The 54,750-nt window shown below is 72.7% G+C and carries 60 protein-coding genes and 1 other RNA gene (2 of these 61 only partly in view); 24 read left to right on the top strand and 37 right to left on the bottom strand.

Annotated elements, in window-relative coordinates; all coding sequences use genetic code 11:
• Both OVA28_RS12275 and glnA read right to left on the bottom strand, forming a co-directional pair.
• A protein-coding gene (locus OVA28_RS12275; protein WP_268097155.1) for a bifunctional [glutamine synthetase] adenylyltransferase/[glutamine synthetase]-adenylyl-L-tyrosine phosphorylase crosses the window boundary here: on the bottom strand, positions 1-1,122 show its 5' portion. Its footprint begins 1,848 nt before the window's first position; 1,122 of the gene's 2,970 nt are visible here — the first part of the coding sequence; it begins with the start codon at positions 1,120-1,122; its stop codon lies beyond the left edge, outside the window.
• Positions 1,123-1,138: 16 nt separating this feature from the next.
• Positions 1,139-2,476, bottom strand: coding sequence for a type I glutamate--ammonia ligase (gene glnA / locus OVA28_RS12270; protein WP_194625902.1), 1,338 nt, complete (start codon positions 2,474-2,476; stop codon positions 1,139-1,141).
• Positions 2,477-2,534: 58 nt separating this feature from the next.
• On the opposite strand from glnA, the gene OVA28_RS12265 reads away from it, so the two are divergent.
• The gene (locus OVA28_RS12265) at positions 2,535-4,295 is read left to right on the top strand and encodes an NAD+ synthase (protein WP_268097154.1); all 1,761 of its coding nucleotides are present in this window, start codon (positions 2,535-2,537) and stop codon (positions 4,293-4,295) included.
• An 86-nt stretch (positions 4,296-4,381) separates the two neighbouring features.
• Here the strand turns inward: OVA28_RS12265 and OVA28_RS12260 are convergent, their stop codons facing one another.
• The gene (locus OVA28_RS12260; protein WP_194661071.1) at positions 4,382-4,558 is read right to left on the bottom strand and encodes an SPOR domain-containing protein; all 177 of its coding nucleotides are present in this window, start codon (positions 4,556-4,558) and stop codon (positions 4,382-4,384) included.
• 64 nt (positions 4,559-4,622) lie between these two features.
• On the opposite strand from OVA28_RS12260, the gene map reads away from it, so the two are divergent.
• From map to rnpB, 3 genes are all read left to right on the top strand, one after another.
• Positions 4,623-5,486 (top strand): type I methionyl aminopeptidase, encoded by an 864-nt coding sequence (gene map / locus OVA28_RS12255; protein ID WP_268097153.1) that lies wholly within the window; start codon positions 4,623-4,625, stop codon positions 5,484-5,486.
• A 25-nt stretch (positions 5,487-5,511) separates the two neighbouring features.
• On the top strand, positions 5,512-6,261 hold the full coding sequence (gene ppgK / locus OVA28_RS12250) for a polyphosphate--glucose phosphotransferase (RefSeq protein ID WP_194661073.1): 750 nt from the start codon (positions 5,512-5,514) through the stop codon (positions 6,259-6,261).
• 207 nt (positions 6,262-6,468) lie between these two features.
• Positions 6,469-6,825: RNase P RNA component class A (gene rnpB / locus OVA28_RS12245), an RNA gene on the top strand.
• Positions 6,826-6,979: 154 nt separating this feature from the next.
• On the opposite strand, the gene OVA28_RS12240 is transcribed toward rnpB, so the two are convergent.
• The 10 genes from OVA28_RS12240 to OVA28_RS12195 form a co-directional block, all read right to left on the bottom strand.
• A complete protein-coding gene (locus tag OVA28_RS12240) occupies positions 6,980-7,711 on the bottom strand; it encodes a zinc ribbon domain-containing protein (RefSeq protein ID WP_267424906.1) in 732 nt (243 codons plus the stop codon).
• A gap of 2 nt (positions 7,712-7,713) precedes the next feature.
• Positions 7,714-8,562, bottom strand: coding sequence for a Nif3-like dinuclear metal center hexameric protein (locus OVA28_RS12235; RefSeq protein ID WP_194661075.1), 849 nt, complete (start codon positions 8,560-8,562; stop codon positions 7,714-7,716).
• Between the two features lie 65 nt (positions 8,563-8,627).
• Positions 8,628-9,707 (bottom strand): hypothetical protein, encoded by a 1,080-nt coding sequence (locus tag OVA28_RS12230; protein WP_268097152.1) that lies wholly within the window; start codon positions 9,705-9,707, stop codon positions 8,628-8,630.
• 151 nt (positions 9,708-9,858) lie between these two features.
• The gene (locus OVA28_RS12225; RefSeq protein ID WP_268097151.1) at positions 9,859-10,404 is read right to left on the bottom strand and encodes an RBBP9/YdeN family alpha/beta hydrolase; all 546 of its coding nucleotides are present in this window, start codon (positions 10,402-10,404) and stop codon (positions 9,859-9,861) included.
• 34 nt (positions 10,405-10,438) lie between these two features.
• A complete protein-coding gene (locus OVA28_RS12220; protein ID WP_268097150.1) occupies positions 10,439-11,398 on the bottom strand; it encodes a helix-turn-helix transcriptional regulator in 960 nt (319 codons plus the stop codon).
• A 79-nt stretch (positions 11,399-11,477) separates the two neighbouring features.
• Complete coding sequence (locus tag OVA28_RS12215; protein ID WP_268097149.1) at positions 11,478-11,879, bottom strand: ATP-binding protein; 402 nt, start codon at positions 11,877-11,879, stop codon at positions 11,478-11,480.
• A gap of 11 nt (positions 11,880-11,890) precedes the next feature.
• Positions 11,891-12,229 (bottom strand): STAS domain-containing protein, encoded by a 339-nt coding sequence (locus tag OVA28_RS12210; protein ID WP_071275811.1) that lies wholly within the window; start codon positions 12,227-12,229, stop codon positions 11,891-11,893.
• 66 nt (positions 12,230-12,295) lie between these two features.
• Positions 12,296-13,498 carry a multidrug effflux MFS transporter gene (locus OVA28_RS12205; RefSeq protein WP_268097148.1) on the bottom strand — a complete coding sequence of 401 codons (1,203 nt, stop codon included), beginning with the start codon at positions 13,496-13,498 and terminating at the stop codon, positions 12,296-12,298.
• Positions 13,499-13,927: 429 nt separating this feature from the next.
• Complete coding sequence (locus tag OVA28_RS12200; protein ID WP_268097147.1) at positions 13,928-16,585, bottom strand: phosphoenolpyruvate carboxylase; 2,658 nt, start codon at positions 16,583-16,585, stop codon at positions 13,928-13,930.
• Between the two features lie 172 nt (positions 16,586-16,757).
• Complete coding sequence (locus OVA28_RS12195; protein ID WP_194661082.1) at positions 16,758-17,432, bottom strand: biliverdin-producing heme oxygenase; 675 nt, start codon at positions 17,430-17,432, stop codon at positions 16,758-16,760.
• An 85-nt stretch (positions 17,433-17,517) separates the two neighbouring features.
• On the opposite strand from OVA28_RS12195, the gene OVA28_RS12190 reads away from it, so the two are divergent.
• The 4 genes from OVA28_RS12190 (at position 17,518) to OVA28_RS12175 (ending at position 21,627) form a co-directional block, all read left to right on the top strand.
• Positions 17,518-18,357, top strand: coding sequence for a siderophore-interacting protein (locus tag OVA28_RS12190; RefSeq protein WP_268097146.1), 840 nt, complete (start codon positions 17,518-17,520; stop codon positions 18,355-18,357).
• A gap of 80 nt (positions 18,358-18,437) precedes the next feature.
• Positions 18,438-18,998 (top strand): GIY-YIG nuclease family protein, encoded by a 561-nt coding sequence (locus OVA28_RS12185; RefSeq protein WP_268097145.1) that lies wholly within the window; start codon positions 18,438-18,440, stop codon positions 18,996-18,998.
• Between the two features lie 128 nt (positions 18,999-19,126).
• Positions 19,127-19,351, top strand: coding sequence for a heavy-metal-associated domain-containing protein (locus OVA28_RS12180; protein ID WP_268097144.1), 225 nt, complete (start codon positions 19,127-19,129; stop codon positions 19,349-19,351).
• Positions 19,348-21,627 carry a heavy metal translocating P-type ATPase gene (locus tag OVA28_RS12175; protein WP_268097143.1) on the top strand — a complete coding sequence of 760 codons (2,280 nt, stop codon included), beginning with the start codon at positions 19,348-19,350 and terminating at the stop codon, positions 21,625-21,627. Before OVA28_RS12180 ends, OVA28_RS12175 begins: the two co-directional genes overlap by 4 nt.
• Here OVA28_RS12175 and OVA28_RS12170 read toward each other — a convergent pair.
• The 3 genes from OVA28_RS12170 to OVA28_RS12160 all read right to left on the bottom strand — a co-directional run bounded on the left by OVA28_RS12170 (position 21,615) and on the right by OVA28_RS12160 (position 23,889).
• Entirely contained in the window at positions 21,615-22,598 is a 984-nt protein-coding gene (locus tag OVA28_RS12170) for a hypothetical protein (RefSeq protein WP_268097142.1), read from the bottom strand. The genes OVA28_RS12175 and OVA28_RS12170 overlap by 13 nt on opposite strands.
• 95 nt (positions 22,599-22,693) lie before the next feature.
• A complete protein-coding gene (locus OVA28_RS12165) occupies positions 22,694-23,359 on the bottom strand; it encodes an RES family NAD+ phosphorylase (RefSeq protein WP_268097141.1) in 666 nt (221 codons plus the stop codon).
• Complete coding sequence (locus OVA28_RS12160; protein ID WP_268097140.1) at positions 23,356-23,889, bottom strand: hypothetical protein; 534 nt, start codon at positions 23,887-23,889, stop codon at positions 23,356-23,358. The genes OVA28_RS12165 and OVA28_RS12160 overlap by 4 nt, the downstream gene beginning before the upstream one ends.
• A 113-nt stretch (positions 23,890-24,002) precedes the next feature.
• Here OVA28_RS12160 and OVA28_RS12155 point away from each other — a divergent pair, with 113 nt between their 5' ends.
• Positions 24,003-24,293: a metal-sensitive transcriptional regulator gene (locus OVA28_RS12155; protein WP_071275827.1), complete on the top strand. Its 291-nt coding sequence runs from the start codon at positions 24,003-24,005 to the stop codon at positions 24,291-24,293.
• Between the two features lie 26 nt (positions 24,294-24,319).
• Here the strand turns inward: OVA28_RS12155 and OVA28_RS12150 are convergent, their stop codons facing one another.
• Positions 24,320-25,813, bottom strand: a complete 1,494-nt coding sequence (locus OVA28_RS12150; RefSeq protein ID WP_268097139.1) for a reverse transcriptase family protein — start codon at positions 25,811-25,813, stop codon at positions 24,320-24,322.
• Positions 25,814-25,949: 136 nt separating this feature from the next.
• On the opposite strand from OVA28_RS12150, the gene OVA28_RS12145 reads away from it, so the two are divergent.
• Together OVA28_RS12145 and OVA28_RS12140 are read left to right on the top strand one after the other, a co-directional pair.
• Positions 25,950-26,453: a heme-degrading domain-containing protein gene (locus OVA28_RS12145; RefSeq protein ID WP_268097138.1), complete on the top strand. Its 504-nt coding sequence runs from the start codon at positions 25,950-25,952 to the stop codon at positions 26,451-26,453.
• 33 nt (positions 26,454-26,486) lie between these two features.
• Positions 26,487-26,894, top strand: a complete 408-nt coding sequence (locus OVA28_RS12140; RefSeq protein WP_268097137.1) for a RidA family protein — start codon at positions 26,487-26,489, stop codon at positions 26,892-26,894.
• A gap of 82 nt (positions 26,895-26,976) precedes the next feature.
• Here OVA28_RS12140 and OVA28_RS12135 read toward each other — a convergent pair whose 3' ends face one another.
• Positions 26,977-27,936, bottom strand: a complete 960-nt coding sequence (locus OVA28_RS12135; protein ID WP_268097136.1) for an SDR family NAD(P)-dependent oxidoreductase — start codon at positions 27,934-27,936, stop codon at positions 26,977-26,979.
• 59 nt (positions 27,937-27,995) lie between these two features.
• Between OVA28_RS12135 and OVA28_RS12130 the strand changes: the two genes are divergently transcribed.
• A complete protein-coding gene (locus OVA28_RS12130) occupies positions 27,996-28,283 on the top strand; it encodes a hypothetical protein (RefSeq protein WP_268097135.1) in 288 nt (95 codons plus the stop codon).
• 63 nt (positions 28,284-28,346) lie between these two features.
• Here the strand turns inward: OVA28_RS12130 and OVA28_RS12125 are convergent, their stop codons facing one another.
• Positions 28,347-28,679, bottom strand: coding sequence for a DUF3140 domain-containing protein (locus OVA28_RS12125; protein WP_268097134.1), 333 nt, complete (start codon positions 28,677-28,679; stop codon positions 28,347-28,349).
• 127 nt (positions 28,680-28,806) lie between these two features.
• On the opposite strand from OVA28_RS12125, the gene OVA28_RS12120 reads away from it, so the two are divergent.
• Together OVA28_RS12120 and OVA28_RS12115 are read left to right on the top strand one after the other, a co-directional pair.
• On the top strand, positions 28,807-30,027 hold the full coding sequence (locus tag OVA28_RS12120) for an alcohol dehydrogenase catalytic domain-containing protein (protein WP_268097133.1): 1,221 nt from the start codon (positions 28,807-28,809) through the stop codon (positions 30,025-30,027).
• A 1-nt stretch (position 30,028) separates the two neighbouring features.
• Positions 30,029-30,928, top strand: coding sequence for an SDR family oxidoreductase (locus OVA28_RS12115; protein ID WP_194661096.1), 900 nt, complete (start codon positions 30,029-30,031; stop codon positions 30,926-30,928).
• Between the two features lie 7 nt (positions 30,929-30,935).
• Here OVA28_RS12115 and OVA28_RS12110 read toward each other — a convergent pair whose 3' ends face one another.
• Both OVA28_RS12110 and OVA28_RS12105 read right to left on the bottom strand, forming a co-directional pair.
• Positions 30,936-31,160: a hypothetical protein gene (locus OVA28_RS12110; protein ID WP_139200669.1), complete on the bottom strand. Its 225-nt coding sequence runs from the start codon at positions 31,158-31,160 to the stop codon at positions 30,936-30,938.
• 2 nt (positions 31,161-31,162) lie between these two features.
• Entirely contained in the window at positions 31,163-32,389 is a 1,227-nt protein-coding gene (locus tag OVA28_RS12105) for an MFS transporter (protein ID WP_268097132.1), read from the bottom strand.
• Between the two features lie 23 nt (positions 32,390-32,412).
• Here OVA28_RS12105 and OVA28_RS12100 point away from each other — a divergent pair, with 23 nt between their 5' ends.
• Complete coding sequence (locus OVA28_RS12100; protein ID WP_268097131.1) at positions 32,413-32,982, top strand: TetR/AcrR family transcriptional regulator; 570 nt, start codon at positions 32,413-32,415, stop codon at positions 32,980-32,982.
• 37 nt (positions 32,983-33,019) lie between these two features.
• On the opposite strand, the gene OVA28_RS12095 is transcribed toward OVA28_RS12100, so the two are convergent.
• Positions 33,020-33,880 carry an NAD-dependent epimerase/dehydratase family protein gene (locus OVA28_RS12095; protein WP_268097130.1) on the bottom strand — a complete coding sequence of 287 codons (861 nt, stop codon included), beginning with the start codon at positions 33,878-33,880 and terminating at the stop codon, positions 33,020-33,022.
• 159 nt (positions 33,881-34,039) lie between these two features.
• Between OVA28_RS12095 and OVA28_RS12090 the strand changes: the two genes are divergently transcribed.
• Positions 34,040-37,498, top strand: coding sequence for an SdrD B-like domain-containing protein (locus OVA28_RS12090; RefSeq protein WP_268097129.1), 3,459 nt, complete (start codon positions 34,040-34,042; stop codon positions 37,496-37,498).
• A 283-nt stretch (positions 37,499-37,781) separates the two neighbouring features.
• Positions 37,782-39,380 carry a long-chain-fatty-acid--CoA ligase gene (locus tag OVA28_RS12085; protein ID WP_268097128.1) on the top strand — a complete coding sequence of 533 codons (1,599 nt, stop codon included), beginning with the start codon at positions 37,782-37,784 and terminating at the stop codon, positions 39,378-39,380.
• A 95-nt stretch (positions 39,381-39,475) separates the two neighbouring features.
• On the opposite strand, the gene OVA28_RS12080 is transcribed toward OVA28_RS12085, so the two are convergent.
• The 5 genes from OVA28_RS12080 to OVA28_RS12060 all read right to left on the bottom strand — a co-directional run bounded on the left by OVA28_RS12080 (position 39,476) and on the right by OVA28_RS12060 (position 42,634).
• A complete protein-coding gene (locus OVA28_RS12080; RefSeq protein ID WP_268097127.1) occupies positions 39,476-40,312 on the bottom strand; it encodes an SDR family oxidoreductase in 837 nt (278 codons plus the stop codon).
• A 197-nt stretch (positions 40,313-40,509) separates the two neighbouring features.
• Positions 40,510-41,271 carry an SDR family NAD(P)-dependent oxidoreductase gene (locus OVA28_RS12075; RefSeq protein WP_268097126.1) on the bottom strand — a complete coding sequence of 254 codons (762 nt, stop codon included), beginning with the start codon at positions 41,269-41,271 and terminating at the stop codon, positions 40,510-40,512.
• Positions 41,272-41,357: 86 nt separating this feature from the next.
• Positions 41,358-41,507, bottom strand: a complete 150-nt coding sequence (locus OVA28_RS12070; protein ID WP_268097125.1) for a hypothetical protein — start codon at positions 41,505-41,507, stop codon at positions 41,358-41,360.
• 24 nt (positions 41,508-41,531) lie between these two features.
• Entirely contained in the window at positions 41,532-41,753 is a 222-nt protein-coding gene (locus tag OVA28_RS12065) for a hypothetical protein (RefSeq protein WP_268097124.1), read from the bottom strand.
• Complete coding sequence (locus OVA28_RS12060; RefSeq protein ID WP_268097123.1) at positions 41,753-42,634, bottom strand: oxidoreductase; 882 nt, start codon at positions 42,632-42,634, stop codon at positions 41,753-41,755. Before OVA28_RS12060 ends, OVA28_RS12065 begins: the two co-directional genes overlap by 1 nt.
• Before the next feature lie 61 nt (positions 42,635-42,695).
• On the opposite strand from OVA28_RS12060, the gene OVA28_RS12055 reads away from it, so the two are divergent.
• Entirely contained in the window at positions 42,696-43,271 is a 576-nt protein-coding gene (locus tag OVA28_RS12055) for a TetR/AcrR family transcriptional regulator (RefSeq protein WP_268097122.1), read from the top strand.
• Positions 43,272-43,334: 63 nt separating this feature from the next.
• Positions 43,335-43,901: a hypothetical protein gene (locus OVA28_RS12050; protein WP_268097121.1), complete on the top strand. Its 567-nt coding sequence runs from the start codon at positions 43,335-43,337 to the stop codon at positions 43,899-43,901.
• A 24-nt stretch (positions 43,902-43,925) separates the two neighbouring features.
• Here OVA28_RS12050 and OVA28_RS12045 read toward each other — a convergent pair whose 3' ends face one another.
• Genes OVA28_RS12045 through OVA28_RS12030 form a run of 4 tightly spaced genes read right to left on the bottom strand, consistent with a single transcriptional unit; the run spans position 43,926 to position 46,775 of the window.
• Positions 43,926-44,432: a hypothetical protein gene (locus tag OVA28_RS12045; protein ID WP_268097120.1), complete on the bottom strand. Its 507-nt coding sequence runs from the start codon at positions 44,430-44,432 to the stop codon at positions 43,926-43,928.
• A 19-nt stretch (positions 44,433-44,451) separates the two neighbouring features.
• Entirely contained in the window at positions 44,452-44,937 is a 486-nt protein-coding gene (locus tag OVA28_RS12040) for a hypothetical protein (protein WP_268097119.1), read from the bottom strand.
• A 22-nt stretch (positions 44,938-44,959) separates the two neighbouring features.
• Positions 44,960-45,460: a hypothetical protein gene (locus OVA28_RS12035; protein ID WP_268097118.1), complete on the bottom strand. Its 501-nt coding sequence runs from the start codon at positions 45,458-45,460 to the stop codon at positions 44,960-44,962.
• Between the two features lie 55 nt (positions 45,461-45,515).
• The gene (locus tag OVA28_RS12030; protein ID WP_268097117.1) at positions 45,516-46,775 is read right to left on the bottom strand and encodes an FAD-dependent monooxygenase; all 1,260 of its coding nucleotides are present in this window, start codon (positions 46,773-46,775) and stop codon (positions 45,516-45,518) included.
• 81 nt (positions 46,776-46,856) lie between these two features.
• Between OVA28_RS12030 and OVA28_RS12025 the strand changes: the two genes are divergently transcribed.
• A complete protein-coding gene (locus OVA28_RS12025; RefSeq protein WP_268097116.1) occupies positions 46,857-47,423 on the top strand; it encodes a TetR/AcrR family transcriptional regulator in 567 nt (188 codons plus the stop codon).
• Between the two features lie 132 nt (positions 47,424-47,555).
• On the opposite strand, the gene OVA28_RS12020 is transcribed toward OVA28_RS12025, so the two are convergent.
• Together OVA28_RS12020 and OVA28_RS12015 are read right to left on the bottom strand one after the other, a co-directional pair.
• Positions 47,556-48,629 carry a VOC family protein gene (locus tag OVA28_RS12020; RefSeq protein ID WP_268097115.1) on the bottom strand — a complete coding sequence of 358 codons (1,074 nt, stop codon included), beginning with the start codon at positions 48,627-48,629 and terminating at the stop codon, positions 47,556-47,558.
• A 167-nt stretch (positions 48,630-48,796) separates the two neighbouring features.
• Positions 48,797-49,378: a TetR/AcrR family transcriptional regulator gene (locus OVA28_RS12015; RefSeq protein ID WP_268097114.1), complete on the bottom strand. Its 582-nt coding sequence runs from the start codon at positions 49,376-49,378 to the stop codon at positions 48,797-48,799.
• 113 nt (positions 49,379-49,491) lie between these two features.
• On the opposite strand from OVA28_RS12015, the gene OVA28_RS12010 reads away from it, so the two are divergent.
• Positions 49,492-50,373, top strand: a complete 882-nt coding sequence (locus OVA28_RS12010) for an SDR family oxidoreductase (RefSeq protein ID WP_268097113.1) — start codon at positions 49,492-49,494, stop codon at positions 50,371-50,373.
• A 79-nt stretch (positions 50,374-50,452) separates the two neighbouring features.
• Positions 50,453-50,629, top strand: coding sequence for a hypothetical protein (locus tag OVA28_RS12005; protein WP_268097112.1), 177 nt, complete (start codon positions 50,453-50,455; stop codon positions 50,627-50,629).
• Between the two features lie 114 nt (positions 50,630-50,743).
• Here OVA28_RS12005 and OVA28_RS12000 read toward each other — a convergent pair whose 3' ends face one another.
• A complete protein-coding gene (locus OVA28_RS12000) occupies positions 50,744-51,733 on the bottom strand; it encodes a carboxypeptidase-like regulatory domain-containing protein (RefSeq protein WP_268097111.1) in 990 nt (329 codons plus the stop codon).
• A 135-nt stretch (positions 51,734-51,868) separates the two neighbouring features.
• Between OVA28_RS12000 and OVA28_RS11995 the strand changes: the two genes are divergently transcribed.
• Both OVA28_RS11995 and OVA28_RS11990 read left to right on the top strand, forming a co-directional pair.
• Positions 51,869-52,564: a helix-turn-helix transcriptional regulator gene (locus OVA28_RS11995; protein WP_268097110.1), complete on the top strand. Its 696-nt coding sequence runs from the start codon at positions 51,869-51,871 to the stop codon at positions 52,562-52,564.
• Positions 52,565-52,659: 95 nt separating this feature from the next.
• Positions 52,660-53,031 carry a VOC family protein gene (locus tag OVA28_RS11990; protein WP_268097109.1) on the top strand — a complete coding sequence of 124 codons (372 nt, stop codon included), beginning with the start codon at positions 52,660-52,662 and terminating at the stop codon, positions 53,029-53,031.
• An 81-nt stretch (positions 53,032-53,112) separates the two neighbouring features.
• Here OVA28_RS11990 and OVA28_RS11985 read toward each other — a convergent pair whose 3' ends face one another.
• The 3 genes from OVA28_RS11985 to OVA28_RS11975 all read right to left on the bottom strand — a co-directional run.
• Positions 53,113-53,364, bottom strand: a complete 252-nt coding sequence (locus OVA28_RS11985; protein ID WP_268097108.1) for a hypothetical protein — start codon at positions 53,362-53,364, stop codon at positions 53,113-53,115.
• Between the two features lie 988 nt (positions 53,365-54,352).
• Positions 54,353-54,727: a DUF202 domain-containing protein gene (locus tag OVA28_RS11980; protein ID WP_268097107.1), complete on the bottom strand. Its 375-nt coding sequence runs from the start codon at positions 54,725-54,727 to the stop codon at positions 54,353-54,355.
• Positions 54,724-54,750 carry the final stretch of a YidH family protein gene (locus OVA28_RS11975; RefSeq protein ID WP_268097106.1) on the bottom strand. 360 nt of this gene lie beyond the right edge of the window, so only the last 27 of its 387 coding nucleotides appear in the window; its start codon lies beyond the right edge, outside the window; it ends in the stop codon at positions 54,724-54,726. The genes OVA28_RS11980 and OVA28_RS11975 overlap by 4 nt, the downstream gene beginning before the upstream one ends.

Here is a 54,750-nt window from a genome sequence, read left to right as displayed (position 1 = left end):
GCCACCGGGACCGAGCTTGAGCTGACGGTCGACCTCGGCGTCCGGGATGTTGTCCGTGACCCGCTCGCGCATCCGCTGCACCGACTCGACGAAGCCCGGTCGGCCGGAGGAGTTCCACACGAACGGGGCGACGGCCGCGGCGTAGCGCTCCCCCAGGTCGATCGAGCCGGCGACCGGTCGCGCCTTGAGCAGCGCCTGGAACTCCCACCCCTTCGCCCAGCGCTCGTAGTACGCCACGTGGGAGTCCAGCGTCCGGACGAGGGCGCCGTCCTTGCCCTCCGGGCGGAGGTTGGCGTCGACCTCCCAGAGCGCGGGTTCGGCGGCGAGGTCCGTGATGACGTGCGTCGCCGCGATCGCGATCCGGGTGGCGACGAGCACCGCGCGGTCCGTGCCGACGCCGGTGCCCGACTCGGCGTCCGCCGTCGGCTCGGTCACGAAGATGACGTCGACGTCGCTGACGTAGTTGAGCTCCCGCGCGCCCGCCTTGCCCATCGCGATGACGGCGAGCGGGGTGGCGTCCACGTCCGCCCGGGGGAAGGGGACCTCGCGCCGGGCGACGTCCACGGCGACGTCGAGCGCCGCTCCGGCGAGGTCTGCCAGGCCGGCGGCGACCGCGGGGAAGGCCTCGGTCGGGGACGGGTTCAGGACGTCGAAGAGCGCGATCTGTGCGAGGTGCCGGCGGTAGCGCACGCGCAGGCGCAGTCGGGCTGCTTCGTCGACGGCGCCGTCGACGGCCTCGGTGAGGGACGCCGTGTAGGCCTGCTGCGACCACGGGGCCGTGACCGGTTCGAGCAGCAGCGCGAGCTCGGCGGGGCGTCGCTGCAGGAACTCACCGAGCCCGACGGACGCACCGAGGAGCCGCACGAGCCGTTCGGTCGCTGCGTCGTCCTCGAGCACCGCGCGGAGCTCGTCCGGGTGGCCCTCCATGAGCCGCTCGAGCCGGCGGAGGGCACCGTCGGGGTCCGCGGTGACGCCCCAGAGTCCCGGGACGTCGGTGACCGAGACCCGCATGGCCGCACCGAAGCGCTCCTGCAGGTCGGCGAGCCGGTCCAGGCTCTCCGACAGCTCCGCGAAGCCCACACGGGCCAGCTCGGAGCGCGACGTCTTCGTCCTGCCGGTCATGGGATCAGCGGGACGATCAGAGCATGCCGAGGTTGGTGTCCAGCTCGAACGGCGTGACCTGGTCGCGGTAGCGCTTCCACTCCTGCCGCTTGTTCAGCAGCACGAAGTTGAAGACCTGCTCGCCGAGGGTCTCCGCGACGAGCTCGGAGTCCTCCATCAGGGACAGCGCGTGGTCGAGGCTGGCGGGCAGCTGCGCGTACCCGAGGGCCTTGCGCTCCGCGTCCGTCAGGCTCCAGACGTTGTCCTCGGCCTCGGCGGGGAGCTCGTAGCCCTCCTCGATGCCCTTGAGGCCGGCGGCGAGGATGAGCGAGTACGCCAGGTACGGGTTGGCCGCCGAGTCGATGCCGCGGTACTCGATGCGCGACGACTGGCCCTTGTTCGGCTTGTAGAGCGGCACGCGCACCAGGGCGGAGCGGTTGTTGTGGCCCCACGTGACGAACGAGGGAGCCTCGTCGCCGCCCCAGAGCCGCTTGTACGAGTTCACGAACTGGTTCGTGACCGCCGTGATCTCGGGAGCGTGCCGGAGCAGGCCCGCGATGAAGTGCTTGGCCGTCGGGGAGAGCTGGTACTCGCCGCCGGGCTCGAAGAACGCGTTCTGGTCGCCCTCGAACAGCGACACGTGGGTGTGCATGCCCGAGCCGGGTTGGCCGGAGATCGGCTTCGGCATGAACGTCGCGTAGACGCCCTGCTCGATGGCGACCTCCTTCACCACGGTGCGGAAGGTCATGATGTTGTCGGCCATGGTCAGCGCGTCGGCGTAGCGCAGGTCGATCTCGTTCTGCCCGGGGCCGGCCTCGTGGTGGCTGAACTCCACCGAGATGCCGAGGTCCTCGAGCATCCGGACGGCACGGCGACGGAAGTCGTGCGCGCTGCCACCGGGGACGTTGTCGAAGTAGCCGGCCTGGTCGACGGGCTTCGGGCCGCCGTCCTTCCAGTCGCGGTCCTTGAGCAGGTAGAACTCGATCTCGGGGTGCGTGTAGAACGTGAACCCGTGGTCGCTCGCCCGCGCGAGGGTGCGCTTGAGCACGTTGCGCGGGTCCGCCACGGCGGGCTGGCCGTCCGGGGTCGCGATGTCGCAGAACATCCGCGCCGTGGGGTCTATCTCGCCGCGCCACGGCAGGATCTGGAACGTCGAGGGGTCCGGGTGTGCCAGGACGTCGGCTTCGTACGAGCGGCTGAGGCCCTCGATCGCGGAGCCGTCGAACCCGATGCCCTCGGCGAATGCGCCCTCGACCTCGGCCGGGGCGATCGCGACCGACTTCAGCGTGCCGATGACGTCCGTGAACCAGAGTCGGATGAACTTGATGCCCCGCTCCTCGATGGTGCGGAGCACGAAGTCCGTCTGCTTGTCCATGCACGCCCTTTCCGCGTTCCACGGTCGCTCGGCGACCGTGGTCAATAGGCTAGTGCTCATGCCCCGTCTCCGCTTGGCACTCGCCCAGACGAACCCGGTCGTGGGCGACTTCGCCCGGAACGCCACCGGCATCGTCGACGCCGTCCGCACCGCACGAGCGCGCGGCGCGGACCTGGTCGCCACCGGGGAGATGGCGATCTCCGGCTACCCGATCGAGGACCTCGCCTCGCGCCCGTCCTTCCTCCGCACGGCACGTGCCGCGGTGGAGCGCCTTGCCCGCACCCTCGACGACGAGGGCCTCGGGGACGTCGCGGTGGTCGTCGGGCACCCGGACGGGCCGTTCGCCCCGCGGCCCGTCGACGTCAGCACGGCCCCGACCGCGATCGCGAAGAACTGCGCGAGCGTCCTGCAGCACGGGCGCGTCGTCGCCACGACCGCCAAGCACCACCTGCCCAACTACTCCGTGTTCGACGAGTACCGGGTGTTCATCCCCGGTGACGACCTGCTCGTGGCCAGGATCGCGGACGTCGACGTGGCGGTCGTCATCTGCGAGGACCTCTGGCGCGACGGTGGCCCCGTCGCCCGGGTGCTCGACGCCGACGCCGGCCTGCTGCTCGTCGTCAACGCCTCGCCGTGGGTGGCCGACAAGGACGAGGTCCGACTGCCCCTCGTCACCCGGCGTGCGACCGAGTCGGACACCGTCGTCGCGTACGTCAACATCGTCGGCGGCCAGGACGACCTGGTCTTCGACGGCGACTCCGTCGTGGTCGACGAGGCCGGCCGGGTGGTCGCCCGGGCGCCGCAGTTCCGCGAGCACCTGCTCCTCGTCGACGTCGACCCGGCGCCGGCCACCGGCCCCGTCGTCACCGAGCACGTGCAGCGGGTGTCGCTCGACACCCCGAACACGACGCCGGGCGAGCTCGCGGGCCGCCCGCCGCTCCCCCGTGACGTCGCCGAGCTGCCCGACGACCGACAGGCCATCTGGGACGCGCTCGTCCTCGGCACGCGCGACTACGTGCGGAAGAACGGGTTCCGTTCGGTCGTGCTCGGCCTGTCGGGCGGCATCGACTCCGCGGTCTGCGCCGCGATCGCCGTCGACGCCATCGGCGCCGAGCACGTGTTCGGCGTCTCGATGCCGTCGCGGTGGTCCTCGACGCACTCGCGCTCGGACGCCGACGACGTGGCCGCGCGGCTCGGGCTGCAGTACCGCACGGAACCGATCGCCGACCTCGTCGCACCCTTCGACGCGCAACTGGGGCTGACCGGGCTCGCAGCCGAGAACATCCAGGCGCGGGTGCGGGCACTGATCCTGATGGGGCTGTCGAACCTCGACGGCCACCTCGTCCTGACGACGGGCAACAAGACCGAGCTCGCCGTCGGCTACTCCACGATCTACGGCGACTCGGTGGGCGGCTTCGCGCCGATCAAGGACGTCCCGAAGACGACCGTGTGGGCGCTGGCGCGCTGGCGGAACGCGGCCGCGGCGTCCCGTGGCGAGACCGAGCCCATCCCGGAGAACTCGATCAGCAAGCCGCCGTCCGCGGAGCTCCGCGAAGGACAGGAGGACCAGGACAGCCTGCCGCCGTACGAGGTCCTCGACGCCATCCTGGAGCAGTACGTCACGCGTGCCCAGGGCGCCGCGGACATCGTCGCGATGGGCTTCGACGCGGCCACCGTCGCCGAGGTCACCCGTCTGGTCGACCGCTCCGAGTGGAAACGCCGCCAGGGCGCGATCGGCCCGAAGACCTCCGGCATGGCCTTCGGCCGTGACCGCCGGCTCCCGATCACGTACCGTCCGTCGCCCACGATCGACGGCTGACGCCACCACGAGACGGACAGGAGGCCCGGTGCCAGCTGGCACCGGGCCTCCCGGCTCTCAGGTCGTCGCGTCGGGGACGCGAGCCGTCAGGACTCCTCGTCCCACTTCTCGTTGTTCGCCTGGATGCGCTCGAGGGCGTGCTCCGCTTCCTCGCGCGTCTCGAAGGGCCCGATGCGGTCGCGCTGCGGGGACTGCGGGCCCTGCTCGACCGTGCGGGTCTTGTCGTTGAACCACCACTGGGACTCGATGCGTTCGTCGCTCATGCCGCCACCGTACCCGCGCTGCACCGGCCACGACCCGTGTCGACGCGCCACTAGAGTGGTGCGCATGCCCCGGGACGAACACGGACACCTGACCGCCGGCCGCATCTCCCCGCAGCGGGCCGTCCCGAAGGACATCGAGCGCCCGGAGTACGTCGGTCGGGTCGAGCCGCACGAACACGGTCTCGGCGACACGTACGCGCCGGACGAGGTCGAGTTGATCCGCACGGCGGGCCGCATCGCCTCGCAGGCCATCGACGCCGTGGGTGCCGCGATCCGTCCCGGTGTCACGACCGACGAGCTCGACCGGATCGGCCACGAGTACGTCGTGTCGCACGGCGCGTACCCCTCGACCCTCGGCTACCGGGGCTACCCGAAGTCGCTCTGCTCGTCGCTGAACGAGGTGATCTGCCACGGCATCCCCGACGACACCGTGCTGCAGGACGGCGACATCGTGAACATCGACATCACCGCGTACAAGGACGGCATGCACGGCGACACGAACCGCACGTTCGTCGTCGGGACCGCGGCGCCGGAGGTCCAGGACCTCGTCACGCGGACCGAGGAGGCGCTGCGTCGCGGGATCAAGGCCGTCGCGCCGGGCCGTCAGGTGAACGTGATCGGTCGGGCCATCGAGGCCTACGCCAAGCGGTTCGGCTACGGGGTCGTCCGCGACTACACCGGGCACGGGGTCGGTCGGGCCTTCCACTCCGGGCTGATCATCCCCCACCACGACGCGGCCCACTACGACACCGTCATCGAGCCCGGCATGGTGTTCACCATCGAGCCCATGCTCACGCTCGGCGGCATCGCGGCCGACATCTGGGCCGACGACTGGACCGTCAGCACCCGCGACAAGTCCTGGACCGCGCAGTTCGAGCACACGCTCGTCGTCACCGAGCGCGGTGCCGAACTCCTCACCGTCTCCTGACACCCTCCCTACCGAAAGGCTCCACATGACCTCCCTCGCAGTCGGCGTCGACATCGGCGGTACGGGCATCAAGGGCGCGATCGTCGACACGGCGACCGGCGAACTCACCACGGACCGGATCAAGAAGGCCACGCCCGAGGGAGGCAAGCCGCACGACATCGTCGGGGTCGCCAAGTCGATCCTCGACGAGCTCTCCCCGCCGTCCGACGTCGCCGTCGGCGTCTGCTTCCCCGCGATCGTCCGCGACGGCAAGACCATGTCGGCGGCGAACGTGTCGAAGAAGTGGATCGGATTCGAGGCCGAGGCCCTGTTCGAGAAGGAGCTCGGCCGCTCCATCCACTTCGTCAACGACGCCGACGCCGCCGGGTTCGCCGAGCAGCAGTTCGGCGCCGCGAAGGGCCGCGAGGGCCTGGTCATCGTGACGACGCTCGGCACGGGCATCGGCACGGCGCTCATCAACGACGGCGTGCTCATCGTCAACGCGGAGCTCGGGCACCTGGAGATCGAGGGCGTCGACTACGAGACGAAGGCGTCCTTCGCCGCCAAGGAGCGCGACGACCTGTCCTGGAAGCACTGGGCGAAGCGCCTGCAGAAGTACTACTCGCGGCTCGAGGCCCTGCTCTCCCCCGAGCTCTTCGTCGTCGGCGGCGGGGTGTCGAAGCAGTACGAGGAGTTCCTGCCGCTGCTCGACCTGCAGGCCGACATCATCCCCGCGACGCTCCGCAACAACGCGGGCATCATCGGCGCAGCCACCCTGGCAGCCCGCAGCGCCTGAGCGCGCCGCCGCGCCGCGCGGGCCGCGGCGCGCGGGCCGTCGGCGCGCGGGCCGTCGGCGCGCGGTGAGATCGCACTTCGTGTCGGGTCCGGCACCGTGGACCCGACACGAAGTGCGATCTCACCGGGGCGGCTCTGGACTGACGGAGCGAACGGGTCGCCGGTGTGGGCGCTGTACGGGCGCGTCCCGGTACACTCGTCCTGCGAACGGGTCGGTGAGACGGTCGCGTCACTCCCCCGGGAGTGCCGAGGAACGTCCGGGCTCCACAGAGCAGGGCGGTGGGTAACACCCACCCGGAGCAATCCGCGAGACAGTGCCACAGAGAACAGACCGCCGGTGGCGACACCGGTAAGGGTGAAACGGTGGTGTAAGAGACCACCAGGGGTCCGGGTGACCGGATCCGCTCGGTAAACCTCGCCCGGAGCAAGGTCAGACAGAGGACGCTGAGGCTGCTCGCCGAGTCCTCGGGTAGACCGCTGGAGGCCGACGGCAACGTCGGTCCGAGAGAGATGGCCGTCACCGCCGCGAGGCGGGACAGAACCCGGCGTACGGCCGGCCCGTTCGCGTCACACGTCCAGTGCCGATCGGCACCGCACAACCAGAACCGGCTCGCACCGCGGAAGTCCGTGGTGCGAGCCGGTTTCGGTTGTGCAGCGCCAGCCTGCGCCAGCGCCGAGCGCAGCGCCAGCCCGCGCCAGCGCCCGCAGGCACCGAGCGTCTACAGACCGGACTCCTTCGTGCGGACCAGGACCGCTTCGCTGTCCGGGCAGAGCACGACGTCGTCGGGGGCCGCACGGCGCACGGCCTGCAGGTCCGCGCCGGTGAGCGTCACGCCCGACGCCGTCGACACGCCGCCCTGCAGCAGCGACGCACCGAAGCCGTAGCGGGCACGCTGGCGTTCGTAGAGCGCGAGCAGGTCCTCGGGGACCTTCGCGGCGATGTCCGCGCGGCTCTGGGTGGCGGCGGCGCGGTCGTTCTCGAGGCGCTGGATCTCGGTGTCGCGCTCGGCGACGAGCCCGGCGCGGGAGGCCTCGACGTCGGCCAGGCGGGCCTCGACGTCACCCACGCGGGCGCGGTAGACGTCGAGCCGTTCCATGATCTCCAGCTCGGAGGTCTCGAGGTCCCCGATCCGGCGCTGCAGCGAGTCGAGCTCGTTCTGCAGACCGGCGGCGTCCTTCGCGTTCGCGTGCTGGAGCATCGTGGTGTCCCGCTCGACCCGGGCTTGTGCGGTGGCGGTGTCGGACTCGAGGCGCGCGAGGTCACGCTCGGAGTCCTCGACGTCACCGGTGGCCGCGGCCAGTTCGCTGCGCAGCGACGAGGCCGTCTTGCCGAGCTCGGTCAGCCGGTCGCCCTTCTGCAGGGAGCTGATGCGGTGGGCGATCCGGGTGATGTCGTTGTCCAGTCGCTGGACGTCGAGGAGGATGACCTGGTCCTCGGGTGCTGCCTTCATGGTCAGGCTCCTTCGTTGTGGTGCTCGGTGGTGGGGGCTGACGGCAGGACCGCGAAGTCCCACGGGTCGGTGCGCAGGTCGCTGACGGTGACGCGGACGCCGGCGGCCTGGCGGAGCTGTTCGGCGGCGACGTCGAGCCAGAGCCACTCGGTGGCCCAGTGCGAGGTGTCGATGAGGGCCGGGCCACCGACGAGCATGGCCTGCTCGCGGAACTCCGACGCCGGGTGGTGGCGGAGGTCGCTCGTGACGTACACGTCGGCGTCGAGCACGGCGGCGTTGCCGAGCAGCGAGTCGCCGGCGCCGGCACAGAGCGCGACGGTGCGGACGGGCTGGTCGTAGGCACCCGACACCCGGACGCCGGAGGCCGTGGCGGGGAGGACGTCGACGATCCGCCGGGCGAGGACACCGAGTGACACGGGCTCGGCGAGCACCCCGACGCGACCGATCCCGGTGCCGTCGGCGTCGCCGGGCTCGAGCGGGCGCAGGTCGGTGAGCCCGAGCCGCTCCGCCAGGACCGCCGAGGTGCCGGTCGTCACGACGTCGGCGTTCGTGTGGGCGGCGACGAGCGCGCACCCGCCGCGGATCAGCGTGGCGAGGACGGAGCCCTTGTACGTGGACTCGGCGACCGTCGTCACGCCGCGCAGCAGCAGCGGGTGGTGGGTCAGGAGCAGGTCGGCACCGAGCTCGACGGCTTCCTGCGCGGTGTCGGGGACGGCGTCCACCGCGAGGTGCACGTGCTCGACCACGGCGTCCGGGTCACCGGAGACGAGCCCGACGGAGTCCCACGACTCGGTGCCGGCAGCGGGCCAGAGGGTCTCGATCACGGCCTGGAGATCGCGGAGCGTCGGCATCCCGTCAGTCTACCGAGCGGACCGGATGGACCGGGCCCCGAGCGTCGACGGGGTCCGGCGCGTGGTCACCGGCGGCCGACGACGCGGAGGACGGCAGCGACGACGCGTGCCCACCAGCCGGGCCGAGCCGACGTGGGGGTCGCCACGGTGTCGTCCGCAGCGGTGTCCGCTCCGGGCAGGGCTGCCGCGTGCTCCTCGGGGAACACGACGGGCGTACCGGCCGTGGGCGCGTCGGACTCGGCGCGGTGCGCCCGCAGCACGGCTGCGAAGGCATCACGGTCGATGACGGTGGGACCGGTGGCGGGCGAGACGAGGGGGGTGGGTCGCGTGTTCGCGGACACCGGGGTGACGGCCAGGAGGCTCGGCACGAGTCGCGCGGGCTCGTCACGGTCGGCGTCGGTGTCGTCGAGGACCGCGCTGGTCGCAGCGACGGGAGCGGCCACGGGCAGCACGAGCGCCGGAGCGGGTCGCGGCGCGGGGGTGGGCGCAGGTGCGAGGACGGTCACGGCGCCGGTGGTCGCAGCGCGGCGGGCTGCGGCACGGTCACGACGGTCGGCTTCGTCGGCGGCCTCGGCGAGGAGGTCGTCGAACACGGACCGGGCGTAGGCGCGGGCGGCCTCAACCTCGGGGTCGGACAGGTCGGCGACGGCGGCTTCCCAGGCCTGCAGGCGGGCGAGGTCCTCGTCGCGGCGCAGGACCTGCTCCTGCAGGACGACGATGCGCTCCAACGTGGGCCGACCGCTCTGCGCGGAGACCTCGACGGCGAGCTCCTCGATGCGGAGGGCCAGGCGCTCGGGCGGCTCGGGGAACGACGGGGCGCAGGTCGAACGGTGCCGGCCGTGGTCGCGGGGACGTCGGAACGCGGTGTCGTCGGCGGGAGCGGACGGCGCAGCGGCGTCCGGCGATCCGGACGCAGGCGCTCCGGTCGCAAGCGCGGCTGGCTCGGTCTGGGCTCGCTCGGTTTGGGCAGCCTCGGTCGGCGCGTCCACCAGCAGGTCGGGACGCTGGACGGGGCCCGTGACGGGCGGCACCACCAGGTCGGCCAGGTACGGGGTGCGGGTGGCCGGGGCGTCCCTGAGCCACTCCTCGACCTCGCGACCGAAGGGGTCCACGAGCGGGGTGCGTGTCCCGGACTGCGTCTCCATGGAGGAAGTATGAAACATCGTGAGCGTCGCTCTGCGACACATCGGCGGTGTGTCGCGGGATCGGCTGGCATGTCAGGCCGCAGGACGCCCTGCGGAGGGCCCATCGAGGGTGCGGCGCGGGCGCGTTGACGACCGGGTGGCGACCGGGAGGTCAGAGACGGTCGGCGAAGGCCTCGAGGAGCGTCCGGCCGGCAACCCAGTCCCCCACGCCGCTGGCGATGTTGACGTGGCCGTGCGGACCGATCCGTTCGACGTCGGACCCCAGGACGGCGGCCAGCCCCTCGGCGCGGTCGCGGGTGCAGTACGGGTCGTCGTCGCTCACCACGACCAGGGTCGGCGTCGCCACCGCCCTGGTCGGGAACGCGAAGCCCCTGGCCGCGTGCGGGAAACCCGGCGCGTCGGGGTCGGGCGGCGCGACGAGGAACGCGCCGGCGACCCGACCGTCGTCGTGCTCGGCGAGCCACTCGGCCACCGCGAGGACCCCGAGGCTGTGGGCGACGAGGACGGGCGGCCCGTCGACGGCAGCGACCGCGGCGTCGAGCGCGGCGGACCAGTCGGCCGGGTCGGGCTCGGACCACGAGGTGGGCGCGATGCGGACGGCGTCCTCGCGCCGGTCGGCCTGCCACACCGACTGCCAGTGCCCGGCATCGGAGTTCCAGATCCCGGGCACGATCACCCACGGTCGCGGTCTGCTCACGCCCCGAGCGTAGGGGACGGGGTGGCCGCGGTGGTCAAGCCTGCAGCGTGTCCCGCGGGTCCTCGCCGAAGCGGGTGGCGTACGCGGCGGAGAAGCGGCCGAGGTGGGCGAACCCCCAGCGCACGGCGACGGCGGCGACGGTCAGCTCGCCGGGCGCACCACGACGGAGCTCCTCGCGGATGCGGTCCAGGCGGATCCCGCGCAGCATCGAGTTCGGCGCGGTCCCGACCTGTCGCTGGAAGGCCTGCTGCAGCCCGCGGACACTGAGCCCGACGTGGTCGGCGACGTCGGTCGTGGAGATCGGGGTGTGGGCGAACGCGTGCATGTACTCGACGGCCTCGCGGACACGGCCGGTGGCGCCCTGCGGCAGCGGGACCTCGGGCGCGAGCAACCGGTGCGGGAAGGTCTTCAGCAAGGCGAGCGCCGTGGCCCGGGCGATCTCGGCGAGCCCGATGACGGAGACCGGTGGGGAGCCCAGCACGACGCCGGCTGCCCGCTGCACCTGCTGGTTCCAGACGCGCAGGTCCTCGGGTCGCGGGGCCGCCGTGTGGTCGAACACGAGCGGCCCGGGCTGGACGCCGTGGAGCTCGGCGGCCATCTCCTCGAGGTGCGTCCGCTCGAACTGCACCAGGCTCTGCCGGACGTCGGCGAGCTCGAAGACGAACGGGCGGCCGGACGGGAACATCATCGGCGACCCGGGCCGGAGCTGGGCCTCGTCGCGACCGATGTCGATGCGTCCGCCGCCGTCGGCCGTCCACATGACGGCGTACTCGTCCTGCAGCTCGACCTCACCACGGACGCGCGCGTCGAAGCGGGTCGAGCGGAACGAGATCTGGTCGTTCCCGACGCCGCGGAACCGGTACGCGAACGGACGATCGGTGCGTGCGGCCACGAAGCCGGCACCCTCGTAGGCGTCCTCGTACATCCGCAGGGCGTCCTCGAGGACGGTCCCCGAGGTCTCGAAGCTGCTCCTGGGATCGGACTGGTCGTTCATCGCGGTGATCGTGACACGGCGGGGGCCAGGTGTCTCAATCGTTCACACGAGTTTGCGGGTTCCGGCCGACCCGGTGCGTTTACCGGATCAGGCGGCGGACCGTCCAGGTGTTCGTCTCGCCCTCGCGGGCGTACCGCAGCTCGTCGACGACCATGCCGACCAGCGCGAGACCGCGACCGCTCTCGGCGGACGCGTCGGGGAGCTCGGCGGCCGAGGGGTCGACGGCGGCGGGCCGACCGTCGTCGGTGAGCCGGGCCTCCAGGCCGCCGTCGCGGACCGCGAGGGCGAGCGAGCAGGCGATGCGCGCGTCTCCTGCGGCGTGTTCGACGACGTTGGAGGCGAGCTCGACGAGGGCGAGCTCGAAGGCCATGCGGTCCTCGGGACCGACGGAGGGCTCTGTCCCCCACACCCGGGCGAGGAACTCGTGGACGGCGGTGACGTCGTCCGGTGGCGACGCGAAGTCGAGGCGGTGCTCGGCCACGGCGGTGCCGGTCAGGCCCAGTTGGCGACCGCGGCGTCCCCGTCGGGGTACGTCCGGAGGATCTTGTCGATGTTCGACAGCGTGAGCACCATCGTCACCTGTTCGGACGGGGCGGCGATGCGCAGGTCCCCGCCGGCCTGGCGTGCGGTCTTCAGGCAGCCCACCAGGGCCCCCAGCCCGGAGGAGTCCATGAACTCCACACCGGACAGCTCGACGACCACCCGGTGGTGACCGCCGTCGACGACCGTGGCGACGGTCTCGCGGAACGCCGGTGCCGACACCATGTTGAGTCGGCCCGTGCACTCCAGGACGGCGGTGTCCGTGCCTGTCTCGTGTACGACGATGTCCATGCGGATGCCCCCTCTGATCGGAACGTCTTGCTCCGCGACCCTACCGGTTCTCCGGGTCGCCGCCCGTCAGTCGGCGCGTCGTGTGGCCAGCGCCTGCACGACGACCGCCGCGCCCATCAGCACGACCATGACCGAACCCATCGCGATCGCCGTCCCGCCGAGCAGTCCGGCCAGCGGTGTGCCGAGCCCGCCGAGCCCGAACGACAGGCCGCCCTGCAGCGCTGCAGCGGTCCCCGGGTGCGCCGCGCCCACGTGCTGCGTCCGGGTCATCGCGGCCGGCAGGACGAAGCCCCAGGCGCCGGTGACCACGGCGAGCGAGACCCAGACGGCGACCGGTCCGAGGCCGAGGAGCGCCGACACGAACACCCCGGCGGCACCGATCGTGCCGACGAGCAAGCCGGCGGTGAGCAGCGCGTCCTCGGAGAACCGCCCGACGACCCGTCGGAACACGAGCGTCGTGATGATCATCATCGTGGCGTTCGTGGCGAAGACGATCGTGTACAGCTGCTCGGAGAAGCCGAACTGCGTCTGGAACACGAACGAGCTCGTCGCGATGTAGGCGAAGAAGCCGATCGTCGACAGCACCCCCGTGAGCAGGTACGCCCGGAAGCGCGGAATGGCCACGAGCTGCCGGATGCGCTGCCAGTTCGCACCGAGGCCGATCCCGCCGCGGGCGGCCGGACGCAGGGTCTCGTGGAAGAACGGCACGACGAGGGCGAAGAACACCGCGCCGAGGACCGCGAGCACGACGAACATCACCCGCCACGTGCCGACCAGCAGCACCGCTCCCCCGGCCAGCGGCGCCACGACCGGACCGATGGCGTTGATCGCGGCGAGCGTGCCGAACACCTTGGCCATCCGGGGCCCCTCGGTGACGTCGGACACCATCGCGCGGCCCGCGACGGCCGCAGCCGCCCCGGCCAGGCCCTGCACCACCCGGGCGGCGACGAGCGTGCCGACGTCGGGCGCGAGCGCGCAGCCGAGCGAGGCGAGCGCGAACAGCGCCGTCCCGCCGAGCATCAGGGGGCGACGGCCGATGCCGTCGCTGACCGGTCCGGCGAGCAGCTGCCCGACCGCGAACGCCACGAGGAACGCGGTGAGCGAGAGCTGGACGGCGCTCGGCGTGCTGCCGAGGTCGCGGGCGATCGCGGGCAGCGCGGGGATGTACATGTCCGTCGCGAAGGGCGAGACCCCGACGATGAGCGCGAGCGGCACGATCGGGGGCAGGGTCGTCCGGAGGGGCCGGTTGCGGGTGCGCGCCGACGTCACAGCGTCAACGCTACGCCGTGCCGAATCGATTCGACGGGGCTGGGACGGTGCTTCGTCGGCAGCGGACGGGGTCGCGAACGGTCACGACACCCCGCTCAGGTCCGCCGAGCGGTCGGCAACCGTCGCTGGGGTGGCGGCGGAGCGACGATCCGTGACCGGTCGGCGTCACGCCGACGGGGTGCCGCGACCAGTCGGAGAGCGTGACCGTCCGGTGCCTGGTCACCACGCGGCGGACGGGAGGCTCCCCACCGGCGGGCACCGAGCCTCCCGTCCGCCCCGTGGTCGCGTCCGCCCCGTGGTGGCGCCCCGTGGTCACGCGCGCCCCGCACCGTGCGCGGTCGCCCGTCCGGTGCGGGGTCGCACAGGCCGTGCGTCTCCACCGCGCCGCACCACGTGGACGACCTCGCACCAGGCCGCGCACGGCGCGGATCAGCCCGTGTTCTGCAGGCCGGCGGCGATCCCGTTCACGGTCAGCAGGAGCAGCCGGTGGTCGGCGTCCGTCGGGTCGGTGCTCCCCGTCGTGCGGATCGCGCGGAGCGCCCGGAGCTGGAGGTGCGACAGGGCGTCGACGTAGGGGCTGCGCAGGCGAACGGCGCGGGCGAGCACCGGACGGTCCTGCAGGACGTCGGACCCGCCGGAGACCCGCAGGACCCAGTCGCGGGTGCGGATCATCTCGTCGAGGACGGCGGCCGCCAGGTCGTCGCGGTCGGCGAGGTCGAGGTACCGGCGCGCGATCTGCTCGTCCGTCTTCGCCAGGGACATCTCGACGTTCTTGATCATCGCGCCGAACAGCGGCCACTCGCGGAACGCGGTGCGGAGCAGGTCGACGTCGCCGACGGCCTCGAGCGCGGAGCCGAGGCCGTACCAGCCGGCGAGGTTGATGCGGGCCTGGGTCCAGGAGAACACCCACGGGATGGCGCGGAGGTCCTCGAGCGACTCCACCGACAGGCCGCGACGGGCCGGACGGGAGCCGAGCGGCAGCAGCCCGATCTCCTCCATCGGGGTGACCCGGGCGAACCACGGCGCGAAGCCCTCGGCCTTGACCAGGCCGTGGAAGGCCTCGCGGGAGACGTCGTCGAGACGCTGGGCGAGGTCGCGGAAGCGGTCGGCGGCGGCCTCGGTGCGGGCCTCGTTCGAGGGCGAGGACGCGAAGAGCGTCGCAGCGGCCATCTGCTCGAGGTGTCGGGCGGCGATGTCCTGGTCGCCGTACTGGGCGAAGATGACCTCGCCCTGCTCGGTGATCTTCAGGCGGCCGTCGATCGACCCGGGCGGCTGCGCCAGGACGGCCTCGTTCGCGGGTCCGCCGCCACGGCCGAGCGAGCCACCGCGACCGTGGAACAGCGTCAGCTCGATGTCGTTCTCCCGGGCCCAGCGAGCGATCCGCGCCTGGGCGTCGTACAGCGCCAGGTTCGCGGAGACCGGGCCGACGTCCTTCGAGGAGTCGGAGTAGCCGAGCATCACCTCGAGCTTCCGACCGGTGACGGCCAGGCGGCGCTGGAAGGCCTCGGTGCGGACGGCCTCGTCGAGGATCTCCACGCTGGCGTGCAGGTCGGCGAAGGTCTCGAACAGCGGGATGACCTCGAGCACCGGTGCGGCCTGGACGGACCCGAGGGCGGCGACCGCCAGCTCGTGCACGTTCGCGAGGTCGGCGGCCGACTGCGTGAAGGAGACGATGTAGCGGTTCGAGGCCCGGACGCCGTAGCGGCGCTGCAGGTCGGCGATCGTCCGGAAGACCGCGAGGACCTCCTCCGTGGTCTCGCTCAGCTCGCCGCCGGCACGGATCTCGGCCAGGGCGGCGCGGTGCACCTGCGAATGCTGCCGGATCTCGAGCTCGGCGAGGTGGAAGCCGAAGGTCTCGACCTGCCAGATGAGGTTCTGCAGCTCGCCGTACGCCGGCCGGGCGGCACTGCCGGCGACCAGGGAGGCCTGGATGACGCGGAGGTCGTCGAGGAAGGCCTCGGGGCCGTCGTACGCCAGACCCGGTTCGCCGCGGCGGGTGGCGTCGAGGCGCGCCGCGGTGAACAGCAGCGCCCGGCGGTGGGTCTCGTTGGGCGCGCGGATGCCGATGCGCTCGGCGATCTCGACGTCGAGCGACTCCTGCGCGAACACGAGCGCGGTGAGGCCCGGGTCGGCCGGGGTCTCGTCGTGGTCGAGCGTCAGTGTGCTGCCGATGCGGGTGGCGGCGCGGGCCAGGCCGAGCAGGATGTGCTCGGCGGCGATGTCCGCGGCCTGGCGGGTGACGGCGGCCGTGACGTGCGGGTTGCCATCGCGGTCCCCGCCGATCCACGTGCCGAAGCGGACGAACGCGGGGGCCTGCACAGGTGCGCTGCCGGCGGCGTCCCCGAGCAGCCGGTCGTCGAGCAGGCGGTAGACCTGCGGCACGATCTCGAACAGTGTCTGGTCGAACACGCTCATCGCCGTGCGGACCTCGTCGAGCGGGGTCGGCCGGGTGGTGCGGAGCGGGGACGTGCGGAGGAGGGTCGTGATCTCCTCGAGCAGCCGGCGCTCGTTCTCGGCGCGCGCCATCGCGTTCTTCGCGGAGTCCCGCTCGTCGATGAGGTCCGTGATGCGCCGCACGGCCGTGGTGACCGCGCGACGACGGGCCTCGGTCGGGTGGGCGGTCAGGACGGGGTGGAACCGGAGGCCGTCGAGTCGCGCGGTGGCCTCGTCGGTCCCGAGCTCGTCGACGAGGCGCGCGAACGTCGCCGGGAAGGAGTCCCCCGCGACGCCGCCGTCGTCCCCGCGGAGCCGGAGCACGCGCACGCGGTGGTGCTCCTCGGCCAGGTTCGTCAGGTGGAAGTAGGTGGTGAAGGCGCGTGCGACCTCTTCGGCACGCTCGGCGGACATGGCGGCCACGACCGCCTCGGCCCGTGCGGCGCCGTCGACGTCCGAGCCCTCGTAGGCCGTGATCACCGCTGCGCGCAGGGACTCCACGTCGCGCAGGAGCTCGTCGCCGCCGCTCTCCCGCAGCACGCGGCCGAGGAGTTCGCCGAGGTAGCGGACGTCAGCGCGCAGGTCGCTGTCGACCGCGCCGCTGACATCGTCGCGGGCACTGCCGAAGCGTGTCGAACCGTCGATCGCCGTCATGGGGTCCTTTCGGGTCAGGCTCGCCCGGGGTACCGGTCCGGGACCCCAGCAGCGTATCGGGAGGCGGGTCTCCGTGACGACGACCGTCCGGACGGGCTGCCGAGGTGGCGCCAGGCACGACGTGCGGTGGCGCCGGGCACAACACGTGTGTGCTGCGCGGCGCTGTGCGGGGTCAGGCGGTGGCGGTCGCCGGCGGCGCGAGCGGTCCGCGCTGGGCGTCGAGCCCGGCGAGCAGCCCGGTGTTGAGCGCGTACGCGAGCTCCACCTCGGCGATGACCCGTTCGCGCTCGTCGTCGTCCCACGGGGCTGCGTCGAGCTGCGCGCGGTAGGTGTCGCCGAAGGCGTTCGGGTCCGCGACCTGGTCGAAGATGTAGAAGAGGACACCGTTCGTGTCGAACCCGAACTGCTCGGCAAGTAGTGAGCCGAGCAGGTGGCCGCCGGACAGGTCGCCGAGGTAGCGCGTGTAGTGGTGCGCGACGAAGCCGCCCGGCCACGTGGCCGCGACCTCGTTGAGCCGGCGGACGTAGGCGGTGGTGGCGGGGAGCGGGCAGACGAGCTCCGCCCAGTCGGGTCCGACCAGGTACTCGAGGTCCGCGCGGATCGCCGGCATCCGGGTGAGCTGCGGCGTGACGAACGGCGCAGCGACGGGGTGCTCCGCCATCCGGTCGGCGGCGCGTTCGAGGGCGTCGTAGACGAAGGCGTACTGCCCGAGCAGGGCGGCGTAGTCGGCCACGTCACACTGGCCGTCGACCAGGTCGTGCATGAACCCGTTGCCCGCGGTCGTCCCGTGCGAGCGGTGCGTGCGTCGGCGCAACAGCTCGGAGAACGGGGTGACCGTGGTGTCCATGGAGGTAAGGCTAGCCTTACCCTTGGCGACGTCAAGGGTCTTCTCCCAGGAACCCGGCCGCCACCCGAGAGGACCCTCCCCCACGATGAGCTCCAAGAACCGCCCGCAGTCCGTCTTCGTCGTCGAGCGCACGGAGCGCCTCTCGCCGCACATGGTCCGCGTGCACCTCGGAGGCCCGGCGTTCGACGACTTCATCGCGGGCGCTGCCCCGGAGGCCCTCGCCGCCACCGACACCTACGTGAAGCTCCTGCTCGCCAAGCCCGGGCTCGGCCTGGAGCCGCCGTACGACCTCGAAGCCCTCCGCGAGACGCTCCCGAAGCAGGACCGTCCGGCCCGCCGCACCTACACGGTCCGCGCCGTCGACCACGTCGCCCGCACCATCGCGATCGACTTCGTGGTGCACGGCGACGACGGGCTCGCCGGACCGTGGGCAGCGTCCGCCCAGCCCGGCGACCGGCTCGCCCTCTCCGGCCCCGGCGGCGGCTACGCACCGAGCGACGACCCCGCCGTCACGCACGTGCTGCTCGGCGACGACAGCGCCCTGCCCGCGATCGGCGCCGCCCTGGAGGCCATGCACGACGCCGCCACGGGCGTCGCCCTGGTCGAGGTGGCCGGTCCCGGCGACGAGCAGGCGATCCGGCACCCGGCCGGGGTCGACCTGCGGTGGCTGCACCGGGACGCCACCGGCGCCGAGCCGGGCACGCTCCTGCTCGCAGCGGCCCGGGCGCTGCCCCGTGCCTCCAGTCCGGTGCAGGTGTTCGCGCACGGTGAGCGGGCCGCGATGAAGGCGATCCGTCGACTGCTGCAGGACGAGTGGCAGCTGGAGAAGCGCGACCTGTCGCTCTCCGCGTACTGGGCGCTCGGCCGCGCCGAGGACCGGTTCCAGGAGGAGAAGCGCGAGCCGATCGGCGTCATCTTCGACTGACGCACGTCGGCTGGGCTGGTGTGCCCGGTGCCGGCCGGGAGGCCCGGGTGGCGTCGGACGTGCCGGGTAGCGTGCCGCGCATGGTCCCGTCCTGCTGCGTCCCCGGCTGCGCGAGCCCGCTCGCGGCCGACGCGCCGGTGCCGCTGTGCGCGCTGCACGTCGCCGTCGTCGCGGACCACGCCGCCGAGACGGTCGGCGTCGAGGACCTGCTCCCCGGGCCCTGTCCCGTCTGCGGCTCCCGGGTCGGCGTCCGCTTCGCCGCGGGTGCGGTGTGCGCCGTGTGCGAGTGGCGGTGGGGCGAGGTGCCCGACGGTGACCTCGCTCCCCCGCGGGTCGACGTCGTCTACTACCTGCGGCAGCGCGACCACGTCGGCGACCGCGTGAAGATCGGCACGACGGCGAACCCCCGGCAGCGGCTCGCGCGGATCAGCCACCAGGACCTGTTGGCGTTCGAGCGCGGGGACCGTCGTCTGGAGCGCCGGCGTCACGAGCAGTTCGCCGCCACCCGGTACCCCGGCACGGAGTGGTTCCGCGTGACGCCGGAGCTGCTCGCGCACGTCGACGTCGTCGCCGCGGGGGTGTCCGACCCGTGGGACGTGCACGCGCGGTGGACCAGCGAGGCGCTCGCGCTCCGCGGGTGAGCGTTGTCCCGCCGTCCTGGCCCGCGGTGCCGCCTCGCGGTCCTGGCGTGCGGTCCTGGCCCGCGGTCCTGGCGTGGTACCCCCCTGGGGTATATGGTGGGGATCACGACGACGAAGGGACGGCCGCGATGAGCGAGCTGACGAACACCTACGGGATCACCGGCATGACGTGTGGGCACTGTGTGACCAGCGTCGACGAGGAACTCAGTGCCCTGCCCGGCGTCACCGCCGTCGCGGTGGAGCTCACCGTCGGCGGCGTCTCGACCGCCCGCGTGACCAGCAGCCAGCCGCTGGCGACCGACGACGTCGCCGCTGCCGTCGAGGAAGCGGGCTACACCCTGGTCGCCTCGTGACCGCGACGGTGACACCGGTCGAGCTGACGATCGAGGGCATGACCTGCGCGTCCTGCGCGAACCGCATCGAGCGGAAGCTCAACAAGCTCCCCGGCGTCTCGGCGAGCGTGAACTACGCCACCGAGCGCGCCACGGTGACGCTGCCGGCCGAGCTCGCGGTCGACGACGCCATCCGCACGGTCGAGGCCGCCGGCTACGGGGCGCACCTGCCGGAGCCTGTCGCGGACGACGCCGACTCGACCGCACCGCTGCGTCGGCGGCTCGTCGTCTCCACCGTGCTCGCGGTCCCGGTGGTCGCCCTGTCGATGGTCCCGGCGCTGCAGTTCCCCGGGTGGCAGTGGGTCGCGCTCGTCCTGGCGCTCCCCGTCGCCGTGTGGGGCGCGTGGCCGTTCCACCGCACCGCCGCCGTGAACGCCCGCCACGGTGCCGCGTCGATGGACACCCTCGTCAGCGTCGGGATCGCCGCAGCGACGCTCTGGTCCGTGTGGGCGCTGGTGTTCGGCGGGGCCGGCGCGATCGGGATGCGGATGGCCTTCACCTGGCTGCCGCACCCGGGCACCGCTCCGGAGCCGTACTTCGAGGTCGCCGCCGCCGTGACGGTGTTCCTGCTCGCCGGCCGGTGGTTCGAGGCCCGGGCGAAGGACCGGTCCGGCGCGGCGCTGCAGGCGCTCCTGGCGCTCGGCGCCCCGACCGCCCGGGTGCTCCGCGACGGCGTCGAGACCGACGTGCCGACCGCGGCCCTCCGGGTGGGTGACCGCTTCGTGGTGCGCCCCGGTGACCGCATCGCCACGGACGGCGTCGTGGTCGACGGCAGCAGTGCCGTGGACACCAGCGTGATGACGGGCGAGGCCGTCCCCGTGGAGGTCGGGCCCGGCGACGCCGTCACCGGTGCGACCGTCAACGCCGGCGGTCGGCTCGTGGTCGAGGCCACCCGGGTCGGTCGGGACACCGAGCTCGCCCGCATCGGCCGGCTCGTGGTCTCCGCGCAGTCCGGCAAGGCCGACGTGCAGCGCCTGGCCGACCGGGTGTCCGCCGTCTTCGTGCCGATCGTGCTGGGACTGGCCGTGCTGGCCCTCGTCGGCTGGCTCCTGCTCACCGGGGACGTGCAGGCCGCGTTCACCGCCGCCGTCGCGACCCTGGTCATCGCCTGCCCCTGCGCGCTCGGGCTCGCGACGCCGACCGCGCTGCTCGTGGGCACCGGACGCGGCTCCCAGCTCGGGATCCTGATCCGCGGCCCCCAGGTGCTCGAGGCCACCCGTCGCGTCGACACCGTCGTGCTCGACAAGACCGGCACCGTCACCACGGGTCGGATGACCGTGCACCGTGTGACCGCCCTCGCCGGCGACGACCACGCGGACGTCCTCGCCCGCGCCGCCGCCGCCGAGGCCGGGTCGGAGCACCCCGTCGCCCGGGCGATCGTCGCCGCACACCCGCAGCACCCCGTCGCCGAGTCGTTCCGGTCCAGCGCCGGGCTCGGGGTGCAGGCCGTCGTCGACGGGGCCCTCGTCCTGGTCGGCCGACCGGCATGGCTCGCCGAGCAGTGGGCCGTCGAGATCACCGACGAGGTCACCGCCGCCGTCCGGACGGCGGAGCACGCCGGAGCGACCGCGGTCGTCGTGGCGTGGGACGGAGCCGCCCGCGGCGTCGTCAGCGTCGCCGACACCGTCGCACCGACCAGCCGCGACGCCGTCCGTCGGATGCACGCGATGGGGCTGCGCACCGTCATGCTCACGGGCGACGCCGCCGACGTCGCACGCACCGTCGCAGCCGAGGTCGGCATCGAGGACGTCGTCGCCGAGGTCCGGCCGGAGGACAAGTACGACGCCGTCGTCCGACTGCAGCACCAGGGCCGCTCGGTCGCCATGATCGGCGACGGGGTCAACGACGCCGCCGCACTGGCCGCCGCCGACCTCGGCATCGCGATGGGCAGCGGGACCGACGCCGCGATGGAGGCCGCGGACATCACCCTGGTCCGTGCCGACCTCGGAGCGGCTGCCGACGCGATCGCCCTCGCCCGCCGGACCCTCGGCACGATCAAGGGCAACCTGTTCTGGGCCTTCGCCTACAACGTGGCCGCAGTGCCGCTCGCGATGGCCGGCCTGCTGAACCCGATGATCGCCGGTGCCGCGATGGCGCTGTCGTCCGTCTTCGTCGTCACGAACAGCCTGCGTCTGCGGTCGTTCCGCAGCGGAGCCGACATCGGCACGTCCGGGCGGACAAGGCGGACCGGGCGGTCGGCGCGGGCCGCGCGCGCCGACCGCTCTCAGCGCGCGTAGGCGTCGACGAACAGGGCCCCGCGCAGGTCACGGAGGGTGTCGACGAGCCGGTCGACCGTGCGGCCGGAGATGCCCGACACCTGCAGGTCGTGGGGGCCGAGCGCCGGGAGCCGACCGGTGCGGATGCGGACGACCTCCCACCCGACACTCCGCAGGGCGCGGTCCTTCCGGCGGTCGGAGTCCTCGCGCTGACCCACGTGCTCGAGGCCGTGGCGTCCGGTCGAGTCGTACTCGATCGCGACGCGGAGCTCCGGCAGGATGATGTCCGGCCAGGCCTCGACGTGGTCGTGGAACGGGCGGTCGAGGCGGATCGCGTTCTGGTCGAAGGTGAAGTCGAACCGGGACGACAGCGCGGCGCGGAGCTCGGCCTCCACCGCCGAGGCCGTCGCGGGGGCGCAGACGCTGACGAACGCGTCTCCCGAGGGCAGCCTGGGCGTCTTCGGGCAGATCGTGCGCGGTGCCGCGGCCCGGGAGCCCGACGACCGCCCGACGCCGCGACCAGCCCGGGTCGAGGCGACCACCCCGACGGGCATGCCAGCACCAGCACCACCCCCACCGCGGCGCGCGGGGGCTGCCGGCAGCGTCTGTCGGCCCGTCGCCCGCACGGCGCGCTGCGGTGCGGGGACGGCAGCGGGCCAGTCCTCGGGCAGCGTCGGCCAGCGCTGGGGCTTCGCCATCAGGGAGCACTCGGGGCACCACACGGACCGTCGACGTTCCCGCCCCGGGCGAGCGCGCTGCTCGGCCGGGGTCGCGACGAACACGTGCCCGACGTCGCACTCCCACGTCAGCAGGACCTCGGCCGCCGGCGGGATCTGTGTCAGGACGACGCCGGCGTTCCAGTCCGGGTGGTACTGCCGGATGAGCACGGGGTAGGACGCCCAGGCATCGCGGAACTCCCCCACGGCGTACGGCATCGGCACACCGCGCGACCACTGTCGGCGGCGCCACCACGCGTCCACGGGTTCCACCACGGCCGTCACGGTAGGACGAGCCACCGACAGAGCAACCCCGATCGCGCGCGTGACGGATCGGGTCCACGAGGACCGGGAGCGGACGGCCGGATCCGTCAGCGCGGCGGCGGGACGATCGTGAACCGCTCGGGTCCGGCGGTCGAGCCGTCCTCGAGCACCCGGATGCCGGACTCCACACACGCCGAGACCCCGTCGCGGTGCACACGCTCCGGACGTGGGCGTCGCGGGACACCGGCGTCGCCGAACACCGCCCACGCGTTCGGCGCCGCGGCGCTCGTGAACCGCGTGCTGTACCGGACCCCGGCGAACCCGACGGCGTCGAACGCCCGCGCCCAGGCCTGTGGCACGCGGTAGTCGACCATCGTCTGGAGCTCCGCACCGACCCCGTGCCGGACGGCGTCGGGAGCGGTGACGTCGGCGAAGCGACGACCGCGGGACGCCCGAGCCGCGACGACGACCATCTCGCGGGCGCGACCGACGAACACCGTGTTCGTGTGGAGCGTGTGGTGGGCCAGTCGCTCGCGCACCGCGACCTCCACCGAGTCGGCCCAGTAGCAGGTGCCGCGCGGTGCGGCGAGGTCGAACCGACCACCGTCGACGCCGTCCGCGTCCGCCGGGGTGCTCGCGAACCACCAGGCACCGCGGTCGTGGCGCTTCGCCCGGTAGAACGTCGTGCCGCGTGACTCGGCGGTCGGGAAGCCCGCGAGGTCGACGTCCGCTGTCGGTGCACGCTGCGCGACCTCGGTGCGGCGCTCCGTCACGCGTCGGCCAGCCAGGCGCGCTCGGCACGTCGGGCCGCACGGAGCACCGGGTCGTGCCGTCCGTCGCGGAGGGCCTGGGCGGCGGTGGTGCCGCCGAACGCATCGGCAACGGTGTTCAGCCAGAGGGCACTGCCCCACGGGTCGATGTGCTCCGGGTCGAGCAGCGCCAGGACCTCGCGCAGGTGCGGCAGGGGCGCTCCTGACGGGCCGAACTGGAACGAGGGGAAGATCCGGCTGCCGTCGCCGATCTTCAGGCCGAGCAGGTCGCCCTTCGCGCTGGCCTTGCTGATCGCCTGCCGGGTGACACCACGCCACGCCGCGAGCGAGGACGCGTCGTAGAAGGGACCGATGAGCTCGTCGGCCTCGTGCTTGACCGACGGCAGCGCCGCGACCATCCGGTCGGCGAGGGCACCGACGTCCGGCACCGCCGCGAGGGCGTCGTCGTAGCGACCACCGCGGAGTCGGTCGCGGATCGCGGACAGCAGCGCCGCTTCGGTCGTGCTGTTCCCAGCGCGTTGTGTCGTCGGCATCGTGTCCGCCCTCCTGCAACCGTGTCAACCGATCCTACGACCGTCGCGACAACCACGTCAACCACTCGATCACGATGGCATACCCTGGAGGGGTACCCATTCCAGGAGGCGTCATGACCGACCACACCCACGGCTACATCTCGTCGAAGGACGCCTACCTGAAGCGCCTCAAGCGGATCGAGGGCCAGGCACGGGGGCTGCAGCGCATGGTCGAGGACGAGCAGTACTGCATCGACATCCTGACGCAGGTCTCCGCGATGACGAAGGCCCTGCAGTCGGTCGCCCTCGGGCTCGTCGAGGACCACCTGACCCACTGTGTGGCCGATGCGGTGGCCGACGGCGGCGACCCGAGCGCCAAGGTCAAGGAAGCGTCCGAAGCGATCGCCCGTCTCGTCCGCTCCTGACCCGCGCGGGAGAAGAGCGAACCCGGTCAGAGTCCCGCCCAGTCGATGCGGTCGAACAGCGCACGCAACTTCTCGGCGCGACCGGGGTGCACCTGACCCACCCAGCCGATCCGCCCGAGCAGGTGCGCGCGGAAGTCGCCGTGGCCACCGCGGTCCTGCGACGCCGGGCCGTGCACCACGCAGTTGTGCAGCACCGCGTGCAACCGGTCGACCTCCCGTCGTCCGGGTGACGTCCGCTCGTTCACCACGACCCCGGTCACGGACTGGCGCACCCCGGCTCGCCGCACCCGGGTCTTCCGGGGGTTCAGCACGTGCCCCTGGTCGCGCACGATCCGGTCGACCCCGCGGAGGAACGCTTCGGCCCGGGCAGCGAGCCGGTCCCCGCCGCTGAAGGTCAGGTCGTCGGCGTACCGCGTGTAGACCGCGTCCACCGAGGCGGCCCACCCCGCCAGCCGAACGTCGAGGTGCCGGAGGGCGAGGTTCGCGAGCGCCGGTGACGTCGGCGCACCCTGCGGCAGGTGCGCGGTCGTGAGCGCCCGGCGGAGCGCGGTCCGCTCGTCCGGGTCGCCACCCGGTGGCATCGCGGTGAGCACGTGCGGCGGTACCCGGTGTGTGCAGACGCCGGTCAGCACGTGCGCCAGCGGCTCCGCGAACCCGGCGGTGCGGAAGACGCCGTAGACCGTCGGCGCCTGCACCGACGCGAAGAACGACGTCAGGTCCGCGGCGACGACGACCCGCTGGCCGACGTGCGCGGCGGCCCCGGTGACGACGCTGCGCCCCGGCACGAACCCGTGGGCGGCGTCGTGCACCGGCAGGGCCGTCAGCAGCTCGTCGAGGATCGTCCGCTGTGTGCGACGGAGCATGTCCAGGGGCTTCTCGAGCAGACGGGGCGTCCGGCCGGGGCGGTGCACCCACTCGTGCCGGTGGTGGTGCAGCGGGCTCGACGGTCCCCGGTTCCGGTTCCACCCCTGCGTGTCCGCCAGCCAGAGCAGCCGCCCCACCGTGAGGTCGAGTGCGCGGGCGAGCTCCGGCAGTGTGTCGACGAGCAGCCGACTGTCGGTCTCGGGGCGGGAGCGCACGGCCGTGGCCCGGCGCAGGAGGACCCGCACCGGACGGTGGTCCTCGCGGGACCGGTGCAGCGTCGACAGCCTCGGGTCCCCCGCGAGTACGGCGGCGAACTGCCGCGGGGCGTCGACGGGTGGTCGTGGGTACGCCCGGAGCGCCGCGGCGACGGCCAGTCCGACGTAGGCGCGCTCCGTGCCGACCACGTCGTACCCGGCTGCGACGAGGTCCTCGTGGTGCCAGGACTCCGCCGCGAGGAAGGCGTCCGCGAGTGCCCGCGCGACGACGGCGAGGGGCGTGGTGTTCCCGGGGGACCTGTCGGTGCCTCCGTGAGGGAGCGCGCGCGGAGCGCGCCGAGCCTCTCGGGGCGTGTCGTCCTGCTGGTGCTGCGTGCCCCGGGGTGACCCCGGAGAGGTCGGCGCGTCACGCGCGCCGTCCGCCTCCCCCGGGAACTCCACGACGTCACCCTACGGCGACCCGGTGACCAGGTGCATGACGCCAGGCCCGTGGCGGCGCCGCCACGAGCCTCCAGTGGGTGGGGCTAGCGTCACGAGCGGGGCACCCGCCCCCACCACCGTCTCGATGAGGAGCCCCATGAGTGACACCGACGGAGCGCCGTACCGCGCGCTCGAGCCCGACGAGAAACTGCGCGTCCTGCTCGACGAGGAGCGCGAGCTCGACCACGACGCGTTCGACCACGACGACGCGTGGGCGGTCGGGTCGTGGTTGCGGGCGACCGCACTCGAGCGCGGACTCGGCATCGGCATCGCGGTGTCGTTCGGCGAGCAGCGGGTGTTCCACGCCGCGACGCCGGGCTCGGGGGCCGTGAACGACGCCTGGCTCGACCGGAAGTTCCGCGTCGTCCGGCACTTCGCGCACTCCACCTTGGCCGTGCGGACGCAGTACGAGGGCGGCGGGAGCACCTTCGACGAGGCCGCCGCCCTCGACCCGCGGCAGTACCAGGCCGCGGGCGGCGGGTTCCCGGTGCTCGTGCGCGGGATGCTCCTCGGTGCGATCGGGGTGAGCGGTCTGGAGATGCACGACGACCACGCGCTCGTGGTCGAGGCCCTCCGCGCACACCGCGCCGACACGGCCTAGAGGCGCCGGAGCCGGATGGGCCAGGATGGCCGGATGGTCAGTGCCGTCCGACTCATCCGCTCCGCCGCCCTCAGCTCGGTCGCCGAGTACGCCTACGCGGCGACCGCGCCCGCCGAGGCACGGCTGGTGTTCCTCGCCGGCTCCTGCCCGCTCGACGCCGACGGCCGCACGGTCGCCGTGGGTGACCCCGCCGGGCAGGCGGCCGCGTGCGTGGCGAACCTCCGGCAGGCCCTCGCCGATGCCGGCGCAGAGCTCACCGACGTGGTGTCGACGCGGGTGCTCGTGGCGTCCTCGCGGCAGCTGGACCTGATCGCCGCGTGGGAGGTCGTCCGCGACGCCTTCGGCGACCACGACGTCCCGAGCACGCTCATGGGCGTGACCGTCCTCGGCTACGACGACCAGCTCGTGGAGATCGAGGCGGTCGCCGCCCTCGTCGACTGAACGCGGCGGGCGCGACCCGAGAGGACGGGAGGCTCGGTGCCGGTCCGGCACCGAGCCTCCCGGCCGTCAGCGTGTCAGGGCGTCAGCGGCGGCGGCCGGCCAGCAGGGCCGTGACCGCGGCAGCGGCACCGAGCCAGACGAGCGGGCGCGTGACGCGCCGACGCTTCGCGACCCAGCCGCCGTTCGTCGCGTTGCCCGCGTCGGCGGGCTGGTACAGGTTGCCGTCGGTGGGCGCCTGCTTGCCGCGGAGCGCGAAGATCTCGACCATCGGCTTCGTGATCTTGTGGAACAACCCGGGGAAGACGTACTGCAGCGGCACGAGCGACGCCTGGATGCGCCCGACGAACCGGTACCGCTTGGGGTGCACGGCCGCCTGCACGACCGCCTTGCCCGCACGCTCGACGGAGACCGTCGGCGGCAGCGGGTGCGAGTTCTTGCCGGTGTAGTTGGCGCCGTTCTGGTAGATCGGGGTGTCGATCGTCGACGGCATCAGCGTGGTGAACTCGATGCCGGTGCCGGCGAACTCGTCCCCGAGCACGTCGACCAGGCCGAGCGCCGCGTGCTTGCTCGTGACGTACGCCGACTGGTACGGCGCCGAGAGCAGGGACTGGATGCTGCCGACGAGCACGTAGGTGCCCCGGCCGCGCTGCTTCCAGTGCGGGAGCAGGTACTTCACGGCGTTGAGGTGGCCGTAGAGGTTCGTGTCGACGACGCGCTTGAAGGCCTCGGTCGGGGTCTGCTCGAACAGCCCGTAGACGAAGAGCGCGGCGTTGCCGACGAAGACGTCGATCCTGCCGTAGCGGCTGGTGACCGTGGCGATGAGGTCCTTGACCTGGTGCTCGTCGGCGACGTCGATCGGGATGGCGACCGCCTCGGCGCCGAGCTCCCGGCACTCGGCGGCGGCGGCCTCGAGGCTGTCGTGGCTCCGTGCGGCGAGCACGAGCGTCGCACCGCGCCGGGCGAACTCGTGCGCTGCGGCACGGCCGATCCCGCTCGATGCTCCGGTGATGACGACGACCTGTCCGCGGAACCGTTTTCCCATGCGTCCTCGATACGCGCACCCGGCTGACCGTCCTCCCGAGGTCGTGGGACGATGGCGCCATGGCAGGTCGGAACGGCACCAGCGACGGGCTCTCCCACGAGGAGGCCACTGCGATCGCGGAGCACGCCCGCGAGGGCCGACTCGACCTCGACGACCCGGAGATCCGCCACCTGGTCGGTGAGGCGAACCGGATGCTCGTCCGCACGCAGATGTGGGGCGAGACACCGCCCACGCCGCGCCGCCGGTGGAAGCGCCGGGGGCTCGCGATCGGTGCCGCGGCGATCGTCGCCATCTGGGTGATCGGGCTGCTCGGCCCGCTGCTGCTGCACGTCGCGGCCGGGGACTGACCGCGACGACCTGACCGTGAGGGACTGACCGCCGGGACCACGGGTGCGCTGGCCGCCGTCGACTCACTTCTCCGGGTCGTGGCCCCAGTTCATCAGCGACCAGCGCCACGGGGTGTCGTGCACGTCACCGTGCGGCCGCTGCTTCGCGTGCCGCGCGACGTACCCGACCACCTTCCGCATGTGGGCGTGGTCGGCGTCGGTGTACTCCCCCTGCTTCTTCTCGAGGATGCGCACGATGTGGCGTCCGCTCTCGTGCCCGGTCGACTCCGTGCTGCCGCCGGTCTTCTGCCCGACGCTCTTCGACTCGTCGGTGTCCAGCCAGTGCCGGAGCTCCGACGCCGTCATGTTCACCGCGTCAGCGAAGTCGTCCCTGGTCTGCTGCTCGTCGTCGCTCATCGACCCAGGATCGTCCGGGACGCTGGACGCCCTCGGAGTCCGCTTCCCGCACGGACCCGAACCGACGCCAAGCCCGCTGCGCGTTGGGTGGTCGGCGAACGACGTCCGTCGACGGAAGGAAGAGGACATGCGCGCAGTGGTGTGGCACGGCATCGGGGACATCCGGTTGGACGAGGTGCCCGAGCCGACGATCCAGGACCCGCACGACGCGATCGTGCGGGTGACGAAGAGCGCGATCTGCGGGACCGACCTGCACTTCGTCCGCGGCACGATGGCACCGATGCAGGAGGGCACGATCCTGGGGCACGAGGCCGTCGGCGTCGTGACCGAGGTCGGTGACGCGGTCCGCGGCTTCAGCCCCGGCGACCGGGTCGTCATCAACTCGACGATCTCCTGCGGCGCATGCCGGTACTGCCGCATGGGCCAGACGGCGCAGTGCGACGTCGCGAACCCGAACGGTCCCCAGGCGGGCACGAGCTTCTTCGGCGGCCCCGAGTCCACCGGCCCGGTCAACGGCCTGCAGGCGGAGGTCGTCCGCGTGCCGTGGGCGCAGAACACCATGCACCCGCTGCCCGAGAACGTCAGCGACGAGCAGGCCATCCTGCTCTCCGACATCTTCCCCACCGGCTGGTTCGGTGCCGAGCTCGCCGGGGTCACCCGCGGCGACGTCGTCGTGGTGTTCGGCGCCGGCATCGTCGGGCAGTTCGCCGCCGCGTCCGCGTTCAAGCAGGGCGCCGGTCGCGTGATCGTCGTCGACGGCGAGGAGACCCGCCTGGCCGCGGCCCTCGCCCAGAACTGCGAGGTCGTCGACTACAACCGCGAGGGCCCGGTGCAGGCGGTCATGGACCTGACCAACGGCATCGGCGCCGACGCCGTGATCGACGCCGTCGGGGTCGACGCCGAGCGTCCGAAGCGCGGCCCGGCTGCCGTCACCGACGAGCAGGCCGCCGCGTTCGACGCCGAGGTCCGGCAGGTCGCCCCGGACGGCCGCCCCGAGGGCTTCGGCGACGCCCAGCAGTGGAAGCCCGGCGACGGCCCGTCGCAGGTCGCCCAGTGGGCCGTCGAGGTCGTCGCCAAGTACGGCCGCATCGGCATCATCGGCGTGTACGGCCCCACCGCCGAGCGGTACCCGATCGGGCAGGCCATGAACAAGAACCTCACCATCCGGATGGGCAACTGCGACCACCACTCGGTCACGCCGCCGCTCATCGACATGGTCGCCGCCGGACAGTTCGACCCGACGGCCCTCATCACCGAGCACGAGTCCTTCGGCTCGGCCATCGACGCCTACGCGGCCTTCGACCGGCGCGAGCCCGGCTGGGTCAAGGTCGAACTGGAGGCCAACTGACATGCCCACCGACCAGTACGAGTTCGGCGACCCCCGCTCCCGCTACCCGAACGTCTCCCCGGAGCCGCAGACGCAGGCCGAGCCGGGCCTCCAGTCCCGGATGACGCCCGTGCCGGACCTCGGCGAGGACAGCTACCGCGGCTCCGGCCGGCTCGCCGGCCGGAAGGCCCTCATCACCGGTGCCGACTCCGGCATCGGTGCCGCCGTCGCGATCGCCTACGCCCGTGAGGGCGCCGACGTCGCCCTGGCGTACCTGCCCGACGAGCAGGAGGACGCCGACCACGTCATCGAGCAGGTCCGCGCCGCCGGCCGCACCGCCGTCGCGATCCCCGGCGACCTGCGGGACCGGTCCTACGCCGGCCGCCTCGTGGAGGAGGCCGTGGCCGGCCTCGGCGGGCTCGACGCGCTGGTCAGCGTGGCCGGCAAGCAGCGCTGGCAGCCCGACCTGCTCGACATCACGGACGAGCAGTTCGAGGAGACCTTCGACGTCAACGTGTTCGCGCTGTTCCGGCTCGTCAAGGCGGCAGTCCCGCACCTGCAGCCCGGGTCGACGATCATCACGACCGCGTCGATGGAGGCCTACCAGCCCGCCCCGGACCGGCTCGACTACGCGGCGACGAAGGGCGCGATCAACAACTTCTCGAAGGGGTTGTCGCAGCTGCTCGTCGAGCGCGGGATCCGCGTGAACATCGTCGCACCCGGCCCCACCTGGTCGGTGCTCCAGGTCACCGGCGGCGTCGACCCCGAGTCCCTGCCCGAGTTCGGCAGCAGCGAGTCCCCGATGGGCCGCGCCGGGCAGCCGGCCGAGCTCGCCCCGGCGTACGTGTTCCTGGCGTCGCAGGAGTCGAGCTTCGTCGCGGGCGAGACGCTCAACGTCAACGGGGGCATGGTCACCCCCTGACCCGTCCCTAGCGGCGGTCGCGCTGCTCGAGCCGCGCGGTGTACACGAGGAACGTCGTGTGCCCGAGCAGCGCGATCCCGAAGAACACGAGCGCGACCGCGTAGACGCGGTCCAGGGTGCCGTCGCCGGTCACCAGCAGCACGATCAGCGTGACGACGGCAGCCGACAGCACGCCGACCTGGACCATCGACCACGTCTTCCGCCACCGGGGCTGCTGCTCCTGAGGGTTCACGGTCACCATCCTGCCCCATGGCGGACAGGAGGCCCGGTGCGGGCCGGCACCGGGTCTCCCGTCCGGCGGATGGCCGCGACCAGGGCGAGCGCGGTCACCACCGCGGCACCGACCAGGGCGGCGCCGTAGCCGACCCCGTCGACGGCCGCGCCGGCCACTGCTCCGCCGACGGCCTGTCCCAGCACGAGCACGACGAAGAGCATCGAGGCGCCCGCGGGGGCTCGCTCGGCGTCGATCGACGCCGTCCAGGTGAGCAGGGCACCCGTCGCGGCCGTGTAGCCCCAGCCGAAGACCGCGCAGGCGACGAGCACGACGCCGATGCGTCCGGGAGCGAGGCCGAGGGCGAGCGTGCCGAGGGCCACCGCCGTCACCGTGACCAGCCACGTCCACCGGAGGCCCAGGTCGGCCAGCCGCCGGGCGGTCAGCACGACGGCTGCTCCCCCGACGCCGATCGCGATCCACGCCACGATCGAGGTGGTCCGGTCGGCGCCCGCGGCGACGAGGGCGGCGCGGCCGGCGTTCCAGACGGCGGCGGAGCCGGCCCCGAGCAGTCCCGCGGCGACGAGCGGCGTGGTGTGGCGGCGGAACCACGACCGGGTGGGGCGGTGGGGCGCTTCGGCACTGTCGGTGTCGGAATCGTGGGTGTTGGTGTCGGTGTCGTCGGTGTCGGAGTCGAGCAGCAGGACGGCGGCGCCGGCGAGGACCGCGCTGCCCGCCGCCACGAGCCACGCCGTGCGCCAGTCCGGCAGCACCACGAGGGCGACGAGCCCCGCGGCGACCAGCCCGGGCCCGGTGCCCGAGTTCACGATCGTCTGTGCGCGCGAGACACCCGCGGGCCGGACGTTCCGCGTCACCACCTGGACGAGCGCCGGCGACGCGAGCCCCGCACCGGCGCTGCCGAGCACCGCGGCGGCGCCGAACACCGCGGCGCCCGGAGCGAGCGCCATCCCGACGGAGCCGACGGCCGCGGTGAGCGCGGCGGCGACGACGAGCACCCGCGGGCGCCGTGCCGCCTGGACGAACCCGACGACCGCGCCGACGCAGTACAGCAGCGACGCCCCGGACGCGATGCCGCCGGCGGCGCTGGCGCTCAGCCCGAGGTCTGCCTGCACGTCGGGCAGCACCAGGCCGTACGCCAGGCGGACGAGGCCGTACGTCACGGCGATCAGCGCGGTCCCGGCGACGACGAGCGCGGTCGGGTGCGTCCCATTCGAAAACGATCGTTTCACTTTTCGGAGTCTAGGGTGCTGGCATGGCGATGCGTGCAGGAACCGAACGGAAGCTGCTCGACGCCGCCGAGGAGCTCTTCTTCGCGCACGGCATCGCGGCGACCTCGGTGGACGCCGTCCTCGAGCGCGCCGGGGTGTCCTCGGCGACGCTCTACCGCGGGTGGCCGAGCAAGGAGGCCCTCGTGGCCGCGACCCTCACCCGGCGGCAGCAGGACTGGGAGGACACCTGGACCCGCTCGGTCGAGGCCTCGACGACGCCGCGTGACCGGGTGCTCGCCGTGTTCGACGCGCTGGACGCCTTCCGGACGCGGTCGGACGCCTCCCGCTGGTGCGCGTTCCTCGGGACGGCGTCGGAGTACGCAGATGCACCCGCGGAGATCCGTGCCGTGCTCGACGTCGAGTCGGACGTGCTGCGGTCACGGCTGACGACGCTGGCGGAGGACGTGGTCGGTGCTGCCGCCGCGTCGACGGTCGGCGAACAACTCGCGCTCGTCGTGTCCGGCTCGCTCGCGATGCGCCTGCGCGACCCCGGGTACGACACGACCGTGGCGCGGGCGGTGGCCGGCACGGTGCTGGACGCAGCGGAGCGCTGAGCGGCCGTCCCCGTGACGGCGGTGCAGCCGTCCGGGGTCAGGGGTGGCGCGTGCCCTCGCCCGCGAGCACCGCCCGGTACCCCTCGCGGTACGTCGGGTACGCGAACGTGAACCCCGTCGAGCGGAGCAGCGCGTTCGACAGCCGCTTCTCGCCGCCGCCAGCACGCCGGTCCGCGTCGCCCTCGGTCCGCACGGGGGGCTCCGGCAGCCCGAGCTCGGTCGCGAGGAACCGCAGCACGGTGTCGAGGCGCACGGGCTCGTCGTCGGTGCCGAGCACCACGGGCGGCACGGTGTCGAGCGCGGCGAGGTGCACGAGCGCCGCGGCGGCGTCGTCCCGGTGGATGCGGTTCGTCAGCATCGACCCGTCGGGCGTCGGCGCCAGGCGGGCAGCGCCGCTCCGGACCTGGTCGACCAGTCGCTCGCGACCGGGGCCGTAGATGCCGGAGAGCCGCACGAGGACGGCCTCGGGTGCACGCTCGCGGAGCAGCGCCTCGGCTTCGAGGAGCACGTCCGCCGTGGGCGTGCCACCGCGTGCCGGGGTGTCCTCGGTCACGGTCGCGCCGTCCTCGACGTCGTACACGGCCGTCGACGACACCACGAGGACCCGTGGCGTGACGCCGGCCGCGGCGATGCCGTCCAGGACGTTCCGCAGGCCGTCGACGTAGGTCGCGCGGTACTCCTCGACCTGCCGGCTGCCCGCGGCGAGCGCGACGACGACGACCTCGACGTCCTGGTCGATCGTCGGCACGTCCCGCCGCAGGTCCACTGACCGCCCCTCGACGGGTTCGGGGACCAGGTCGGCGCGGCGTCGGAGTCCGACGACGCGGTGGCCGGCCGCTGCGAACCGGAGTCCTGCCTCGATGCCGAGGTCGCCGCACCCGGCGATGATCACACTCACCCGGACGACACTACGGGCCCGTCTGACATCGCGCCCTGACCTGTGGCATACCGTCTGCTTGCGTGTTACATACCAGTTTCCCTACGCTGGCCGGGCGCCACGGCGGCGCATGTGGATCAGACCCGGTGATCCACACCCCCGAGAACGTGGGAGAACGACATGCGGCATCGGAAGACCATCCACACGACCGTCTCGGCTCTGGTGCTCCTCGGCGTCGCGGTCGGCGCGAATCCCCCTGCGGCGGCAGCCCCGGCGGCCGGGCCGCCAGCGGTCTCGACCGACAGCACCATCGGCGTGGCCATCGAGGTCCGCGCCGACGGCAACGGCCCGTTCAGCCCCACCGACGAGCCGGGCGGGGACACCGGAGCGTCGAACGGCATCGTCCGGACGATGGACGCCGTCACGTACCGCGTCACCGTGAGCTCGAACGACGGCAGCAGCAGCAACGAGCGGTTCACCGTGACGGCACCGAGCGGCACCAGCTGGGCGGGCCTGCCCGGCGACTGCACCGACGCGGGCTCCAGCATCGTCGGCGCTGACCTGACCTGCAACACGGGCACGGTGGCCGAGGGCAAGGCGCTCTTCGTGCCGGTCGTCCTCAACGTCTCCGGCGACCTCGCGAACGGCGACACGTTCGCCGTCCCGGTCACGGCGACGGCGGACGACGCCGGGAACGGTCCGGTGACCGCGACGTCGGCGAGCACCACCGTCTCGGCCGCCGCGCGCTACAACCTGAGCAAGGACGTGCACGCGAGCCGTCTGGTGCCCGACGCGCCCGGACCCGACGGTTCGCCGGGTCTCCAGCTGACCTACCCGATCGCCGTGGACTGGCAACCCCTCGTCCCCGGGCAGGGGCTGCTCGGGTTCGAGAAGAGCGCCGGCCCGATGACCTTCACCGACGACCTGTCGAGGATCCTCGGTGACCTGCCGTCCGGTGCGGTCCTGTGGAACGGCGGCGACGCGGTCTGCGGCCCGAACGGCGACGACGCCTGGACGATGCCGAACCTGCCGCGTGGTTCCGGCGGCGGCGCGACGGGCGTCGTCGACTCCGGCACGATCGCCTGCACGCAGAGCGGTCCGGGAGCCGACGTCGACGTCACGATCACCGGGACCGTCACCGACCCGGAGCACTTCCCGACCAAGGCGATCCAGCACGGTCCGATCGCCGGCGGCGTCAAGCCCTACGTGGTGTCCGGCTTCATCAGCGTCTGGCTGCCGACACCGCCGGACGGGACGACCGTCAACTCGGTCAACGTCTTCACCCCGCTCCGGACCACGTCCGTCAGCGGCGCGCAGAACTACCGGGGCAGCTCCGAGCCGCTCGCTGACAACCGCGCCGAACGCACCATCACCGAGTACGCCGCCGGGACCGTGTCGAAGCAGCTCTTCCGGGTCACGGACGACCGAGGGACCGTCTCCACCGGCTCGGCCAAGGACGGCGACCCCTGGTACACGGCGGGTGACCGAGTCCGGAGCGAGGTCGCCCTGGCGAACCCCGGCCTCTCGAGCCACGACGACGTCATCATCTGCGACACCTGGGACCGGCGGACACAGCGTCTGACCCAGGTGGGTGGCCGGTACGGCTGGGAGTCGAAGCTGACCGGCGGGGTCGTCCGTCAGTACGCGGCCTTGACGATGAGCAGCCCGGCGGAAGGCCAGCGACAGGCGGACTGCGGCGACGACGCCGGACCGTGGTACGACGACCCCGACGACGTCCCGGGCGGGATCGACGCGATCGGTGCGACCCGCAGCCTCGGCGACGTGCGCGGCGGTGACGTCGCCGTCATGTTCACGTTCCTCGAGCTCCTGTCGGCGGAGAACGGCACCCGCGCGTACGACTTCGGTCACGCCTGGATGGGCGACCGCGACCCGCGATGGGTGCACGACACCTGGTCCGATGCCGAACTCGGCGCCGGACCGCTCTCCGACAGCGCGCTGATCACCGAGAACCGGGTCCGCGTGGAGAAGAAGGTGGTCGACCCGGGGCACGACCCCGGCGACACCCCGGACGACACGAGCTTCGCCGTCGCCGGCAACACCGTGGACTTCGCGCTCTACCCGACCCTCACCAACGGCAACACCACCGGCGGGGAGACCACGGTGACGGTCCGGGACGTGCTCCCCTCGACGATGCACTACGTCCCCGGCTCGGCGTCGCCGGCTCCGGTGGTCGACACGACCGTGGACGGGGACGGCAAGGACGTCCAGCGTCTGACCTGGGACGTCGTCACCCGGCCGAACGCCCTGATCGAGCCGATCCGCTACTCGGCAGTGATCGCACCGACGGCACCGGCAGGCTCGGTCACGAACACCGTCGTCGTCGCATCACCCACGGATGCGTCGCCGGAAGCGTTCCGGGCGGCCGAACGCGCCCTCCAGATCGTCGTCAGCGGTGGCGTCGTGGTCGAGAAGGCGGCGGTCGAGCCGGTCGTCGTGGCGGGCGACCACCCGCGGTGGACGCTGTCCTACACGAACACCGACGCGAGCCCGATCGACGAACTCGACGTGATCGACGTGCTCCCCCACCCGGGTGACTCCGGCAACTCGAGCTTCCACGGCACCGTCGGGCTCGCGGAACCGGTGGCTGTGGACCCGGCTGCGGGCGAGCGGGTCCTGTACACGGAAGCCGCTCCCGAGACCATCGCGCTCGATCCCCAGGAGGCCTCCAACCAGCCGGGCGGGTCCACGCGCTGGTGCACGGCGTTGACACTGGCGACGGACGGCTGCCCGGACGACCTCGGCCACGTGACGGCGTTCCGCCTCGAACGGCGGGCTCCGGTGGCGTCGGGCGGGACGGTCACCCACCAGGTGGCCCTCGCCACGGACGGCCAGCAGGACGGTGACGTCTACACGAACCGCTTCGGGCTGCGCGCCTCGAACCTCGCGCTCCCCGTGCAGTCGAACCCGGCGTCCGTCCGGGTGGTCGCGGGCTCGATCGGCGACCGTGTCTGGCAGGACACCGACGGCGACGGCCTGCAGGACCACGACGAGCCGGGCGTCGGTGACGTGCCGGTCGCGCTGACCGGGACGGACGACCGCGGGCAGCAGGTCACCCGCACGACGGCGTCCGACGCGGACGGCACCTACATGTTCGACGGACTGCGGCCCGGCACCTACCGGGTGCGCTGGACCTCGCCCGACGGGCAGACGTTCACCGTCGAGCACGGCGGCGACGACCGGGCCGTGGACTCCGACGCGGACGCCGACGGACGGAGCCCCGTGGTCACCGTCGGACGCGTGGAGACCGAGTCCGGTGCGCTGACGGGCGTCGACCACGACGACACCGTGGACGCCGGCCTGCGAGCGGACCCGACCACGCCGGTCCCGCCTCCCGTGGGACCGGATGAGCCCGGCGAGTCCGGCGAGTCCGGTGCGCCAGGTGGCAGCGGCAGCAGTGGTGGCACCGGGGGCTCCGGTGGCACCGGAGGCTCCGGAGCAGGGCCGGACGGTGGTTCGTCCACGCTCGGCGCCGTGATCCCTCGGCACGAGACCGCCGGCGGACGGCACGAGCTCGCGTTCACCGGCGCGACCGGCCTGACCGTGGTCGGTGGACTCGCTGTGCTGCTGCTCCTGGCCGGCGGTGGCCTGGTGCTCGTGCGGCGTCGTCAGGGCCGCTGACAGTCCGCCGCTGACAGCGCGTCGCTGCCGGCGCGCCGCTGCCCGGGCCCGTGGCGGTTCGTACCCGCAGGGCGCGTTCGTTCCCGCAGCGCCCGCACTGGCAGGTCGGATCGCGCGTGGTGGGTCGGGACGACCGACCTCCCACGCGCGATCCGCCTCGCCACGCGCGATCCGCCTCGCCACGCGCGATCCGACCCCGCCGCACCTGACCCCGCCGGGCCGGCCGTCGGGGCGTCGCCGTATGATCCTGAGGAACCCCTCGTCAACGGAGACGGAGCCCGGCATGCCCGAGACCACCACCATCCCCAGGACCCGTGCCACGGCGTCGGTCGCCGCGATCCTCGCCGAGTCGGCCGCGCGCTACCCGGACGACGTCGCCGTCGTCGTCGGCGACGAGCGCACCACGTACGCCGAGCTCTGGTCCGAGACCCTGGCCTACGCCGGAGCGCTCCGAGCCCGCGGCGTCACCGAAGGCGCCCGTGTCGCGATGCTCGTGCCGAACGTGGCCGACTTCCCCCGCGTGTACTACGCCACCCTCGCGCTCGGGGCGGTCGCCGTCCCCGTCCACGCCCTCCTGAAGCGCCGCGAGATCGAGTACGTGCTCCGCGACAGCGCTGCGACCCTCCTGGTGTGCGCCGCTCCCCTGCTCGGCGAGGGTGCCGCCGGTGCCGCACTGGCCGGGGTCGACGTCCTGACCGTGCTCGCCCCCGCCGCGTCGGCGGACGACGACGACGCCCCGGACCGCCTGGAGGCCCTGGCCGGCTCGAGCGAGCCCCTCACCACGTACGTCCCCCGGGACCCGTTCGACACCGCGACGATCCTCTACACGAGCGGCACCACCGGTCAGCCGAAGGGCGCGGAGGGGTCGCACTTCGCACTGCTCGAACAGGTGAACACGAACCTGCTCACCACGTTCGACATGCACCACGGCGACGTCCTCCTGGGGGCACTCCCGCTGTTCCACACGTTCGGGCAGACCTGCACGATGAACACCGGCTTCCGTGCCGGCGCGACGATCGTGATGCTGCCGAAGTTCGACGGCGACTCGGCCCTCGCCGCGATGGTCGAGCACCGGTGCGGGATCTTCATGGGCGTGCCGACGATGTACATGGCACTGCTCGACGCCGCGACCCGGACCGAGGCCCGACCGTCGCTCCGCTACGCCATCTCCGGTGGGGCGTCGCTGCCGCTCGCCGTGCTCGAGCGCTTCCAGCAGGTCTACGACGCCCCCGTGCACGAGGGCTACGGGCTGACCGAGACCTCCCCGGTCGCGACGTTCAACCACGTCGGCACGCCCCCACGGCCCGGCACCATCGGCACGCCGGTGTGGGGCGTCGACGTCGAGATCGCGGACCCCGCGACGGCCGAGCACGTCGTGCTGCTGCCCCGAGGTGCCGTCGGCGAACTCGTCATCCGCGGCCACAACCTGATGAACGGCTACCTCGACCGGCCCGAGGACACGGCAGCGGCGATCGTCGACGGCTGGTTCCGCACGGGCGACCTCGGCACGAAGGACGACGACGGCTACCTGACGATCGTCGACCGGACCAAGGACATGATCATCCGGAACGGCTACAACGTGTACCCACGGCAGGTGGAAGAGGTCCTCGCGACGCACCCCGACGTGACCATGGCCGCGGTGTTCGGCGTCCCGCACGAGGTGCACGGGCAGGAGATCGAGGCGGCCGTGGTCCTGCGCCCCGACGCCACCGCCACGCCCGAGGACCTCGTCGCCTTCGTGTCGGCGGAGATCGCGGCGTACAAGTTCCCGCGCGTCGTGCACGTCCTCGACGCCCTCCCGCTCGGGCCGAGCGGCAAGGTCCTGAAGCGCACCCTCGTCGAGCGGTTCAGCGGACAGGCGGAGCCGGCCACGGCCTCCTGACCGGATGCGCGACCGTCACCTGTCGACGCTGCGCACGCCGTGACGGACAGGAGGCCCGTGGCGGGATCCGCCACGGGCCTCCTGTCCGGTCCTGGTCAGAGGATCGGCGTCCCGCCGGTGACGGCGACACGCGCGCCCGACACGTAGCTGCCGTCGTCGCTGGCGAGCAGGACGTACACCGGGGCGAGCTCGGCCGGCTGGCCGGCGCGGCCCAGCGGGGACTGCGTGCCGAACTGCTCGACCTGCTCCGGCGGCATCGTCGACGGGATGAGCGGCGTCCAGATCGGTCCGGGCGCGACGCTGTTGACGCGGATGCCGCGCGGACCGAGCAGCTGCGCGAGTGCCGCCGACAGGTTGGCGACGCCGGCCTTGGTGACGTCGTACGGGGCCAGATCGGGCCGGGGGTTGTCCGAGTTCACGGAGCTCGACCCGATGATCGAGGCGCCGGCGCCGAGGTGCGGGAGCGCTGCCTTGACGAGGTGGAAGTAGGCGCTGAGGTTGGTGGCGAGGGTGTGGTCCCACTCCTCGTCGGTGATCTCCTCGAACGTCTCGTGGGCCATCTGGTAGGCGGCGTTGTTGACCAGGACGTCGAGGCCACCGAGTTCGCTGACCGCGGTCGCGATGACCTCGCGGCAGTACGCCGGGTCGGTCAGGTCGCCGGGGAACAGGACGGCCTTGCGACCCGCCTCCTCGACCCAGTGCTTCGTGTCCTCGGCGTCGTCCTGCTCCTCGGGCAGGTAGCTGATCAGGACGTCAGCGCCTTCGCGGGCGAAGGCGATGGCCACCGCCTTGCCGATGCCGCTGTCGCCGCCGGTGATGACGGCTCGCTTGCCGGTCAACTTGCCGGAACCGCGGTAGGACTCCTCGCCGTGGTCGGCCTTCGGGGTCATCGCGTCCTCGTGACCCGGGGGCGGCTGCTGCTGGTCGGACATGGCACTCCTTGCGCTGATCGGGGTCCGTCGTGTGGACCCGATGGTCGGCGCGGTGCCCTGGGCGGGTGTCCGGGGTGGCCGGATGGCGCAGGGCCGCTGGGCCGCTGGGTGGCTGGGTCCTTGGGCCCCTGCGCCGCTCGGCCACTGGGCCGCTGGGCCGCTGGGCCGCTGGGCCCCTGAGCCGGCGGGCCCCCGGGTCAGCGCGCCGTCCAGCCGCCGTCGATCGGGAGCGCCGTCCCGGTGATGAGGGAGGCACCCTCACCGGCCAGGAAGGTGACCGCCGCTGCGACCTCCTCCGGCTGCCCGATCCGGTGCAGCGCGGCGATGCGCTCCACCGTGTCCGCACGGAACGCCTCGTCGGCGAGCGCCGGCGCGGTCCCCTCGGTCTCGACGAACGTCGGTGCGACGGCGTTCACCCGGATGCCGTACTGCCCCCACTCCACCGCGAGGCACTTGGTCATGTGGATGACGGCCGCCTTGCTCAGGCAGTAGGACGACTCCCCCGGCAGCGCGACCAGGCCGGCCTGGGAGGCGATGTTCACGATGGAGCCACCCCCGGACGATCTCATGTGCTTCGCCACGTGCTGCGAGACGAAGAAGGTCGACTTCGTCGTGAGCTCCCAGACGGTGTCGAAGTGCTCCTCGGTGACGTCGAGGGCGTCCTCCACGATCCCGCCGCCCGCGTTGTTCACGAGCACGTCGATCGTGCCGAGCTCCGCGACGACGCTGTCGATCGCCGACCGGCACGCGGCCAGGTCCGTGACGTCCATCGGGACCACGGCGACCCGGCGGCCCATGGCGCGGATCGTGTCGGCGAGTCCGGTCGCGGCGTCGGGGTCCCGGACGCCGAGGGCGACGTCGGCGCCGTGCTCGGCGAGGTCGAGCGCGATCGCGCGGCCGATCCCGCGGGAGGCGGCGGTGACGAGGGCGACGGAGCCGTCGAGGGTCAGGGTCTGCATGAGCGCGTCCTTCGGGGTCGGAGACGCTCAGTCTGCACCGCTGCGTGGCGGTTCCGCAGCGCAGCAGCGCCGCGTGGGAACACTGCTCAGCGTGCTCGCGCGGCGTCGAGCCGCTCGTTCGCACCCCGCCACGACGGGGGCAGGTCGGGTCCGAGGGCGGCCCAGTCCACGAACCGGCTGGCCTGCATCAGCGGGCGGGTGTCCGTGGCGAGCGCCGTGTGCAGCGGGCCGCGCACGAAGGCCTCGAGCGCGGGTCGGTCCTACCAGGCCGTGAGGGTGGAGAGCGTTCCCCGCACCGGCGACACCGCGAACTGGTGGCCGGCGAGCCCCGTCGTCGTCGGGAGGGCCTGCCAGAGCTGCTGCGTCGACGCCATGATGCCGAGCAGCCGTCGCCGCGACTGGACGGTGAAGCGCGTCGCCATCACGACGTACTCGTGTCCGGCGTCGAGCTCGAGCACGCTCGTCCACGGAGAGCCGGGCATCAGTCCGCCCTGCGAGCGGTGCCGGTCATGGCCTCGGACGCCGCCCACAGGTCAGCCTGGAGGGTCGCGTCCTTCGCCCGGGCGGAGGCCGTGATCACCTGGGCACCGCCACGCATGTGGAAGAGGTGCTCGGGCCCGGTGAACGTGCCACCCGGCAGGTCCCCCGTGATCGCGAGCAGCACGGGCAGGGCTCCCTGGTCCGGGCCCTGGCCGATGACCGGCAGCAGGACGTCCCACAGCCCGGGCCGGGTGCCGGCGGGGCGGTCGTAGATCGGCGTCACGACGATCCCGGGGTGCGCGGCGAGGGCGCGCACGGGCGAGCCGGCCTGTCGGAGGCGGCGGTCGAGCTCGAGGGTGAAGGCGAGGTTGGCCAGCTTCGAGTCCGCGTACGCCCGACCGCCCTTGTAGGGGCGGGTCCGCCAGTCCAGGTCGTCCAGGTCCAGCCGGCCCATCCGCTCCGCCTGGGAGGACACGGTCACCACGCGCGAGGTGATCCGCGACAGGAGCAGCGTCGTCAGCAGGAAGTGCCCGAGGTGGTTCGTGCCGAACTGCATCTCGAAACCGTCATGCGTGCGAGCGAGCGTCGATGCCGACACCCCCGCGTTGTTGACCAGGACGTCGATCTGCTCGGTCGTCTCGTCGGCGAAGCGACGGACGGAGGCGAGGTCCGCCAGGTCGAGCGCCCGGACGACGTGGGTCCCGGCCGCCCCGGGGAGCTCGGCCGCGACGCGTCGGCCCTTGTCGGTGTCACGGACGGCGAGGACCACCCGGGCTCCCCTGGCGGCGACGGCAGCCGCGGTGGACCGGCCGATGCCGCTGGTGGCGCCGGTGATGAGGATGGTGCGGCCGGCCAGGTCGGCGGTGGGAGCGGGGTTCGTCATGCCGCAAATGTAGACGGCGCACACATTGTTGTCAACGTCCACACAGCGGTAGGATCGGACCATGTCCACTCCGTACCACCACGGCTCGCTGCGGGAGGTCCTCATCGCCGAGGGCCGCCAGCTGCTCATGGAGGAAGGGGCCCAGGCCGTCACGATCCGCGGGCTCGCCAAACGGGCCGGGGTCAGCCACAGCGCGCCGCTCCGCCACTTCCCGGACCGGGAGGCGCTCCTCGACGCCATCGCCGCCGAGGGCTTCGACGAGCTCACGGCCGCCCTCGGCACAGCGGACCGCCACGAGGACCTGCACACCCGCCTCAGCGACTACGCGCACGCCCACGTCCGCTTCGCCTTCGAGAACGGGCGCCTCATGGAGCTGATGTTCGCGGGCGCACCGCGCGGGGTCGACTCGCCGGCGACCCAGGCGGCGACCCGGTTCTTCGCCCAGGGCGCCGCGATGCTCGGCGAGCACAGCCAGGGTCGCCCGGGTCCGCTGCCGTTCCTGGTGGCCGGCATGTTGGAGGGCATCAGCTCCCTGGCCAGCACCGGTCGCCTGGCGCCGGACCAGGTGGACGAGGTCACGGATGCCGCGGTGGCCCTGCTGCTCCCCGCCGTCGCCGGACAGCTCGACCAGCGCTGAGCGCCGACCTGCCGGGACGAGCCTCCTGGCCCGCAGGGGCAGCGATCCCCTACGGTGAGCAGCGTGGACATCGGACGAGCACTCCTCGGAGCCAGCGCACTCGGTGCCGTCGTGCTGGCGGTGGGCTTCGGCGTGGTCGTCGCACCGGGCAGCACGCTCTCGACCGACGCCCGAGGTGATGGTGGCGTCTGCGGTACCTACCCGGCGGAGGCAACCTCGGCCGCAGCATGGTTCCTGACGTCGTTCCGGAACGACACCGCGCACGGCATCCGCGTCCGCGACGTCCGCGCCGGGGAACTCCACAACGTGGCCCTCTCCCACCTGTCCATCGCGACGGCCCCGAGCACGGACAGCGCCGGACTCACCATCACGACCGACCCGGCCATGCCCGGCAGCTACGGCCGCACGGTGCCGATCGACAGCGGCGTCGTGGTGCCGGCACACGGCGAGCTCGACGTCGTCGGCCGTGTCGTGCTCGACGACGGAGCGGACGCCGGGCGGCTCCACGGCCTGGTCGTCACCACCGGCGGGCCGCTCGGCACGACCCGCTCCGTCACCGACCCGACGTCGTTCGGCGTGGGCATCGGGGTCGGGCACGACGAGTCCGACATCGGCTGCACCGGCGCCTGAGACCGGGCCGGACGCGCGTCAGCACTACCGGGAGTGCGGTCCGAGGACGACGGCGACCACGATGAGCGCGACCACTCCGGCGCCGACGGCCACGAGGCCGAGTGCCCTGGGGCGGCCGGGGTGGACCAGCAGCGCGGGGACCGCCGCCAGGACCGCGCCGGCGACGTAGGGCAGCGGCGTCGGCGACAGGTCGACCGTGCCGGATCCGCCCCGGAGCGCGCTGACCATCCCCAGCACCACCTCCGCGACGAGCACCGCGGGGACCACGACCAGCACAGTCAGCCCCAGCCACGCGGCTCCACGCTTCCCGGTGCCGACGACGGCGGCTGCGGCGAGCGCCACCCCGGTGACGACTCCGACGACCAGGACCGCCACCAGCCCGGGGACGCCGGTCAGGAGTGCCATGACGGTCGCGGCGTGCGTGAAGTGCGCGGCTCCGAGACCGATGACCAGTGCCATCAGCGTGTGGAGCACGGCGCGGCCCGTGCTGCTGGGCGGCGCTGCCGTGTCGCGCTGCGAGACCTCGTCCATCAGCACCCCCCGGTGACGCTCAGCCGCCGTACGCGGCGGAGACCCCGATGGGTGCCCCCGCGTCGCGGCATGCCGTACCGACGCCGTTGATCGCGTCCTGCAGGCCGGCGTCGTTGGGGTCGAGGGGCAGCGACGACGCGGGCGCCGGGTGCTGCGTCAACCAGGACTGCAGCGCGCCGACCGAGGACGCGACGGCGTCGGTCGTGGGCAGGTGCGCGTAGACGTACCGGGCTGCTTCGAGGCGCGACCGGTAGGCCTCGTCGCTGAGCTCGCCGCGCTCGTGCGCCGCTCCCGCGTTGACGGTGATGGTCTCGACGGCGCTGACCTGGCCGCAGACGGCCGGCACGCTCGTGTCCGTGTCACCGGGCTGCAGCGCGCGAGGCGTCGCGGTCACGGTGACCGTCTTGGTCGGCTCGGGCTCCCCGGCGGAACAGCCCGCGAGTGCGACGACGGTCGCGGCTCCGATGACGACTGCGCTGATGACGTGACTGATGTGTGCCCCCATGTGCTGATCCTGGCACACCGGGTCATCGGGAGCGGTGGAGCAACGCGGCGAGCTCTCGTGCGACGTGTTCCGGGTCCTGTGTCGCGTCGACCACGTGTGCGCCGTGCGTGCGCATCTGCGCCTGCATCACCGGGAGACCGGCGGCGATCTGCTCCCGGAAGAGCGGGTCCCGGGACGCGACGCGGTCCCACTGCGTCGCAGGGTCGAGTTCGAGCAGCACCAGGCGGTCGAACCGGTCGACGAAGTCCCACTGGTTGACCGCGATCCCGAGCAGCACCCCGTCCGCACCGAGTTCCCCCACGACCTGCTCGACCCGCGGGCCGCTCCAGCCCCAGAAGCACGTCGCCAGGAGCTCGGGTGAGGGCTCGAGGGAACCGTCCCCGATCACGTCTCCCGACGCGTTCATCCACGCGGCCAGGCCGGGCACCTCGTCGGCGTCGAGCGCGCGGATGCCGCGGCTCCGCAGGAGCGCGGTCATGGTCGACTTCCCCGAACCGGGGTTCCCGCTGACGAGTGTGGCCACGGGGCGATCGTGCCACGTGGCGCTCGCCGCGTCGACGGCGCCGGTGGCCGACCCGTCACCGCCCGTCCGGCGCGGGCTGCCGTGCGACGTCCGCGGGCACGGGGACGTGCACGGGGAGCGCGGGCTCGTGGCCGCGGCTGCCGGCGAGCTCCTCGACGAGGGGCAGGAGCGCCCGTGCCTGGAGCATCCGCATCGCCAGGGCGTTCACCCGGACGCCCCACTGGTGCTTGGGTGCGACCATGGCCACCCGCCCCGGCAGGAGCTTCTGCGCTGCAGTGGCCCGGGGTCGCATGGCCGCTTCGAACGTCTCGATCGCCGCGGCGACCCGCGCGCTCGACGCCCCGTCCTGCACGTCGTGCTGTCGGAGGGCATGTGCGAGTTCCGCGGCTCCGCGGAGCCCGAGCGCCGTCCCGAGGCCGCTGAGGGGGCTGGCACACCACGCGGCGTCGCCGATGAGCACGACGCGGCCGTCGGACCAGCTGTCGGGCACGTGGACCTGGTCGTACGTGTCGAGCGCGAAGTCCGGGGCGGTGCGTGCTGCGTCGAGGAACTCGGCCGTGCGCCAGCCGGTGCCGGCGAACACGGTGTCGAGGAGCGTGAGCTGCTCGTCGCGGTCGCGGGGAACGGTGGACGCCGCGAACGTCAATCCCACCTGCTGCTGGCCGTCGTGCCCGGGGCGGGCAGTCACACCGCGGCGCCCCGGCTCGTTGTACGACAGTGCCCACCCGTCGAGCCCGGCCGTCCCGGGCTGCTCCTGGAGCGTGAACCACGCGTGGGCGAGCCCGAGTGGCTTCCGGTAGCGGGACTCCGGCCCGAACCGGAGTGCTCGCGTCCGGGAGTGCGTGCCGTCGGCCCCGACGACGAGGTCGAACACGGCGTAGTGCCCGGACCGGAATCGCACGTCGACCCCGTCGGCCGTGTCCGTCAGCGCGTCGACCGTGTCCGCGAATCGGTGCACGACCCCGGCGGCCCGCGCTTCGTCGTGCAGGAGCGCAGCCAGGTCGGCCCGCAGGAGTTCCTCGTGGGAGATGAACCCCTGTCCCCCGAACGCCTCGACCGGCATCGCCGCCATCCGGCTGCCGTCGGCGCGGATCCAGGCGATGCCGCGTTGCGGGATCAGGCGCTCGAGTGCCGCGTCGATGACCCCGAGGTCGACGAGGACCTGGCGGGAGTCACCCCGCAGGTCGACGGTCTGTCCGCCGGTCCGGAGCGCGGGTGCGATCTCGACCACGGTGACCTGCCACCCGTCCCGGGCGAGACAGAGCGCGAGGGTGTCGCCGGCGATGCCGGCTCCGACGATGAGCGCGTGCGTCATGGAACTCCGTTCTTGCAACTGTCGTTGCATTAGTAGCTCGGAGCATACCTAACGCAGCGCGATGTGCAATAGGCTGCCCGCATGCCAGAAGTCGCCGGTTCCCTCCGCCCAGGTGGGCGGACTGCCCGCACGCGGGACGCCGTGCTCACCGCCGTCCGCGAGACCCTCGCCGACCCCGCGGCGGAACTCACCGTGCCCGCCGTCGCACACCGAGCCGGGGTGCACGCCACCACGGTGTACCGGCGGTGGCAGACGATCGAGTCACTCCTGCTCGACGTGATGGTCAGCGACGTCCGGCAGGCCTCCCCCATCCCGGCGACCGGTGACCTCCACGCCGACCTCACGCGGTACGTCCACCAGCTCCTCACGAGTCTGCGGGGCCCGCATGCGCTCGGCCTGCTCCGGGCACTCCTCGCTGCGTCCCGGACGGCGCCGGACCTCCAGGCGGTCACCGAGCTCATCCAGCCACGGGTCGACGACTTCCAGGCGATGCTCGACGCCGCCGACGTCACCGCGATCGACGGCATGGGGTGCATCGAGCTCGTGATCGCACCCGCGTACCTCTGGGCACAGCTCGGCGCCCCCCTGGATCCGGCGAAGGACACGGGCCGGTTGGTGGACACCGTGCTCCGCGTCACCCGCGGGTGACGACGGCGCTCGCCTGACGGACCGCACCGCGCGGTGCGCGCGGCGACCACCTGCCGGACGGGAGGCTCGGTGCCGGCCGGTCCCGAGCCTCCCGACCGCCTCCTGGTCGCGTCCCGCCGCTCCGATCGACGGTCAGGTGACCGTCGGAGGCGTCGAGCGCAGCGATCGTCGGAGCGCCCCGTACCGGTGCTCCTGGTAGAGCCCCAGGAGCACGGCGAGCAGCACGGCGGTGGCCACGCCGGCCAGGATCGACGGCGTCGGCTCCCCGGACAGCTGCACCGTGAGGATGGCCACACCTGCGCCCCCGACGATCGCGTTGACCACGGAGATCGCGGTCGCCGTGGTGAAGAACACGCCGATCCACGATGCCCTGCGGCCGATCGGCAGCATCTCGTTCGGTCCGTGCGGTCCGTCGGGCCGGGGGAAGTACTTCGCGGCACCCGGCAGGACCGTGGCGTAGACACCCCGGATCCGCTGGATGGACTCGAGGGCGGCGACGTCCTCGAGGGAGGTCTCGACGAGGCGCTCGTACGTGAACAGCCCGAGCAGGAAGACCACCGGGATGACGACCGACAGGAACTGGACGGCGTACTCGGTCCGGGCGAGGAAGCCGAAGGCGACCAGGGAGCTGGACAGCGTCGTCAGGTACAGCGACGCCCGGCTGCTCGACTCGCTCACGGTGATGCTGCGCGCCGACTCCAGGACGAAGTGCTCGTTCTGCAGGGTGCTGTAGAACGCTGCGGCGCGGTCCGGGAGCGCCTGCACCGCTTGGTCCGCCGTGAGCACCACGGGGGCGATGTCCTTGCTCTCCGGCGTGTGCTGGGTGGACGGCTCCGAGTCGCTCGCCGCGGGTTGCCGCACCGAGAAGAGGTTGCCGAACGGGTCGAGGAGCTGGCAGAGCCGTTCACCCGTGAACACCGTCTTCGGCCCCCGGTGCGCGGTCGCCCCGTTCCTCGTCCAGTCGTCGACGAACGCGTCCACGTCCGCGACGGTCCAGTAGGGACTCGTCCCCGCGGGCCCGGGCGAGTTCAGCTCGTCTCGCCGGTGCAGTGTCAGCCTCGTCCCGTCGACGTCGAACGCGACGAGGGCACCGCCCCGGATCGTGGGTTCGGCCCCGAGCCGGGCGGAGTACCACGCGACGGCGGCGTCGAGGTCGTCGACGAAGTAGAACACGTTCCCGACGCCGTGGAGGTCCGCCGCGGTCACGACGCCACGTCCGACTGGGTGGACGGTTCGACCGGCATGTGGTCCCCTTCGTTCGACGGGCGTGCGCTCAGCGTGCCACGACCGTACATGCGCAGCCGAGCGGCGGGCGAGACCCTGCGACGGTCATCCACGACGCCGCATCGCCCCCGTCAACGTCGAGGCCGATGTCAGTCGTCGTCGTGCAGTCGACGGGACGCCGACTCGTAGGCCGCGAGCTCGTCGTCGACGCTGTCCAGCAACGCGTTCGAGCCGTCGCCGAGCATCCAGGCGGCGTAGCCCTCGTAGTACGCCCGCACGCCCACGTCGGCGAGCAGCCCGGCCTGGCGCGGGTCCCCCAGCCGGTCGGCGAGAGCACCTTCGAGCGCCTCGGTGATGGCGGACCGCTTGAAGGTGGCGCGCTCGCGGAGCTCGGGGGTCGCGGCCAGGAGCGGGTCGAGCAACCGACCCACGTCGTGGAGGTCGTCGGCGTGCGCGGCGCACAGCGAGGCGACCCCGGCGCGCACGAGCTCCCTCGGGGCAGCATCAGCGGGTGCCGCGACCACCCCGGCGACGACCGCTGCGACGAGCGCGTCCTGGCCCTGGAACAGGATCTCGCGCTTGTCCGCGAAGTGTCGGAACAGCGTCGTCTTCGTCAACCCGGCGTGCGCCGCGATGCGAGCAGCCGTCGTCGCGTCGTAGCCGTGCTCGGTGAACAACTCGATCGCCGCCCGCAGCAGGCGGCCTCGCGCATCCGGTTCCCAACGACCCATGACGACCATCCTAGTGATGCGACTGAGTCACATCACGTGTACGTTGATGGCACCAAGTCACATCAGCGGTGTCGCGGCGGATCCGTCGCCCGCCTCGAGAACGGAGCACCACCATGCGCGTCTTCATCACCGGAGCATCCGGGTGGATCGGGTCAGCCCTGACCGCCGAACTCATCGCAGCGGGACACGAGGTCACGGGCCTGGCTCGGTCCGAAGCGTCCGCCGAGAAGATCACCTCCGCGGGCGGGACCGCGGTCCGCGGCGACATGCAGGACCACGACCTCATCGTCGCCGAGGCCATGGAGGCGGATGCCGTCGCGCACCTCGCGTTCACGCTCGACTTCGCGGAGTTCGACGCGACCGTGGACAACGAGGTCGAGCTCATCGGCAAGATCGGCACCGCGCTGGAAGGGACCGGCAAGGCCGTGATCGCCGCCTCCGGCACCCCGATCCTGTTCGGCCAGGTCGCGACCGAGGAGGACGTGCTCGACCCGGCCGGTCCCGCCGGGCCGCGTGCTCGCACCGCCTCGGCAGTCTTGGCGCTGTCGGCGAAGGGCATCCGTTCCGCACTCGTCCGCATGCCGCGATCGGTGCACGGCAGGGGCGACCGGAACGGGCTCATCGCCGCCCTCGTCGGCCTGGACCGACAGCTCGGCACCGCGGCGTACGTCGGAGACGGGCAGAACCGTTGGCCGGCCGTGCACATCTCCGATGCCGCTCGGCTCGTCTTCCTCGCACTCGAGAGCGCTCCCGCCGGGTCGGTCCTGCACGCCGTCGGCGAGGAAGGCGTCCCCATGCGCCAGGTCGCCGACGTCATCGCGGCCAGGACCGGCCTTCCTGCAGCTGCGGTGGACCCCGAACAGCTCGGTGTCTTCGGAGCCCTCCTCGGTGGGGACCAGCCGGCATCTGCCGTCACCACCCGGCAGCTCCTGTCGTGGGAGCCGTCGGGCCCGACGCTGATCGAGGACCTCGAAGCCGGGTACTACACCGACTGACCCCGAGACCGCGTCCGGTCGGCCGGCACGAGAACCATCCCTGCACCAGTGGTCGTTGGAACGTACCGAAATGCCTCGTGTGCGCATCGATCTCCTCGAGGGCGGGTCGCCCGAGCAGTGCCGGAGCAGAAGGGCGCAGCCCGCCGACTGGTCGATGGGCAACGGCATCGTCACCTTCGCGGCGGGCGTGCCGGCTGACCGGCTCGACCCGGACAGCGTCCCGGCCGACTTCGCGTGGCCGTCGATCCGACACTGACGACGCAGCTCGGTCTCGGGGGCGTCATTGCCCACGCTCGCCCACGACGGACGGGAGGCTCGGTGCCAGCTGGCACCGAGCCTCCCGTCCGTGCCGTGCGCGGTGACCCAGCGCTCAGCGCGACGCTGGGTCGGGCAGCGCCCCACCCCAGTAGTTCAACCCGCCCACCACGACCTTGACCGGCACGGCCTGCGCCCGGTCGCCCACGTACCGGTACACACCGCCGGGACGCCCGAGCCACAGCACACGCGCGGGCGTCGTGGTCGTCGCCGTCGTCCGGAGCTCGGCCACGTACTGCCCGGAGGGGATCTGGAACTGCGCCGTCTGCTCGCTGTCGAGCAGCGTCGAGAAGCGGGTCGAGAACGAGGCCCCGGTCGTCACGTTCGTCACTACGACGTTCGCGCCGCTGAGCTCCGCTGACCGCGTGCGGGACGCGGTGGCCGCGTAGACGGTCAGGTCGTAGTCACTGTGCGCGTAGTGCCGCGACAACGTCACCTGCGACGCCGGGAGCGTCCCACGCTGCTGGTACACCCGCGTCTTCCACACGGCAGGCGGCACCGTGCCGCTGGCGTAGGCCTCGATGCGGTACTGACCGGTGCTCAACCCGACGAACTGGTACTGGCCGGCGCTGTCCGAGGTCGTCCGGAATACCTGCGAGGTGTCCTCGTTCCACGCGTACATCAGGCGCCCCACAGCAGGTCCCGTGGGTCCGACCACCCCGCCCTGCACGGTCGCACCCAGCACGAGGGGCACGGTGACCGCGACCGTCGAACCACCGCGGACCGCGATGTCCGGGCGGAGTCCGGGGGCGTACGTCTCCGCGCCGTGCGGCGGGAGCTGCCGTGTCGTCACCGTGACGGTGTCCGGGGCAGGGATGCCGGTGAACGTCGCCGTGCCGTCGGCGTCCGTGGTGGCCTTCCCGACGACGACATCGATCCCGATCGCCGCGAGTTCGACGTCCGCCAGCCGGATGGGGGTACCGTCCGGCGCCGCGAGCTGCACGGCGATCGTCCCCGTCCCGGCCGCGGCCGCTGGTAGTGCCGGGCCGACCAGCGCTGCTGCTGCCAGCGCCACCACCAGTGACGTCCCCATGATCAGTCGCATCGCATCCCCCGCCCGCCGGTCATCCGTTGCGTGGGACTGTACGCGTCCGGCGGGCTGACGGCGGCATCGGGACGGAGCCCGGTCAGCGATCGGTCAACGGACGCCAGCGGGTGCGGGCTGACGGATGATTGCTGGGTGAACCGGACCGATCGTCTCTACGGCCTCGTCGAGGAACTGCGAGCGGCGGCGCCCCGTCCGCGGAGCGCTCGACGTCTCGCCGAACGGTTCGAGGTGTCGGTGCGCACCATCGAGCGGGACCTCGCTGCCCTGCAGCAGGCGGGCCTGCCGATCTGGGCGGAACCGGGCCGGACCGGCGGGTACGTCATCGACGCGGCTGCGACGCTCGGCCCGCCGGGCTTCACGCCAGACGAGGCCCTCGCGGTGCTGATCGGTCTCGGCACGCTCCGGCACAGTCCCTTCCGGCACGCAGCCCACACCGCTGGCAGGAAGGTGCTCGCGGTGATGCCGGACGCGGACGCCGGACGGGCCAGTGCGCTCGCCTCCCGCGTCCACTTCCTCGAGTCCGAGGACGAGCCGGTGCTGCCGGCAGCGTTCGCCGAGGCCCTCGGAGCGGACCGAGTCGTGCGACTCCGCTACCTGGACGGCACGGGCGCGGAGTCCGTCCGAGACGTCGAACCGCTGGGATCGATCAGCAAGGAGGGGCAGTGGTACCTCGTCGCCTGGTGTCGACTGCGCGATGGTGTCCGTGCGTTCCGCGCGGACCGGATGCGCTCGATCGAGGTCACCGACGAACGGCCGGCCCGACGAACCGTCCGGTCCGAGGACCTCGCGATCCAGTACGGGCGGTTGCGGTCACTCGGCGACGACTGACCTGACGCCGTCGGATCCGGGAAACACCGACGGCACGGTGTCGCGACGACCGGCGAGGGTGGTGTCCCCACGTCACCGAACACCGGAGGAACCCCATGTCGTTCGCATCCATCCGCATCGTCACCGATGACCTCGACGGCCTCGTCGCCTTCTACGAGCGGGTCACGGGCCAGCAGGCCGAGCGCCCGGCGCCGGTCTTCGCGCAGTTCAGCGGACCAGGCGGGGTCTTCGCCATCGCCAGCACCGCCACGGTCGCGATGCTCGGCGGGGCGGTCGTCCCCGGGACGAACCGCTCGGTCGTCGTCGAGTTCGAGGTCCCCGACGTCGACGGCGAGTTCGCCAGGCTCCGGCTCGATCCCGGCGACGTCGTCCTCGCGCCGACCACGATGCCGTGGGGCAACCGCTCCGCGCTCGTCAGGGACCCGGACGGCAACGTCGTCAACCTGTTCAGCAGGCCCGCGCGCTGATCGGCATGGGGCCGGTACGGGACCGACAACCGGACGGGCGTCCTCTGCTCGTCGTGTGCGCTGCCCGCACCGATCGCGAACTCAACTGGCTCCGTGACCGGTGTCTGCACCACCAGCGCGGTTCCGGTCCTGCCGTCGGACGTACCAGGCGGAGCTGATCTGGATCGCGGCGAGGATCGGCCACACGATCGCCATGAACGTGTGGAGCCCGGACGGTTCGACGACGGCGAGGACGACCCAGACGACGGCCAGGCCTGCGTACGCCCAGGCGACCCACGGGAGGGGCCTCCCGACGAGCCGTTCGAGGAGGCTGCGCCGGCCCATGTCGGTCATGTGCGCGAGGCTACATGGAGGTGGGACGACTCTGTCCATCGACACGTCATCGCTGTCGTCGGTGCTGGTCGTCGCGCTCATCGCCGGGATCACGTGCGTCGTACAGGTCATCGTGCGGCGTTCACGAGGTTGAGCATCGGCTCCGGAGTCACCGATACGCTCCGACCGTGAGCATCGTGACGTCCCGGCCTTTCCGACGGTGAGCATCGAGTCGTTCGACGTCGAGCCGGTCGACCATCGCCGGTTGGTGCGATGGCTGCTCGGTCTGGTGGCATCGGTCACTGGTGTCCTCGCGATCGTCGGGTGGCCGCTCCCGGTACTCGCGGGGAGGTACGTGCGGACCGAATCCTGGGAACGCACGACCGCCTTGGTCGAAGCATGGTGGACACACGACGGTTGGCGGATGTCCGGGGCGTCGTGGTTCTGGGGCGGGGTCGCGACAGCCGCGACGGCTGGCGCGGTCATGATCCGGCCCGGGTCGGGACTGTCGTGGCGCCGAACGTGGCTCCTGACAGTGCTCCCGGGCTGCGTCATCGCAGCGCTGGGCCCCTTGGTTCAGGTCCTGTTGGGGATGCGGTGGTCGAACTACGAGGACAACCACGACAGCCGTTCCACCGTCATCGTGTACGCAGTCGGTCTGGCGGCGGCGGTGGGCCTCCCGCTGCTCCGCGGATGGGTGCTGCGCGGTCGCGGACAGCGCGACGGTGACGGCGCGCGGCGACCTTGACGCACCGGAACCACGCACATCGAGACGGAGCGGAGTCGATGCCACCGTCCGAGCCTCCGGCATGGGGCGAGTCAACCAGGCTCACCACCAGCCCGAGAGCGAGTGGCTGTGCCCGGTGAGCAGGCCTCCTGCGCACGTGGCCGTGGGGCGACCCGACGAATGATCAGTGGAAGACGTGGCAAGTACGTTCCAGAGCCGATTCGTTGGCTCTACAGAGCCTTGGCGCGTCTGATGGACGGCGGTGTCTCGACAGAGGATCGGCTACCGGACGTGCGTCGTTGCCAGGACGGTGGCTCCTGCTGCCACTCCGCCTGCGACGACGAGCATGGCGATGGTGAACGGCAAGGCGCCGGCGGGGAGCGGGACGCTTTCGGTGTTGGAGCCTACGAGAGTGCGGTGTGCCTTGACATGTCGTCTGTGCGTCGAGATGAGGACCCACACTGAGGCGGTGAGGCCGAGACCGGCCGGTAGGACAGCCCACGCGCCGAGCGCCTCAGGCATGATGCGCATCGCGACGAGGGCTGCGGCCTTGAGCGCAAGCCCAGTCCGCCGCCAAGCGAGGGCGGTCCGCTCGGGTTGCAATCCGGGATCGAACAGTCGGTTGCCCTGGTCTGGCGCTGGGCTGTGTTCGGTCATCGGTACAGGACGCCGAGGAACAC

The organism is Curtobacterium sp. SL109, from assembly GCF_026672405.1.
Lineage (GTDB): Bacteria > Actinomycetota > Actinomycetes > Actinomycetales > Microbacteriaceae > Curtobacterium.
The sequence above is the reverse complement of the archived record's forward strand: the minus strand, read 5'-3'. Positions and strand labels throughout refer to the sequence as shown.

Bases quoted from the DNA above. Each gene is read 5' to 3' on its own strand.
- OVA28_RS12145 (WP_268097138.1), top strand. From the start codon at position 25,950: ATGAGTGACACCGACGGAGCGCCGTACCGCGCGCTCGAGCCCGACGAG.
- OVA28_RS12220 (WP_268097150.1), bottom strand. From the start codon at position 11,398: ATGAACGACCAGTCCGATCCCAGGAGCAGCTTCGAGACCTCGGGGACC.
- OVA28_RS12090 (WP_268097129.1), top strand. From the start codon at position 34,040: ATGCGGCATCGGAAGACCATCCACACGACCGTCTCGGCTCTGGTGCTC.
- OVA28_RS12010 (WP_268097113.1), top strand. From the start codon at position 49,492: ATGCGCGTCTTCATCACCGGAGCATCCGGGTGGATCGGGTCAGCCCTG.
- OVA28_RS12200 (WP_268097147.1), bottom strand. From the start codon at position 16,585: ATGACGGCGATCGACGGTTCGACACGCTTCGGCAGTGCCCGCGACGAT.
- OVA28_RS12160 (WP_268097140.1), bottom strand. From the start codon at position 23,889: ATGCCGACGACACAACGCGCTGGGAACAGCACGACCGAAGCGGCGCTG.
- OVA28_RS12180 (WP_268097144.1), top strand. From the start codon at position 19,127: ATGAGCGAGCTGACGAACACCTACGGGATCACCGGCATGACGTGTGGG.
- OVA28_RS12075 (WP_268097126.1), bottom strand. From the start codon at position 41,271: ATGCAGACCCTGACCCTCGACGGCTCCGTCGCCCTCGTCACCGCCGCC.
- OVA28_RS11985 (WP_268097108.1), bottom strand. From the start codon at position 53,364: ATGACCGACATGGGCCGGCGCAGCCTCCTCGAACGGCTCGTCGGGAGG.
- OVA28_RS12015 (WP_268097114.1), bottom strand. From the start codon at position 49,378: ATGGGTCGTTGGGAACCGGATGCGCGAGGCCGCCTGCTGCGGGCGGCG.
- OVA28_RS12080 (WP_268097127.1), bottom strand. From the start codon at position 40,312: ATGTCCGACCAGCAGCAGCCGCCCCCGGGTCACGAGGACGCGATGACC.
- OVA28_RS12030 (WP_268097117.1), bottom strand. From the start codon at position 46,775: ATGACGCACGCGCTCATCGTCGGAGCCGGCATCGCCGGCGACACCCTC.
- OVA28_RS12045 (WP_268097120.1), bottom strand. From the start codon at position 44,432: ATGGACGAGGTCTCGCAGCGCGACACGGCAGCGCCGCCCAGCAGCACG.
- OVA28_RS12240 (WP_267424906.1), bottom strand. From the start codon at position 7,711: ATGAAGGCAGCACCCGAGGACCAGGTCATCCTCCTCGACGTCCAGCGA.
- OVA28_RS12120 (WP_268097133.1), top strand. From the start codon at position 28,807: ATGCGCGCAGTGGTGTGGCACGGCATCGGGGACATCCGGTTGGACGAG.
- OVA28_RS12115 (WP_194661096.1), top strand. From the start codon at position 30,029: ATGCCCACCGACCAGTACGAGTTCGGCGACCCCCGCTCCCGCTACCCG.
- OVA28_RS11980 (WP_268097107.1), bottom strand. From the start codon at position 54,727: ATGACCGAACACAGCCCAGCGCCAGACCAGGGCAACCGACTGTTCGAT.
- OVA28_RS11990 (WP_268097109.1), top strand. From the start codon at position 52,660: ATGTCGTTCGCATCCATCCGCATCGTCACCGATGACCTCGACGGCCTC.
- OVA28_RS12130 (WP_268097135.1), top strand. From the start codon at position 27,996: ATGGCAGGTCGGAACGGCACCAGCGACGGGCTCTCCCACGAGGAGGCC.
- OVA28_RS12040 (WP_268097119.1), bottom strand. From the start codon at position 44,937: ATGGGGGCACACATCAGTCACGTCATCAGCGCAGTCGTCATCGGAGCC.
- OVA28_RS12155 (WP_071275827.1), top strand. From the start codon at position 24,003: ATGACCGACCACACCCACGGCTACATCTCGTCGAAGGACGCCTACCTG.
- OVA28_RS12125 (WP_268097134.1), bottom strand. From the start codon at position 28,679: ATGAGCGACGACGAGCAGCAGACCAGGGACGACTTCGCTGACGCGGTG.
- OVA28_RS12210 (WP_071275811.1), bottom strand. From the start codon at position 12,229: ATGGACATCGTCGTACACGAGACAGGCACGGACACCGCCGTCCTGGAG.
- OVA28_RS12140 (WP_268097137.1), top strand. From the start codon at position 26,487: ATGGTCAGTGCCGTCCGACTCATCCGCTCCGCCGCCCTCAGCTCGGTC.
- OVA28_RS12065 (WP_268097124.1), bottom strand. From the start codon at position 41,753: ATGCCCGGCTCTCCGTGGACGAGCGTGCTCGAGCTCGACGCCGGACAC.
- OVA28_RS12085 (WP_268097128.1), top strand. From the start codon at position 37,782: ATGCCCGAGACCACCACCATCCCCAGGACCCGTGCCACGGCGTCGGTC.
- ppgK (WP_194661073.1), top strand. From the start codon at position 5,512: ATGACCTCCCTCGCAGTCGGCGTCGACATCGGCGGTACGGGCATCAAG.
- OVA28_RS12025 (WP_268097116.1), top strand. From the start codon at position 46,857: ATGCCAGAAGTCGCCGGTTCCCTCCGCCCAGGTGGGCGGACTGCCCGC.
- OVA28_RS12000 (WP_268097111.1), bottom strand. From the start codon at position 51,733: ATGCGACTGATCATGGGGACGTCACTGGTGGTGGCGCTGGCAGCAGCA.
- glnA (WP_194625902.1), bottom strand. From the start codon at position 2,476: ATGGACAAGCAGACGGACTTCGTGCTCCGCACCATCGAGGAGCGGGGC.
- OVA28_RS12260 (WP_194661071.1), bottom strand. From the start codon at position 4,558: ATGAGCGACGAACGCATCGAGTCCCAGTGGTGGTTCAACGACAAGACC.
- OVA28_RS12100 (WP_268097131.1), top strand. From the start codon at position 32,413: ATGGCGATGCGTGCAGGAACCGAACGGAAGCTGCTCGACGCCGCCGAG.
- OVA28_RS12060 (WP_268097123.1), bottom strand. From the start codon at position 42,634: ATGACGAACCCCGCTCCCACCGCCGACCTGGCCGGCCGCACCATCCTC.
- OVA28_RS12265 (WP_268097154.1), top strand. From the start codon at position 2,535: ATGCCCCGTCTCCGCTTGGCACTCGCCCAGACGAACCCGGTCGTGGGC.
- OVA28_RS12055 (WP_268097122.1), top strand. From the start codon at position 42,696: ATGTCCACTCCGTACCACCACGGCTCGCTGCGGGAGGTCCTCATCGCC.
- OVA28_RS12135 (WP_268097136.1), bottom strand. From the start codon at position 27,936: ATGGGAAAACGGTTCCGCGGACAGGTCGTCGTCATCACCGGAGCATCG.
- OVA28_RS12185 (WP_268097145.1), top strand. From the start codon at position 18,438: ATGGTCCCGTCCTGCTGCGTCCCCGGCTGCGCGAGCCCGCTCGCGGCC.
- OVA28_RS12195 (WP_194661082.1), bottom strand. From the start codon at position 17,432: ATGGACACCACGGTCACCCCGTTCTCCGAGCTGTTGCGCCGACGCACG.
- OVA28_RS12230 (WP_268097152.1), bottom strand. From the start codon at position 9,707: ATGGAGACGCAGTCCGGGACACGCACCCCGCTCGTGGACCCCTTCGGT.
- OVA28_RS12190 (WP_268097146.1), top strand. From the start codon at position 17,518: ATGAGCTCCAAGAACCGCCCGCAGTCCGTCTTCGTCGTCGAGCGCACG.
- OVA28_RS12235 (WP_194661075.1), bottom strand. From the start codon at position 8,562: ATGCCGACGCTCCGCGATCTCCAGGCCGTGATCGAGACCCTCTGGCCC.
- map (WP_268097153.1), top strand. From the start codon at position 4,623: ATGCCCCGGGACGAACACGGACACCTGACCGCCGGCCGCATCTCCCCG.